Below are 57671 nucleotides of genomic sequence, written 5' to 3'. Positions count from 1 at the left end.
CCTTGCAGGCACCCGACCTGTTGCAGTCTAAGGTGGTGGTCAGACGGGTGACGCAACCCGCCCAAATGCCTGATTCTGACCAAGGCCCGAAACTGATGAATCCAAACCTCAAAGCCGCGTTGATGGCCCTGACCGCCTTTGGCCTGTTCGCCAGCCACGACGTGATCATCAAGATCCTCGGCGGTGGATACTCCCCCGTGCAGATCGTGTTTTTCAGCGTTCTGTTCAGTTTTCCGCTGGCGATGCTCTACCTCTTGCGCGATGCCACGCCCGGCACCTTGATCCCCGTGTACCCCTGGTGGATGGCGGCCCGTACGGTGGCTGCGGTGATCACCGGATTTTGCGCCTTTTACGCCTTTTCCGTCCTGCCGTTGGCGCAGGTCTATGCCATCCTCTTTGCCTCGCCATTGCTGATCACGGTTCTGGCCATTCCAATCCTGGGCGAGCAGGTGAAACTGCGCCGCTGGATCGCTGTTGCCGTCGGATTGACGGGCGTCCTGGTGGTTTTGCGCCCCGGACAGGCAGAGCTGGAACTCGGCCATCTCGCGGCCCTTGTTTCGGCAATTTGCGGGTCCTTCGCGTCGATTATCGTGCGCAAGATCGGTCGGGAAGAGCGTACGGTTGTCATCATGCTCTACCCGATGATGGCGAATTTCATCGTAATGGCTGCCCTGCTCCCCCTAGTTTATCAGCCTATGCCGCTGGCCGATCTTGGCAAACTTGGAATCATCGCGATTCTGGCATGGACCGCGGGACGTTTTCTGATTGCCGCCTACAACAACGGCGAGGCTGTCATTGTCGCACCAATGCAATATTCGCAGATCCTGTGGGCCACTATGTATGGCCTGCTCTTCTTTGACGAACAGCCCGATAGAAACACGATCATTGGCTCTGCTATCATCATTGCCAGCGGGCTGTTCATTGTCTTACGAGAGAGCAGGTCCGAGGAATCTGAACAGCCTGTGCTGCGGACCCGATCGCGCCCGGAGACCGGCACGACACCGCGCGTTTCTCCGTTCTTGCGGAAAGACAAACGCCGGAAATAGGCAACATCATACGCTTGCCATGGCGTGGTGATGGCGCTATCTCGGCGCCATCGGTCGGGCTGTAGCGCAGCCTGGTAGCGCACCTGCTTCGGGAGCAGGGGGTCGGAGGTTCGAATCCTCTCAGCCCGACCAAAGACGCAGTCATTATGTAGAGTTGCGGATTTTGTCTCTGGGCCTAACCATTTGTCCCTGTTTGGCGAGTATTCCGCCCAAGCGTTTGAAAAGGCTTGCAACTGCTCTGCAACCCTTTTCTGGCCATTATTCGGCTGGTTGCCAGATTGGCCCGCAGCACCGACTTTGAAATAGCCACAACTTTGCGCCTGCCGCGGCTGTCACTAAGGGCTTACGCCGTTAAAAACTCCTGGTTAATCGATGGGCAAGTCGCTGATTCACTCCACTCAAAAAGCGGAAGGATCAGCGATGATGGAACCTAGGCAGGAGGCGCAAGCAACTTGACCTGTTGCCCGAAAGCTGGACCGTATTGAGCTTGAATTTTCGACTTGTGATCCCGAGCGTGGGAGAAAGGAGCTTCCGTGAAGAGAAACAGGTTCATGGAGGCACAAATCGCGTTCGTGCTGAAGCAGGAAGACGACGGCACGTCGGTTACGGAGGTCTGCCTGACGGCTGGGATCGCAGAAACGACCTGTTACGACTGGCGTAAGAAATACTTCAGGCGCTGGCAGACCATCTTCTCAACGTTCTTCAGGTGTTGCCGTACAAACTGCATTTTGCAGTCGCTGGAAGCTGGCCTTGATCGACGGTCAGCGATTTTGGGCATCCGATGTCCGCATCGCAGACATTCATCGGTATTGGAACAATTCAAGCTGGATCAATGCCAAGTATTTTGCGCGCTTGCATGGCTGTGGCCACTGGCCGCTCATATTGATCGCACATACTAACGGTTCTGCGAACAAGCGCAGCGTTCGAGGGAGCAAGCTTTGACCTATCAAGTCTCACGTTATCTTCCAGCCCAGTCCGCGCATGGCCACCGGATGAAATAGCCCAGTCATTTAAAACCCTTTGGGCGGCACCTATCCCGGCCGCACACCAAGGAACATCGTTTCCAAATAGTCTCTTCACCGTTTCCACATAGAAATCAAACACGTGGCGGTCTGCCGGCATTGCGTTTTTCACCCCCATGACAAATTGAACGTAAGGCACATCCGCAATTTGGCCAGCCTGGTACATCGCTGCAGCTTTGAGGATATGTGACAAATCAAACGCTTCGATCTCAGGCTTCACACCGTGCGATTTCATCTCGGCGGCCAGCCAATCCACCAGTTCAGGCGGGTTTTCATAAACACGGGTAGGGAAATTGTTCGACCCTACGGACAGTGAGGCCATGTCTGGTTTTAGAGGCAGCATTCCACCGCGGGTCCTGCCCGCTCCAGAACGCTCGCCAGTTGAGAACTGAATAATCATGCCGGGACAGTGTTTTTCCAGCCCCTTCCGCAGGGCCGCAAACCTGTCGGGATCACTGGATGGTGTCTGGTCGTCATTGCGCACATGCGCATGCACAATCGAGGCACCTGCCTCAAAAGCCTCATGCGTGCTTTCGATTTGTTCCGTAACGGTGATAGGCACCGCGGGATTGTTTTCTTTTGTGGGCAATGATCCGGTTATGGCCACACAGATGATACAGGGCTTGGTCATTTCGAAGGCGCCAATACGAAATCATGCACCACTTCGTAGTACGGGACATCGAAACCAGCCTCTTTGAGACGATCCGGGTCTTCTATCAGTTCGAACTTGGCCAGTAGGCTCTCTTTTACGCCAAAGACGGCGTCGGAGTGGATGTAGGGATCATCTGGATCGAAGATATGGGTAATGAGTGTCTCGAACCCATCTGCCTCCAGGATATAGTGCAGATGTGCCGGTCGGAAGGGATGCCGCCCGAGCTTGGCCAGCATCTGCCCGACCGGGCCATCATCGGGAATTGGATAGAATTTTGGCTTCACGCCTTTGAAATGATAAGTTCCATCAGCCTCTGTGCGAAAGACACCACGCAGGTTGAATTCCGGCTGCAGACCTTTTTGCTGAACATCATAGAAGCCCTCATCATTGGCTTGCCAGACGTCGATCTTTGCCGCGTCGATTGGATTGCCTTCGGTATCAAGAATACGTCCTTTGACCAGCATCGGCTCCCCCTTCTGGTCGAGACAAATGTCAGATCCCATGGGAAGCTCTGGCGCATCTTCCACGTGGAACGGACCCAGAACCGTCGATTCCGATGCGCCCGATGGTTTGCGGTTATTGATCGCATCAACCAGCATAGACACGCCCATGACGTCTGACAGAAGAATGAATTCCTGCCGCCAGTCATTGCACATATGGCCGACCTTGGTCAGAAACTGGATCGCTTCAAACCATTCGTCTTGCGTCGGCTCGATCTCCTTTACGGCTGCGTGCAGGTGGCGGGTTACGGCGCTCATCACCTCTGCCAGTCGCGCGTCCTTGGCACCTGCATTGCGGCTGGCAACGATTTCTGCAGAGTTGGTTTCGGTAAAATATCCTGTTTCGGTCATAACATCCTCACTTCGCCAGAATTTGTGTGAACACGCGGCGCAGTTCACTTTTGGGGTCATCCGCCAGACCGTCGTGCCGCCAGCAAACGTGCTGGTCCGGACGGGTCACGATGCACCCCGCGTCGCTAACCTCTCGCGCGCGTGCCCAATCGCCCATATGGTCGACGTAGATCTGCCGGGGGCCGACGACATGTGCCTCGACATCAATTCCCATTTCTTTTCCGATCTCGATCAGCGCATCGACCCATCGCTTGCCGCCAAGCCCGGTGAAGAGCGTGAAGACACCATGGCCCGCCAAATCAAGGGTGGAGTGCTTGTTGCCCTCTCTGTCAAATAGCCATGCATGTGGAATCCGCGCGCCGGGCCATGTGGTTGGTTGATAGTGAAGATCCGCATCAAGAGCGAAATCGGGTTCCATCTGACCATCCGTCACAACTGCGCCTGATTTGTAGCGCTGGTTCATTTCGACCCCATGGGCGTCGAACTCATACTTTTTGAAAGCAATTGCCTCACGAATTGCAGCGCGCTGGGTCTCGGCCTCGGGCGTGCTGTCACAGCGCGCTTCAAGGTTTTTCTGCATTGTCTCGGGATCATTGCTCTCGGTCAGCCCAAGTGCCTCAAAGATTGGTCCAAACTCGCCAATCGACTGATTGGCGCGGGTCACGATCTGTTTGGCGACAGGAGCGCGTTCAACCGAATAGGTCTCGAGCAGTGCATCCCCCGCCTGCCCTTTGAGAACAGCCGCGATTTTCCACGCCAGATTAAAGGCATCCTGAATGGACGTGTTGGAGCCCAGACCATTGGAGGGGGGATGCCGGTGGATCGCATCACCCATGCAGAACACACGATCTTTTTGCAGGTGCGTGGCGTAGTAGTTGTTGACCGTCCATGTGGACCAGCTGGTGATGTCCACTTCCAGATCAGGATCGCCGACCAGATCGCGCACCACCTTTGTGGCAAAGGCATCGTCGACGTCAGGGGGCGGTTGGTTGATGTCATAGCCCCAGACGATCAGCCATTCGTTCCACGGGCGCACCATGCGGACCAGTCCCATGCCGATCCCCCCCACATCCGCGCCGGGTTGAACGACCCAGTAAAGCACCGAAGGACGATGAGCTACGTATTTGCTCAGGTCAGCCTTGAAGAGAATGTTCATTGATCCGCCCACGCCCATCTGGCCTTCGAATGGAAGATCAATGTGATCGGCGACCAGCGAGTTACCCCCGTCCGCCCCGACGAGGAACTTGGACCGGATGGTCACTTCTTTGCCGGTCAACCGATCCAGACATGTGGTTGTAACACCGTCTGCGTCTTGTACATGGCTGAGGTATTCGGTGCTCATCCGCGCCTGCGTGCCGCGCTGGCAGGCCGTCTTGAACAGCAACGGTTCCATAAAGGTCTGCGGCAGGTCGTTCATGAATGTGGGGCTGCTCAGCAGGTGTTCGGCCTTGGAGAGCGGATGCGTGCCCCAGCTTTTCATGCGTCCGATCTCTTCGCCCACAAGGCTTTCACAAAAGACGTTTTCGCCCATGAGCTCCTGCTCTGCGGCAAACATATAGGCTTCATCCTCGACGTCGTGGCCCAGATCACGCAGCACCTCCATCGTGCGCTGGTTGGTAATATGCGCGCGTGGCGTATTGGCCAGCCAGCGATAGCGGTTGATGATCATGTTCTCGACACCGTAGGTGGACAAGAGCGCCGCGGTGGAGGACCCGGCAGGACCCGTTCCGATGATAAGCACGTCTGTTGTGATGTCTGCCATGATTAGTCCTCCAGTTGGTCAAGCTCGCCGCCAGTCAACCTGCGGCGAATGGGAAAGAGATGTGCGCCCGTGCGTTCCGAGATCAGCCCCCAAAGGCCACGGGGTGCTATCAGCATGATGACGATAGCGAGCACGCCCAGCGTCATGAGATACCAGCTGCCAAAGTCGGCCAGCAGCGATTGCAGGGCGAAAAAGATAAGGACACCGAGGATCGGGCCTTCGATGGTGCCGATGCCACCGATCACAACGATGAATATGACATAGGCTGTCCAGTCGGTGACGCTGAATGCAGCATCGGGCGAGATACGCACCTTTTGCATGTAGATCAGCCCGCCAGCGAGGCCTGTTCCAAAAGCCGATGTCAGAAAGACCACCCATTTCATGCGTGCCGCATCGACCCCAATGGATTTCGCGGCCTCCGTATTGTCGCGCACCGCCGCGAGGGCGAGGCCGCGCCGGGTACGCAACAGCCAATAGATGCCACCGATGGTTGCCAGCGCCAGCACCAGCGCAAGCCAGTAGGCCAAGATGTCACGCGCGGCAGAGGCTTTCACATCAAAGAGCGTTTTTATCGCATCGGTGAACCACATCTCCCGCGTGGCCGAGCGCGGCAATGACGTGCCGGTGCCTCCGCCCAGCGTCTTCCACTGCGCGACCAGCAGGCGGAACACCTCGGCGATGACCCATGTACCGATGGCGAAATAAGCCCCTTGCAGACGGAACGCGAAAAAGGCGGTTGGCACGGCAATGATCAGCGCGGCGACACCCGCGAGCAGGATCGACGGGACGGGGTCGACCCCCAGCAGGATTACCGCCCCGAACATCGCATAAGCGCCCATGCCAACAAACGCCTGCTGGCCGATGGACACCAGGCCGCCGTAACCTGCCAGAAGGTTCCAGAACTGCGCCAGCACCAGCATGGTCAGGATAAAGAACATATCCTGAATGGTGCTGCGCCCGGCGAAGAAGGGCAGCAGGATCAAAAGGACAATCGCAAGCGTCGCAAAGACTGCAAAGCCACTGGAGGCACGCGTGCGGGTTTGAACAGAATAAGTAGCCATCAGTCATGCGCCCTTGGAAAGAGGCCACGCGGGCGCACCAGCAGAACCACGAGGAAAGCCAGGTGTCCGGACAGAATTTGCCACTCAGGGTTCAGCGCCGCCCCAACGGTCTGCGCCACGCCAATGATGATCCCCCCGACAAGCGTACCCCAGAGCGAGCCAAGCCCGCCGATAATGACTGCTTCAAACGCGTAGATCAGGCGCGCGGGTCCGACATTGGGATCGAAGTTGGAGCGCAACCCCAGATACAATGCGGCAATTGCAACGATCACCAAGGCAATGCCCGTGGCCGTTGCGAAAATATTGGCCGGTTTGATCCCCATGAGGCTTGCGGTCACCGCATCGTCCGACGTGGCCCTGAAAGCCCGCCCCAGCGAGGTGCGGTAGAAAAGCTGATTGAGACCAATGATCACGGCAATCGCCGAGGCAAAGGTGAGCAACGGCATAACGCCCAGATTCAAGGGCCCGACGGCGACAGAGGCCGTCGTCAACGCATCCGTTGGCAGGCGCTGACTGTCGGCCGAAAAACCTTCCAGCAGCGCGTTCTGCAGCACAATAGACAGTCCGAATGTTACCAGAAGCGGCGGCAGAATATCGTCACCGAGCGTCCGGTTCAGCAGGAACTTCTGCAGCCCCCAGCCGAACGCGAACATCAAAGGCACAGCGAAAAGCAACGCGACAAACGGGGGGAGCCCCAGCAGGGTGACAAGAACGAGGATCAGGTAGGCCCCCATGACGATCAGATCACCATGGGCGAGGTTCACCAGCCGCATGATCCCGAAAACAAGGCTCAGACCTGCGGCGAAAAGCGCATAGAGACCGCCCAGCAGAATACCCTGCACGATCGTATCAACCCAGATCAATGTCCCGCTCCAAAATAGGCGTCGTGGATGGCCTCACGGCTCAGCTCACTGGGGGTGCCCGACAACGTCACGCGGCCCTCCATCATGCAATACACCCGGTCAGCCACAGCCATGGCCTGACCGATATCCTGTTCCACGACGATGATGCTGGCACCGGCGGCTTGTATGGCAGGCACGGCCTTGTAGATGTCCTTGATCACGACCGGCGCGAGGCCAAGGCTGATTTCATCGCATAGCAAAACGCGAGGGTTCGACATCAGCGCACGGCCAATGGCGACCATCTGCTGTTGGCCACCTGAAAGAGCCGTGCCGGGATTGTGACGGCGTTCCTTGAGGATCGGGAACAGATCGTAGATCGTCTCCAGCGACCAATGTCCGCCCGTGCTACGCCCGTAGGTGCCAATCATCAGGTTTTCTTCGACCGTAAGCGACGGAAACAGTCTGCGGCCCTCGGGCACCATGGCGACGCCCTGTGCCATGATCTCATCTGCAGGCAGGGCACCAATCCCCTGCCCCTCAAAGCGCACCATGTCGGGTGCATTCTGCAGCACGCCCGAGATCGAGCGCATCAACGTGGTTTTTCCGGCACCATTGGCGCCGATGATCGCAATGGTTTCCGCCTCACTCAGGACTACGTCGACACCAAAGAGAGCTTGGAAATCACCGTAATTCGCGGTCAGGCCCTGCGTTTCCAGAAGTGCCATCAGACCTCGATCCCCAAATATATTTCTTTGACCTCTTTCGAGTTCATGATCTCGTCTGGGTCGCCGATGCCGATGACTTTGCCGAAATCCAGAACCAGCAGGCGTTCGACAACAGAGGTTAGCGCATGCAGAACGTGTTCGATCCAGATGATCGTGACGCCCTGAGCGTGGATATCTTTGATCGTGCCGATCAGCGCCTGGCATTCGCCTTCCGTCAAACCGCCTGCGATTTCATCCAATAGTAAAAGCTTGGGGTTCGTCGCCATGGCACGCGCAAGTTCCAGCCGCTTGCGCTCCAGAAGGCTCAACTTGCCCGCAGGGAGGTTCGCACGACGCAACATCTCGGTACGCTCCAGTACGTCGACGCAAGCGTCATGCGCCTCAGCCTCTGATTGATTGCAGCCGTGTGTGGCAGCAACCAGAAGGTTTTCATACACGGTCAACTTCTCGAAAGGTTGCGGGATCTGGAAGGACCGCCCAATGCCTGTCAGGCAACGTTCCATCGCTGAAACTGAGGTAACGTCGCGCCCTTCAAAGTGGATCCTGCCCTGATCGGCGCGCAGATTACCGGTGATGAGGTTGAACAGGGTGGATTTCCCTGCGCCATTCGGCCCGATAATACCCAGCGCCTGACCTTTGGGCACCTCGAAACTAGCGTTGTCTGTCACGGTCAGCGCGCCAAAGCTTTTTGATACATTGTGAAGGGTGAGCATGGTCATGAGAGTTCCTCAGCCCGCGTTGTCCCGCCACAGTGTGGCGGGACAGACCGCTTAGCTGATCGGCTCCATTTTGCTGCCGGTCGGAATGTTCGGATGGTCAGTATTGTCGACGATCACCAGATCGTAATCTCCGCCGTCTTTGAGGCGCCATTGTCCCCCGACCAGCGGTGTTTTGGCGACGTTCTGCGCTGCAAAGGGCGGCAGGCCTGCACCGTCAAATGCAATCCGGCCCACGATGCTTTCAAGCTGGGATGCAGCGATTGCCTCGGCAACAGCGTCCGCATCGCCTGTATCATGCGTGCGGCCCATGACGTCTGCGGCCATTTCAAAGAGCGCATGCACAAAGCCGATTGGCTGTGTCCACTGCTTGTTGGTGGCGTTTGAGTACGCCGCGGCGAGATCGCCAGCAGATTGCCCGCTGATCGAAGAGTTGAATGGATGTGTCGGCGACCACCAGACCTCGGACGACAGGTTGTGTCCTTGATCGCCAAGGGCTTCGACCGCCTGCGGAAACAGGATCGCCTTGCCGATGCTGGCTGCTTTTGGATTGAACCCTTGCTGTTTGGCCTGGGTCCAGAAAGTCGTGAAATCGGGCGGGATCGGCACGCCAGTGACAATATCAGCATTGGCCTGTTTAAAAGCATTGATCTGCGCGCTGAAATCATCCGTCAGGTTCTGGTAACGGCCTGGATCCGTTAACCCGTAGCCCTGTTCGGCCAAAACCGGTGGGAAGCCCACATTCGGATCGCCCCAAGCATTGCCATCGCCATCATTAGGGAAGAGCCCGCCGACCTGCTTGTTTGTCTCCAGCTGGTTCCACATCGCGGTGAAAACCGAGATGACGTCCTCAAGCCCCCAGAAGAAGTGAAAGCTGTAGTAGAACGGTTCCCACGAGCTCGGATCGCCCGGGTTGCCTTGCTGCCCGATGAACCAGGGCTGCCAGGGCGCGACTGTGGAAATCACAGGGATTTCTTCGGCCTCGCAAGTGGTCGCCACAGGATTGGTGGTTTCGGGTGTGGAGGCAACCAACATCAAGTCGATTTCATCATCAAGAATAAGTTCCTTGGCGACTTCGGCGGCTCGGTTGGGGTTGGATTGGCTGTCTTTTACGATAACCTCGAAATTAGCCCCCGCTTCAGAGCCAAGAAATCCGTCGATGATGAACTGATCCGCTTCGGAAAAGGCGGCCAGAGGCCCCGACTGCGGACTGACGTACCCCAGTTTGATCTTTGCGCCTTGTGCGATGGCTGGGGCTGCCAATCCTCCAGCGGCCAGTGTCAGGCTGGTTGCTGCCGAGTTCTTTAAAAGTGTGCGTCTCGTAATCATGCGTGTTCTCCCTCGTGTCACGTCTGTCTCAGAATGCTGGCGCATCGCCGGCCCACGCCGCTTGCAAGAGCGCGCGAATGTCGTTTTGAGTTACGGGTCGTGGATTTGGATAGGGTTTTCGTGTCGCCAGATCGGCAGCTCGGTCGAGGTCGGTTTCGCTGACGCCCAGATCGCGCAATGCAAGCGGCGCACCGAGTGTCTTTGCAAACCCAAAGAGCGACTGACCCGCCGACTTGCCGCCCAGTATATCGGTGATGGCCGCCAACTCACGTGCCGCGGCACGCGCATTGTAGGCGATTGCATGCGGCAAAATAATCGCGTGTGTCTCTGCATGAGGCAGATCGAATGACCCACCAAGCGTATGGCAAAGCTTGTGATGCAACGCCATGCCAACCCGGCCCAGTACGGTGCCACAGGCCCAGGCACCGCGTTGCGTCATCTCGCGCGCGTCCAGATCGCCCGGCGCGTCAACAACCTTGGGCAGTCCTTCGGCCAAGGCCTGCAATCCCTCGATAGCAAGGTTCGTGGTTTCTTTTGTGCGGTTCTCGGCATAAAGCGCTTCTGCCGCATGTGCCATTGCGTTGAGGCCGGATGTGACCGTCATACCCACCGGGAGAGTGGCCACCAGTTCCGGATCGTACAAGATCACCTCCGGCAGCACCCTTGGGTCGCTCAACGTCGTTTTGACCCCATCTTCGGTTTGCCCGAGAATGGGCGTCGCTTCGCTTCCGGCATAGGTGGTTGGCACCGTGATTTGAGGCAAATCAGTGCGGTATGCGAGAGCCTTTCCAAGCCCAATCGTCGACCCGCCCCCGAGTGCGACAAGGCAATCAGCGCGGGACGCACGCAGATGTTCCAATGCATCTTCAGTTACGTTGATGGGTGTATGCATGGTGGCTTTGGAGAACACGCCGGCGGCAAGCGGTCCGAGCACTTCGCTGGCCTCGAAGGCCAAATCGCTTTGCTGCGGTGTAGACAGGATCATCGCCTGTCGGCTGCCAAGCCGCTCTAATTCGGATGCCAGATCGCGACGAATGGCTCTTCCGAACCGAACGCGCACTTGCTCATCGCCTTCGTTTCCCATCGCTGGAAAAGCCATGTCGATTCCTCCTCGACATCAGGCTAGCGAGCGAAGTATCGCATGTTGATAATACTTCCGCCAAATAATATAGCATAATGCTATGTTAATTGATCCAAAGCACCTGCACATCCTTTCAGCCATCGTTGATGCGGGAGGAATGAGCCAGGGTGCACGTAATCTGGGGAAATCACAGCCGAGCCTGTCTCGGATCGTGGCGGACCTCGAAGCCCGTCTTGGAGAAAGCCTGTTCGAAAAAGGGCGCCGACCCCTGCAGCCAACCGAACTTTGCACGAGGCTGGCTTCTGAAGGGCGCGTGATCGCGCGCGCGACGCAACAGGCTCAAGATATCGCCTCGCAGTTCATAAGCGGCCACGCGGGCTCCGTCCGCGTCGCAGGCACGCCTATCTTTATGGACGGCGTCATCTCTACTATTATTGCCGGGTTCCAAGATGAATTTCCCGAGCTGCGCGTCGACCAAAGCTATGGATATGCTGAAGAACTGATCGAGGCCCTAAGAGCAGGAACCGTAGATACTTGTGTCTGCCCAATGGAACCGGGTGACGTCCCTGATGACATCGGTTTCCAAAGAATACTCAAAGGCCGAAATGTGATCGCATGCGGATCGGCCCATCCACTAGCCAGAAAGAAGTCGTTGCGCTTGGAGGAGATTTCAGAGTTTCCATGGATTACGCAACCTGCAGGAAGCCCTCTCTACCAAGATCTACGGGACGTGCTTGATAGTATTGGCATCAGTGACTTCAAAGTCAGTTACTCGGGTGGCACATTGTCTTCCATTATCAACGTTCTTGCAGGCTCAAAGGCGTTGACGGTTTTGCCGTTTTCCGTGGTTTACATGCAGCCCAAAAACACCATTGTCGCTCTGCCCATTCGGATTGAGCACCCGAAGCGTGAACTGGGAATGCTCTGGAACGATATGGAAAGCCAATCCCCCGCCAAACGGCGGTTTATTCGGTACATGACAAAACGGTTTGCTGGAATTTCTCAAGCCGTTGCAGAACGCCAGCGTCAAGAAATCTGGCGCGAATAACTTCGTAGTACATCCAGTAAGATCAGGGTCCGCAGGAATACGGAGGTCGAACGCGTGCGGGTCATGCAGTCCACCAATCGGACGGATTTGCGATACACCTCCGAGAGACCGCACAATACGGCAACCTCGTGGAGAAAGTCGCGACGGCGCCGCAGTCTTCTGTGACCAGAGAAAGCCAACCCCCGTTAGAAAACTTGCGCCAAAGCATTCCCAGTCACGAGGCGTGTCACGAAAACCGGCAAGTCCGGATGCCAGACCTTATGCATCAATCGCGGCTATGCCAAGGTGTCCAGCCTTCAGATCACGATCTCTATTAGGGCCATAAAGCCACCGCGGCCAGAAGAACCGCCATGCCGACCAACGCCTGCACCAGTGCGCCGCCAGTCAGGATGTGAATGACGCGCCCTTCGCTCGGCTCATCTTCGAGAGCGTCCCGACGGACCAGCCAGTAGTAACTGTCATTGGGCAGAATCGCGATGAAGGAGCCCAGGCAAATCGCGAAGACCGCCGCAATTTCGTTGACACCGCTGGCCAGGACGATCGGGGTCGCGACGGGCGCGATGGCGGCAAATGTCGCCATGGACGATCCTTGGGCCAGCTTGAACAGCACGGTCAAAGCAAAGAGTGCGATCAGCGTCAGCGCCCCGTCACCCTGCGGCACCAGACGGTCCAGTGCCACCAGCCCCGTCAGCACCGCGCCGAACGCACTTGCTGCGCCGATGACCAAGAGAAGCGAGCCTGTCCGTCGGACCGCGCTATCCAGACACGCGCGCCGTTTGTCAGATGGGGTTTGCAACAAGGCGAGGATTGCAGCGGTGATCAATGCGCCCTTCGGCAGCAATAGAAAGTCCAATGCGTTGTTTCCGGTCGTCCCGACCACGCCCCCGAGGATCAGCAGTGCCGCCATCACCAAAAACGGCGCGAATGCCCTTAACAACCGGCCATTGTCTGCTGGACCTTCCGTTTCGCCCGTCGTCGCGGTGCCTCTTGTGGCAAAGCGTCCCCACACCACCCCTGCTGCCCAGACAGGAAGCGTCAACAGCACGCCGCACAGCAACAGAGTGGCAGGTTCGACCCCTTGGGCACTGGTAACACCCAAGCCCGCCGCCACGATTAGGGGGCCAGCTGGATAGAGCAGCTTGAACCCCGCATAAGCCCCAAACGCCGTATCCATCTTGTAGCGCCCAGCCGCTGGAGAAAGCGCGGCATAGGCGGTGTCCGGACAGATCATCCCTGCGCCCGCAACCGGCGAGGCCAGCGCGACCGTTCGGCCCGCCGCGTTGGACGCAATGTTCTGAAGCGACAAGGCCGCAGCCAAGGTAAACGACGGCAAGAGGATCAAGGCAAACTCACCCAAAGCCCGTCCAAACCCTGCGTTGAATTGCCCGACCACCTCGTTCGCTCCAAGACCAGCTGCGAGGCCAAGGACAACGGTCAGGACAACCATGCAGATCACCAGGGGCAAATCCGGCACATAGCTCTTCAGATCGGGAGAGGTGAGGGAGGTTGAGGGAGCATCGGTCATGGTACGTCCAGTCTATTATCTGAGTTCAGCTCATGCTAATGGATGATATTGAATTGCTTAAATGAGAAAACATGAGGGGGAGCATGCGCGTGACTCATGCTAAACCACCATTACGATCCCTGCAGGTATTCGAGGCAGCAGCCCGGTGTGGCAGCTTCACCGCAGCCGGAGGGGAGCTTGGCATCACGCAGAGCGGCGTGTCGCGTCAGGTCTCGGATCTGGAGGCGACGTTGGGTGTCGCGCTGTTTCTGCGCAACGGCGCCAGATTAAGCGTGACCCCGGCAGGCGAACGTCTGGCGCGTCAACTGGCGGACGCCTTCGCCCAGACCTGGTCCGCAGTTGCAGATGCACAACGATCTGATCAGATTGTCACTCTCTCGATGCTTCCGTCGGTCGCAGCGCGTTGGTTTGCGTCGCGCTTGGGTGATTTCCTGAGCGCGAACCCCGAAATCGATCTTCGCATTACGGCGTCTCGGCATCTCGTGGACTTTGTTACGGAGGGCGTTGACGCGGCCATCCGCTATAGCCCGGCGCCTCAGGGCAATCTGGAAGCAGTCAAGCTCGGCACAGAAACCGTAACGCCCGTTTGTTCTGCGGAGTATGCCGAGAAACATGAGTTGGACGCGCCTGAAGACATGTATCGTGCCACGCTTCTTTGCGGTGACATTCCAGAAGACTGGCCAGCCTGGTTCGAAGCCGCAGGATGCCATCAATCTCCGCCCGCCGGACCACGTCTTGGGGATGACGGCGCGATTCTGCAGGCGGCTGTCGAAGGTCAGGGGGTCGCACTTGGACGGTCACTGCTTGTCGCCGACGACATCGCTGCAGGACGGCTCGTGGCGCCTTTCCATGTCTCACTGGATGCCAGCCATGCATATTGGTTTGTCCGACCCAAAGACATGGCCACAACACATGCGATCAACGCTGTAGAAGAATGGCTTATCGGTCAGTTCGAAGTGCAACACTAGAAAGCAGCGGCCGCTATCGCCAGAGGCCGGTCCAGACCTGATTGCACGCATTTGTCCTCGGCAATCCAGGCGTACAGACCGGTATCGCAAAAGAACTCACTAACCCCACTATGGCTTTTCCAATTCAACCTTTGGCCTGGAGACCGCCTGAACCAAAGCGTCCGTCCGCCTGGCAAGAACGGTCGCGGCCGGTCCTTGGCTTGGAATGGCGCGCGCTTCAAATCCGTCGAAACTCTCGATGTCCCGCACCAAGCCTGCGCACGACAAAAACTGGCCGGTACCGCGATACAAAAGCGCCTGTCGCATCAGGCAGTCTGCCAGACCACGGGCAGGCTCATCCGCGCAAAACGCGAGGCAAAGTGCGCCACCGGGTCGAACGACCCTGCAGAGTTCAGTCAATGCCAAATGGGGATCCGGTACGGTTTCCAAGGCCCAGACGCAGGTCACAAGATCGAATGCGCCGTCTTCAAACGGCAGTGCCTCCAGTCGTCCTTTTATCTTTAACACCGGAATGTCGGCGCAGCGCGCAAGCATAGCCTCCGACGGGTCGAGCAGGGTGATCGATTTCGGCCGCATACCTTCAGCAATTAGCGTTCGTGCCAAATGGCCGGTGCCACACCCCGCATCCAGCAACTTCATATCCGACGTGGCGAGGGCGCGCACCAAGGCCTCCAAGGCGGCTTGAGCCTCGCCACCCGCGTGGCGGAGCCACCGGTGATGAAGCCTGTCGTAGCGCGGTGCCAGTTTCTCGTACTGGCCGGCCCGGTCGCGCCGAGAGTGTCGAGCGAACATCTGATTGGCTCTGAATGTTCCGGGCGCTCAAACTGCGATCCGATCGGCATCGGACCAGGTCCACGCGGCCCAAAAGATTGCCATCATGGCCGCAAGTTCAATGCCCAGGTGGAACGTGTCATCCATATCGGTCGGCGCGGTCGAAAGGAGCGTCGAGGTCGTGATGATCGTCGCAGCGATTGTGACGGGACGCGCTATCCTGCGGGTCAGCAACAGGGAGAAGAGAGCCATCGCGATTGGAACTTGGACAAGGACGCCGCCCAACAGCATGAGCTCTTCAGTGATCAGCACGCCGTTGTAGCGCCCTGTCAACAGCATCTCCAGATGAGACTTTAGGGCAAACTGGTGAATATCGCGAAAGATGATGTTCAGCAGGGTAAAGAGCCAGAGAGCCGAAAGCTGAGTGTGACGGTCAATTTTTCGCATGTTTTGGACTTTCGCATTCGAGGTTTTGCATTGGGTTTGACGTCGAACCGGGTCAAACAGGGGTCCGACCGGGATCGATGGTTGTTTACGCTTCAAAAGCGGTTCTACTATGTGTTGAGGAATGGTCGATTGCTCAAAACTGTCCATCTGCTATACGCTCATGAATGAACTGGCAGGCCATCTCTTTCGACTGGAACCAGGTGCGCGCCTTTCTCGCGACAACCGAAGAGGGTTCGTTCAGCGGCGCAGCCCGCGTTTTGAAGACGACTCAGCCGACCATCGGTCGACAGATCAGCGCTCTGGAAGAGGCGCTTGGGGTGACGCTTGTCGAGCGCAGCGTCCGAGGGCTCACCCTGACCGAGTCCGGTCGAGACCTTCTCGATCACGTTCGCGCTATGGGTGAGGCTGCAACACTCGTTTCTATGGTCGCCGAAGGCAAATCCCGGGAGGTCACAGGCGAAGTTACAGTGACAGGGACTGACCTATTATCTACCGAGATCTTGCCGGGTGTGCTCATGCCTCTGCGTGAGAAGGCTCCCGGAATCCGCGTCCGCATCCTTGCCTCAAGCGACATGCAAAACCTGACACAACGCGAGGCGGACATCGCGATCCGGCATATCCGGCCGGAGCAACCGGACCTCATCGCACGCCATCTTGGCGATTTTCGCGCCAATCTTTACGCCGCGACATCCTACCTTGACCGTGTCGGCCGCCCCCGCACATTTCGCGACGTCGCCGACTGTGACTTCGTTGGGCATGCGGATCCCGAACGCCTGATGGCCCCGCTTCATAACATGGGCATTCCAGTGCGCGTGGAGAGCTTCGTGATGTCCAGCACCAGTGGCACCGTTGCATGGGAGCTTGTGAAAGCCGGGTACGGGGTTTCGATGCAGCCTGAAGTTCTGGGAGAGGTGGAGCCTGGTATGGAGAAGGTTCTACCCGATTTCCCTTCGTTGGAGTTTCCGATTTGGCTGGTTACGCACCGGGAGTTACAAACTAGCCGACGCATCCGGATCGTCTTCGACGTGCTGGCACGAGGTTTGGCAATTGCCGTACGCACGAGCATTGGCGCCCGGCCTGACAATTCTTGAACATGAGATTCGTTCTGACCCGAAAGCCAGCTGTCTTGGTGTTTTCTCAACTGGTAACCTTTGAAAAGTAGGTATTCCGGACGTGCGCCGGATTTGTAGAATTATCGGCAGCGGCTCATTACTTCGTTAGAAATACTTCGCAAACGACCAATGTCCGGTTTGGAGAATGCTGCACTGCGCCTTCGATGAGTGTCAGCAAAGAGCTAAAAATTGTCTGATTTGCCCCTATTTCACAAAAATATCGAACCGCATACGACGGTATACAGTCGACGTTCCGGATCGCTTCAGATATCAGGGCCCCAACTCTAGTCATTGGGAGCATCTCATGTCCGATATCATTTACACCAAAGTCGATGAGGCACCGGAGCTGGCCTCTGCTTCGTTGTTGCCGATCATTCAAAAATTCGCCGCAGCCGCTGGCGTCAGCGTTGGAACAAAAGATATCAGTCTCGCTGGACGCATTCTGGCAACCTTCCCGGAAAACCTGAGCAAAGATCAGCGCCAGTCCGACGATCTGGCCGAATTGGGCCGGTTGGTTAAGACGGCTGAGGCGAATGTGATCAAGCTGCCCAATATCTCCGCCTCTGTGCCACAGCTGGTGGGCGCAATCAAAGAGCTTCAGTCGAAAGGCTTTGCACTGCCAGATTACCCCGAAGCGCCCGAGACCGATGATGAGAAGGCCGTGCGCGCCAAGTATGACGCGATCAAGGGATCGGCCGTGAACCCGGTTCTGCGGGAAGGCAATTCCGACCGCCGCGCCGCGAAAGCCGTGAAGAGCTTTGCGCAGGCGAACCCACACCGCATGGGCGACTGGACAGCGGACAGCAAGACGCATGTGTCGTCCATGTCGGGCAATGACTTCTTCTCAAACGAAACCTCCGCAACCCTCGGCAAAGAAACGGGTGCAAAAATTGTGCTGGAGACTGCCGCAGGCGAGAAGGTTCTCAAGGACGGCCTTGAGTATCCTGCAGGCACCGTCGTCGATGCGACCTTCATGAGTGCCGCGGCTCTCAAAGACTTCCTCGCCGCCGAGATTGAAAAGACCAAGAAACAGGGCATCCTCTTCTCGCTGCACCTGAAGGCGACGATGATGAAGGTGTCGGACCCTATTCTCTTTGGCCACGCGGTTAAGGCCTTCCTTGCGCCGGTTTTTGACAAGCACGGTGACGCAATGGCCGAGCTTGGCGTAAACCCAAATTCCGGCCTTGGCGACCTGCTGGCGCGGGTCAAAGACAACGCCACGATCATGGCGGACATCGACGCCTGCATGGCAGCGCGCCCGCCGATGTACATGGTCGATTCCGATAAAGGCGTGACCAACCTGCACGTCTCATCGGATGTGATCATCGACGCCTCGATGCCCGCGCTCATTCGTGCAGGCGGCAAGGGCTGGGGACCGGATGGGAAGGAGGCGGACGCGAACTGCGTGATCCCCGACAATTCCTATGCGCCGGTCTATGACGAGGCGATCAGTTACTTCAAAGAGAACGGCAAGCTGAATCCGGCCACCGCCGGGACGGTTCAGAACATCGGTCTGATGGCGCAAAAGGCCGAGGAATACGGCTCGCACCCCACGACGTTCGAAATCCCCGAGGCTGGCACCGTCAAGATGATCTTGGACGATGGCACAGTCCTGCACCAACATACCGTAGAAGCGGGCGACATCTGGCGATCCTCTTCAGCCCGCAAGGCCCCGATTGAGGATTGGGTCAACCTCGCTATCTCGCGCCAGAAGGCCGAAGGCTGTCGCGCGATCTTCTGGCTGGACGAGAACCGTGCGCATGACGCGGAACTTATTGCTTACGTCAAGCCAATCCTCGAAGCGCAAGGCGTGGCCGACAGGTTCGAGATCATGGCGCCGCGCGAGGCCACCCGCGCATCGCTTGAAACGATCACCAAGGGCGGGAATACCATTGCAATCACGGGCAATGTACTGCGCGACTACCTGACGGACCTCTTCCCGATTCTGGAACTGGCGACCTCTGCCAAGATGCTCTCTATCGTGAAGCTGATGAATGGCGGTGGTCTCTTTGAAACCGGGGCGGGCGGCTCTGCACCAAAACACGTCCAGCAGCTTGTCGAGGAAAACCACCTGCGCTGGGACAGCCTCGGTGAGTTCTGCGCGCTCGGAGAAAGCCTGATCTTCCTTGCCGACGCAAAAGACAACAATCAAGCTCGTGTACTTGGCAAAGCCGTCGAAACAGCGACGCAAGGCATTCTCGACAATGGCCGCTCTCCGTCGCGCAAGGTCGGCGAGCCGGACAACCGTGACAGCCACTATTGGTTTGCGCGGTATTGGGCGGAAGCTTTGACCGCTCAGACAGACGATGCGGCGCTTGCCGCTCATTTCGCCCCAATCGCAGAGGAGCTTGCGACCTATGAGGCAAAAGTGCTCTCTGAGCTGGCCGCCGCGCAAGGGCCCGCCGCTGAACTTGGGGGTTACTACCACACGAACGCGGACAAGACAGCTGCAGTTATGCGCCCGTCTCAAACGCTAAACAGAATCATTGGGCATTCCACCTGATCCAATCTCTGGCCGCGCACCCAATTGTGGTGCGCGGCGGACAATAATGAGAACTGGTGAGTGGGTTGGGTAAGAGCAAATATCTACCAACAGGAGATTACGCCGGAGAACTTGATTGTGTTTCCAGGGTTCGCAATGGGCCGTCCAAACACTGTAATTGGGCTTGACGACATCGGGATGGCGCAAGGCAATATAGACAGCTCGAAACTACTACGTGGCTTCCGCTTGGGAGTTGAATGTAACCCTCTAGGCACGCCCAAGCTGCAATGATGTGTTCCTTTGACCGTCGCTCATTAGGATTTCTATTGATGCATCTGCCGACTCTGCCGCCAATTCCGTGGAAATACACCGGAGACATCCCACACCTTGTTGTGACTCGGAGCGGTCAAACCGTCTGAGCATCTGATACGATTTCCTCATTTATTGTTCGCGTGAAATCTCAGGCACTTGCCGCAGACCAACCTCGCGGGCATCACAGCGACGGTTGGAGACCTTTGGCGATATCAGCAACTCTACCGTCCTTTTAGACCGCGCCAGATGTTGACTATCTTGGAGGCTCCGCCTCACACTTCCGTTGCAAGCTGATCATGAATGGCCCTCGAGAACAGCTTAACGTCTTGCCCCGCTTTTCTGGGGTCGTGATAGAGCGACAGCGCCACATCTTTCAAACGGGGCAACTCAAGCGCTGATCCCAGATTTACCAGCGGCGGGACAACGGCTGTTTGCGGCATCACCGTAATTGCCAAACCTGCGAGCACGAAGGCCCGAACCCCGATTGGGTGCGGGCTCAGGTGCGCCAAGAATCCAGTCCGTCCAACACGATCCAGGGCTTCAAATGCATACCCCCGCAGATCCCTCCCATCCGTCAAAAAGACCAGCGGCACCTCTTGAGCCGAAGTTTTGTCAAACTCAGCAACACCAACCCAGACCAGCGCCGTGCTTTCAACGAAATCACGCCCCGGACGGCGCCCCTGATCCATCATGAAAGCGACGTCGATTTCTCCAGCATCCAGCAGGGCGAGCAGAGCATCACTACGCTCGCATTGGATATGAATCTGAACATCCGGTTCGACTTGCGCAAACTGACGTAACGCCTGCGTGACAACCGACATAGCAAGCGTGACTGTCGTACCCAGCCTGATCCGGCGCAAAGTCCGCGCGCCCCGAACGGCCTTTACCGCTTCATCGGAAAGGCCCAGAATGCGGCGCGCGTAGATCACGAAGGCCTCTCCCTCGGGGGTCAGGTGCATCGGACGCCCCCGTCCCCGCGTGAAGAGGATACAACCCAATTCGTCTTCGAGTTTCCGGACATGCGCACTAATCGCCGACTGCACTGTATTACGCAGTTCTGCAGCAAGCGAAAAGTTCAATGTCTCGGCTGCAACTACAAAGCTTTCAAGTGCATTCAGGTCTCGCATTAGTATCTCAGAATCTGATTTTTTAAATTTGTATAAACCATTTTTCAGATTTTTACGACTGGCGTATTGGATGCATATCCGCTGAAAGGACCCACCATGGATCTCTCCGTGTCATTCTACCTCATCGCTGCGAGTGCCGTCTTGATCACGGGTATCTCAAAAAGTGGCTTTGGCGGTGGGTTGGGCGTGATGTCGGTACCGTTGATGAGCCTCTATATCGCACCTCAATTGGCCGTCGCGATCCTGATGCCCGTTCTGCTGGCAATGGACCTGATTATCGTCTGGCAATATCGGTTGCATTGGAACCGCGCGATCGTAGGAATGCTCTTGCCTGGCGCGGCGGTAGGTCTCGCGTTGGGTGCTCTGTCATTTCAGTGGATGAGTGCAGATGTGATCCGCTGCGCCGTCGGCCTGCTTGCGATCTTTTTCGTCGCGCAGTTTGTGTGGGTTCAGTATCGCGAGCGGACACCAAAGCACTCTGGGAAAAAAACCGTCTTTGCGCTTGGAGCATTGTCCGGTTTCGCCAGTTTTGTTGCCCATGCAGGTGGACCGCCTGTAAAAGGTGTTCTTTTACGCCAAGGTATGGAAAAATCCGTGTTCGTCGGGACAAACACGATGTTTTTCTTCGCCATGAACGCAACAAAAACCGTGGCTTACGGTGCTATGGGTCACTTCACGCGGGACAGCATGAACGTCAGCTTGATCCTGGCACCCATGTTACTGGTCGGGATTGCACTTGGCACGGTGCTACACAGGTTCATCGAGCAATCCGTTTTCACACGATTGGTATACGGGTTTCTATTTCTGGCGGGCATCAAATTGCTTTGGGACAGTGTTGACACGATTTGGGTCTAACCGGCCAAAACGTATGAACGCCTCGGGAGCAATACTGCCTGGTGCCCGTTGATAAGTCTAACGATAGCCACGGGCGCGCCAGATAGACCCCAGGTTCTCGACGAGGACTCGCAACACAGCCCTCATTTCCCGGCACCAATGGCAGGAGAGATGTATTAATCAGCGCTCTCCGAAAGCCCTTTCCAATGATCGATACACCGGCTTTCCAAGATAAGCGAGCATGCTGCGCTCGTCCGTCACAATCTCTGCGCTGCCGGTCATACCAACACGTAAAGGCTTTCTAAATTCGCCAGCACCGATTGTGAGGCTGTCGAGTTCCACAACGCCACGAAAGTAAACCTGGCCATCCTTGGGGTCCGTGACGACTGTCGGAGACAAACTCGATATCGTCCCGGTCACTTCACCGTAGCGGCGTGAATCGAAAGTAGTGAGCTTTAGGGATACCTTGTCCCCACGGCGGATATGGCCGATGTCAGCCTCGCCGACCTTTATTTCCGCGACCAGTTGATCGTTTGTATTGATAAGCTCAAAGATCGTGGCGCCGGCCTCCACAATTTCTCCAATCCTCGGGAAATCGACCGATTGAATAACACCACCGCTAGGGGCACGTACCAGTAATTCTTCCTGTTGGCCTTCAAGTGCGGCAAGTTGAGTGGCCAGTGCGTCCCTCTCCTGCATCAGGTCAAAAAGCTCTGTCAGGGTCTGTTCTCGCAGCGCCAGGTCGCTTTCCAGCGGCTTATCACGTACTTCCGTGTAGTTGGCACTGGTTGTGGCCAGTTCGATACTGGCGTCAATCAGCCTGCCCCGAAGTTCATCCAAAGACTGTTGTTCGGCGTCCAAACGAACACGGGTGATGCTGCCTGATTCAAAGAGTTTCAAGAGCCGAGCGACTGATGCCTCTTTTTCCGAGACGCGGTTTTGCATCAAGTTGCGCGCCTTTTCTAGTCTTTCAATGATGGTCTTGAGGTTTTTTGCCCTGTTTCGAGAAATCTCCTTTTGTAACTCGTGCAGATAAAGGCGCGAGCGCGCGTAATTTGTCCCATCTGCAAAGGCCTGGCCTGCCTCTGAAAGATCTTCCTTACCGAGATCAAGGTGATCGAGGATGTAGGACAGGGTTTCGGTCCTGGACAGAATGGCATTGTACTGCTGCTGCACACTACGGATATTGCGCTCCAGGCTGGGTGAGGTGAGCGTTGCCAGTATTTGGCCTTCACTCACTTGCTGCCCTTCCTTCACAAGGACCGAATTGACGATTCCGCTATTGATACTCTCAACTTGATAGGCTCTCCCAAGGGTTGTGATCTCTCCCGTTGCACGCGCAAGTTCTGGAACAGTCGTCCGCATGGCCAATGTGACTGCCCCGGCAAGAAACGCCGCAAGTGTGAAAACCACAATCGCGGAAATACGAGGTTCACGGTTCTTTTCGCGGGCGGCGTTTCGGTCAAAAATGCCCGTCTGATCTGTTCGATGCGTAAACAATGCCATTTCAGTATTCCTTGTTTGCAGCGATCAGTGCGCTGATTTTCCGGCGCCCGTCGTTGCCAGTATCATTGGCAACAATGCGTCCGTCCGCCATGAAAACACATCTGTCGGCCAGTCGAATGTATTCCGGATCATCCGAAACAAGCACAATGGTACGGTTACCCTTCAGCCCGCCGAGAAACCGTGTGAGCGCGGCCTTCCGAATGTAGTCAAGGCCAGCGTTCGGGTCGTTCAAGAGATAGACGGCTGCTGGCCGAATGAAACTGCGGGAAAGCGCAAGGCCACGTGAGGTCGCGGACGGTAGAGACTTGCGGTAGTTCTCCGTCAATCGCGTGTTTAAACCATCCGGAAAGCTGTCTACCTCCTGGTCAAGTCCAAGTGCAGCAATCATTGCTTCGATGTCTTCAAGATGTGCTGTCGGCGCGGCGAGACGGAAATTCTGAAGCAATGTCCCGTGGAAAACCTCAGGTTTTTTCTGTGCATAACTGAAAGACTGTCTCAGATCATCGACGGGGATCTGGCGTATATCAATTCCATCGAGCTGCACCGACCCCACAACAGGTTGATGCAGTCCCATCATGGCTTCGAGCAACGTGGTTTTCCCACTGCCGTTGTTACCGGCAATCACCACGAACTCGCGCGGCGCGATATCCAGGGACACTTGCGACAGAGCCGGCTCAGTTGCATCAGCAAACCGATGTGTCACACCACTAAGGGTTACGCGACCTTCGAACTCCTTTTGATGGGATGATGCCGCGCCTCGAACCATTTCCTGTTGCATTGAGAGGACCCGGTCAACCTGCTGTCTGCTTTTCAAAAAACCCAGGATTTGCGGCGCATTGGAGTAGAGCGATTGCAGGGGCGTCAAAACCTTCCAGACAAGTGCCATGACTGCAATGAGCGCGCCAAATGACATGCTCCCGTCCATCGCCGCAAGAGTGCCCAGAACAATCGCCCCGACACCGGAAATCATCATCAAACTCTGTCCGAAAGCTTGGCACAAATGCTGAAATCTGCGCGCTTTGCGCGACGCATCGGCAGATTCTTGAGCAACGGCGGCATATCTTTTGTGCCAAAACTCTCCCAACCCGAGACGATAAATGTTTCGTTGTTCGTTTACAGTCTCGAAGAGGTGCTTTTGCTGTTTTGCTTTGATCGATGAGGCCTGAGCATTCAACGTTTGTTGCACCGGCAATGTCACCCAGATGGCAAGCAGGAAGACCACAATCAATGCCAGCACCAGGAATCCTACCTGAGGTGCCAGCGCAAAAATCAACCCAAGGAAAACCAGTATGAAAGGAAGATCCAGCACCGTCGTCAGAACCTGACCAGAGAAGATGTCTCGCATACCCTCAAACTGCTTGAATCGCGCGATCTGTTGCTCCACATCCGATTTTTGGATTTGATCGGGCGGCAAGGACATTAGCTTGCGGAAAAGGGCTAACCCCAGTCGGTGTTCGACAACCCGGCCCATGTAGGCCACCGCAGATGATCGCGCGAATCTGAAACCTGCATCCGCCGTCAGTATCAACGCGGCACCCAAAGCAAGCGAAACGACCAAATCCGTTGCTCCGGATGGGATTACCCGGTCATATATCATCATAATCAACAGCGGCGTGGCGAGCCCCATAAGGTTTGTCATGAAAGATGCCACGACCAACCAGGGCAAAAGCCGTCGAAAACCCGCAGTGATTTTACGGAAATCCTCAAAAGTCTGTGGTTCGTCTGAGGGCGCAAACCGTTCGACTTTGACGACCGTGCCGCGTTGTTTCGACGGAGTATGCCGAACCGGATCTTCCCTTTCAGCGTCAGTGACCAGCAACTCTCCATTCTCCACAGAAAGAATGGCCGTTACGCTCCCCGAGCTTTCAACGAAAAGCGCCGGGCAATCGGTTTCAGCTATTTCGTTTTGCCGTGCCTGGGCCACGGACACAGGGATATCGAGGTTCCGCAGTGTGAGTATCAGATCGTCCGCTGACATCTGATCTGCAAGATGCGGTGCTGCTTCGGTCAAGTTTCGGTGGCTACTGTGCCAACCGGCTGCCATCATCAGCTTTTGCAAGAGTCCCAGACCGGGATGAATGACCGTATCCATCACGCGCTCCTTTTCGCCAGCCCTGCGGCGGTTGTCGCATCGTCTACAGCATCATTGTCCCAGAGCAACAAACTGTCCGTAGTGCTGTCGACCAGCATGATCGTCTGATCTGCAAGGGAAAGCAGTTGCTGTCGGGGAGTCGCCATCACAAGAGTTGTCTTGCCCTTGATAGCCTTCAAGTAGTGCGCCACGCGCGTCACAGCCCGTTCATCCATCGCTGACGTGGCATCATTAATCAGCAGAATACGTGGCTCAAGAGCGAGTGCCCGGACCAAGCCGATGGTCTGTAAAAGAGCCAAATTGGACGCAACCGGTCCCACCTGACCCATGGGAGTGCTGTAACCCATGGGCAAGTGGTGCACTTTCTTCTCCAAGCCCAACTCGGCAGAGATGGCGAGACTACGTGCAATTGCCTCTCCTTCTCCAAAACAAGAGATGTTTTCCAAGAGAGTCCCGGAAAAGATCGCGGGTGTCTGATCCACATAGACGATGCCACCATGGCCACGCGTCGCTGAAAACGCGTCAACGGTTTTTCCATCGATGTGGATTTGGCCATACTTTGGTATCTGTTCGCCAAGGATAAGACGCATGAAGGTCGCCTGGCCCGAACCGGCCTCTCCCACAACGCTCAATGCCTCACCTGCTTTCAAACTCAGTGTGACGTCAGAGAAGACCAGATTTTCCTGGCCTTCGCGACCTGCTGAAACATTGTCAAAGCTCAAGTGGCCTTCGAGACCCGGCACAAAACCAGTTGCAGCACGGCGCTGTTGCAGCGCCGAAATTTCATTGACCTTCGATTGTGCCGCCTCAATGCTTTCAGTCTGAGCCCAGTGGCCAAGCATTTTGAGCAATGGCTGAACTGTTCGTCCATTCAGCAACATGCATGCAGCCAACTCGGCTATCCCGATTTGTCCGATGATAACCAAATATCCACCCAAAAGCCCCATCGCGGCCACGGCCGCCTGTGAGAAGAGCGCTCCGAAAGACTGTGAAAAACCCGAGACCTGGATCAGGTTTTGGCTGATGTCGACCGATTGCTTTTGCAAAAGCTCGTAGCGACGCAACAATTGCGGCTCCATCGTATCCGACTTGACCGTCAAGATTTGCGACAGGCATTCGATCAGGAAGGAATAACGTCTTCCATCCAGGACTTTACGCTTTTCAAAGATTGGCCCTTGCGCATGCTGTAGGGCAGTTTTGAAGAGATAAAGCAGAACCAAACTGGCAAGCGGCACAAGCACAAGCCAGCCGCCGATCAAACCAATCATTACGATGAAAATCGCCGTGAACGGCACATCAATCGAAAACAGGCGGCCTTGACCGCTGTAGTAATCTCGCAACTGGGCCAAGGCATTCAGGCGTTCAAGATGCACACCGGTGGACGATGCTTCATAAGCGATGGGCTCCGCATTCAAAGACCGATCCATGAAATGATCGCCCAGCTCGAGTTCAAATCGCTCACCCTGATACCCCATGACAACGATGCGCGCCCATTTCAGAAGAAAATCCAGAACAGTTGTCACGCAGAGGCCAACGAAGAGCAGCGTCAATGTTGCATGGGATTCATACGGAATAACGCGATCAAAGACTTGCAAAACAACCAGTGGCAATGCCAAGGCAAGCATGTTTATCGCAAGTGAAGACACGATAACCGACGCCCCGATGTGCGGCGGCGTTACTTTCTTCATTGGTCGTTCCGTCTTTGACCGCACAGTGGATCAAACTCCCATGGTCAGCGCGGTCTACCGTTTGCCGTCATTTGGTTAGCAAAGCGTGCATCCCGATATCTGGATGAGATCAATTGTAGTAAAATCGCATGTTCAAAGCCTGATTTGTAAATGACCTCTTAAGGCTAATGCTTGCTGATGCTCGCGCGGTATCAGGAGTTAGTGATGGCTGAAAGCAATCAGGTTGATGTAAGCGACGCGTTTATCACCGAGGGTGAAGAAACAAGTTCGATCAAGGAGAAAGTGGCTGTCCAGTCGCTGCGCGGAGATGTGACGCAAGAAGATGCATCGCGCAGCAACTTGCACTACGGCAACAACGATAGCCCGGAGGCGAATGGTACAGAGCATTCCGCGGTCCATAAGTCTGACGGGACTGAACCGGCACCCTTGGCTGGCAGCGAACGCACCCCAGTGGCCGAGGCCTCTGACGTGGAAGTCGATGACGCAGCGCACAGCGGCCAGACATTTGCCAATCCAATCACGGCAAACACCGGTCAAGTGGAAGACGTGCAACCGGAGGCGCCACAGCCTGAAACGTCAACGTTCAGGACACCGCAGGACAGCGCAGCTGCGGGGATTTTGACCTCCGGGCCCGGGAACGAAAGCACCGCGACAAGTGCGACGGCGACACCACCTGTGTCTCAACCCGCGACAGCAGCATATGATGCTGACGGTCCAACGCCTGACGATGACGCGCCCACACCGAATGCGGCACCCACGCAAATCTCCCTCAGCATGGCCGAATTGGTCGAAAACGACGAAGGTGCTGTGGTGGGTCAGCTGTCTGTTGTCGATCCAAACGCCAGCGACCAACATACTTTTTTGATTTCAGACGATCGGTTTGAAATCGTCGAGGGACAGATCAGGCTGAAGCCAGGTGTTTCGCTCGATCACGAGCAACAGGCTTCTCTGCAGTTTGACGTCACAGCCACCGACGTGGATGGCGCAAGCTTCACTGAAACATTCGAGATTTTTGTCGCTGATGTGAACGAAGCGCCCACAAGTGTTTCCATCGACCAAAGCCTGATTGCAACGAACCAACCAGGCGCTGGTGTCGGCCTGATATCCGTGATCGATCCCGACGAGGAGGGTACTTACGAATTCACCCTGTCTGACAACAGGTTCGAGGTGGCGCAGGGGCAACTGAAACTACGGGATGACGTTTCTTTGGACACCGGCAGTCTGGGAAGCCTGGCAATTGACGTCACAGTCACCGATCAGGGCGGCGAAACGATTACTCAGACCTTTGAAATCGGCGTGGTAGAGCCTGCGAGCATCACAATGACCTCCGGGTTTCAGGCCAGTTACTACGACGTGGATCACCGCCTCTCCAAGCTCGATCAGATCGACTGGTCCGGCGACGCCACACACGAAGAAGTGGTTGGCGAAGTCAACTACACCAACAGCCGCAATTCTTTCTGGGACGGTGGTTCAAAGGATACTTTTGGCGCGAAGATTACCGGCAATATTGAAGTGGAGGAAGGCGGTTCGTTCGACTTCTTCCTCGGCGGTGACGACGGTGTCGTTTTGCTGATCAACGGTGAAGAAGTCATCGATAACGACGGGCTGCATGGCTACCGCACACGAAGCGGGGAGATTGAACTGGAGCCCGGAACACACAGCATTGAAGTACGGTACTTTGAGAATTACGGCCACGCGGGACTGAAACTGGAATGGGAAGGCCCCGGCACAGATGGACGCGAGTTGGTAACCGCCCCAGGTCTTGACGATCTGCAAACCGTGAATGGCATGCCAATCGCTCTTGAAATCGACGTGGCGACCCCGGAAACAGCGGCGGCCGACCAAGTATCTCATCACGTGGAGGGCCTTCCTCCGGGGACGATACTCGAAGCCGGCAACACGAGCATTGAGGCAGATACCGATGGCACCGCTGATATCTCAGGCTTGGACCTATCGTTGCTGACCGTGACGACACCAATCGATTTTACCGGACAAGTCTCCGCACAGATCGTGACAACGACACAAATCGGCAACGAGGGCGCAGTATCAGTTGCCAGTGATCTTAGCTTTACGGTCAATCAGGCAGATATCACCCCGCCCTCTGCCCATCTGGAAACCGGTTTCAGGGCCAGCTACTTCGACGTGGATCACAGGTTGTCAAAGCTGGACCAGATCGACTGGTCCAGTGAAGCGACGCACGAAGAGGTTGTGGGTGACATCAATTACACCAACAGCAGCGAGTCGTTCTGGCAGGGCGGTTCGAAAGATACCTTTGGTGTGCAAATCACTGGCAGTATCGAAGTGGAAGAAGGTGGTTCGTTCGACTTCTTCCTCGGCGGCGACGACGGAGCCATCCTGCTGATCAACGGCGAAGAAGTCATCGATAACGACGGGCTGCATGGTTACCGGACGCGCACCGGTGAAGTGGAGCTGAAGCCCGGCACGCATGAGATTGAAGTGCGATACTTCGAGAATTATGGCCACGCGGGGCTGAAACTGGAATGGGAGGGCCCCGGCATAGAAGGTCGAGAATTGGTGACGGCGAATGACGAATTGGCAGTACCACAGAACGGCATGTTGGATCTTGGCATAGACGATGCATCGCTGTCTGATGCGGCGACGGTCACGATATCTGGGCTTCCTGCGGACACAATCCTGATCAGTGATAACAATGTCGCTGTTGCCGACGGCGGCGAAATTGATCTTTCGGGCTGGGACCTGTCCCTCCTCGAAATGGCGCCACCCCCTGATTTCCAAGGCGTAATTTCCGGAGAAATCACCACGACGGACACTGCGTTCAATGGCCAGCAAATGACTGGAAGCGACACTTTTTCAATCGAGGTCGGGGACATTGAGAACCAGCAAGACCAAAACGCAAATGCTGGGGCATCCGACGAGTGGGCCTCATACGAAAATGACGGTTCCTCGCCCTCTTGGACCGATGCTGCCAATGATGACGATAGTACCGAAGAACAAGGTGATGACCCGATGTCAGAGGAGGTCATCGACAACCAGGGGGCAGAGCAGGGCCCGGAAATGAACGAAACTTACGAGCGACAAGACTGGTAACCAACAAGCTTGAGATGGGTGCAGGCATGATCAGGCATCCGTCCGCCCCAATGGGTCATAAACACAAGGCGTCGCCGAAAGCATAGCCTGGCACTGTGACCGCGCAGGTAACCTGCTTCAGGTAAGGACCTCTTGCGACTGCATGACTTGCGTCAAGATGCATGCGAAATCGCGCAGCAAAAGTCCTCGTATAGATCGGATTTGCCGATTGGACGAGGCTGGTTCCAGCGACTGCAAGTTGACCGCTACACAGGCCTGGTTTGCAAAGATATCAACATGCAGCATCCGCCCGAGCGGCCTTGTCACAGGAAATAGATGCACGCTCCAGCCACTGGATAAGGGCACGGATATCAGGCACCAACTCCTGACCAAGACCCCCGGTGAAATCCAGAAAAGCGCTCTTGTTCAACGCGTTAAGCCCGACAACCACGGGAATGCCCATGGACAGGGCGTCGGCGATCACATCCCGGAACCCGCGCCCGTCCGCTTCGTGCTTGCCAAACTTGTTGACGATCAGGCAATCGGTTTCAGGGCGTATCGATCTGCGCACCAATCCAACAGCGGTTTCAAGGGCATCAGGATCCAACCGACACCCTTTCGCCTCCGGACCAAGGCTCTGAGATATTCTGATCACCGGGCCATCTGGCAGAACCCGCACGTCCATATCGCAGGGTCCAGCGTCGGGGCATTCCGTGTTGATCTGAACCGTTCCGGCGGGTTTTTGACCGCGGACGCCCAACTCCTGGGCAAATCTGCACAGCAGCAAATCTGTATCGCCCCGCACCGGCGCCATAGTGTATGCAATCTTCATCTCGAAAATCCTTCAAATGGACTGAAAGGGGTGAAACTCCACCAAGGCACCCTCCGGCAGTGTGTCAGTTTCGGAGGACAGGAAGATGAGCCCATCGGCGTCCGGCAACGCGCCGACCCGGCCAGAGTAGCTCGCATCCTCAAACTCGACGATTTCTCTTCCCAATACGTCCATCCCGACGATCCGAGCCGGACGGAGCTCACACCGTCCGGGGGTGTGATTGATCGGTCTGCTGGTGACCACATGTCGGCGCGTGTGTTCTCCATCATCTTGACCTGACAATGCAGAAAAGAGTGGCGGACCGAAGAGCGACCAAGTGACAAATGCAGACAGGGGATTTCCTGGCAGTCCCAGCCAATGCGTTCGGGAAAGTCGTCCGAAAGAAACCGGCTTGCCGGGTTTGATTGCAACCCCGCTGAAGGCAATGCGCGCACCCAGATCGGCAAGGGCCGGTTTCACATGATCTTCCTCACCGACCGATACGCCCCCGGTCGTGACAATCAGATCAACCTTTCCATCGAGCGCTTTGATCTGTTCACGCAAGGAACCCCGGCTGTCACCCGCTATTTCGGTACTGCGCAGAGCAATTCCGATGGCCCCCATCGCGGCGGACAACATGGGGGTATTCACATCCCGGATACCCGCTTTCCCACGCGCCTCACCAACCTGACGTACCTCGTCACCCGTCACAATCAGCGCTGCCGTAATGAGACGACGCACCCGAACGGTCCCGTGCCCGGCGGCAGCGCAGGCGGCAATATCGCGGGACGACAGCCTGCGCCCAGCGGGAACAACCGTCTTGCCTGCCACCATGTCCTCGCCAGCAAACCGGATATTTGTGCGTGGCTCAACTGCTTGGGTCAGAACAATGGTCTGACCGGTTCTGTCCACCGCCTCCTGCATCACCACGGCATCAGCACCCTCCGGAACCGGCGCACCCGTGAATACCTGAAACGCGCAGGCCTGGGGCAAGCGCCCGTCGCAGGGCTGACCAGCAGCAATGCGACCTCGGATCGACAATTCCCACGGGCCAGCGCCGCGCAAATCCGCCGAACGGATCGCATATCCATCCATTGCGGCATTGTCGAAGGCTGGAACCTGACCGCGCGATCTGACTGAGGACGCTAAAACGCGGCCCCTGGCCAAGGCCAAAGGCAGATCTTCCGTCTCCCGGACCGGAACTGTGTTCTGTACGATACGCAGCAGCGCGTCGTCTATGGAAATGAGCCCCTTGGTGCCCTGCATATGTCCGCAGCCACACCCAACGCTTCTGATCCTTTCGATGACTGCCATGATCTCGTCTCCATCCCGCATCTTTCCGCGCCATTGCAAGGAGAGCGTCCTCTGGTACGTCGCGCTCCCGTAAAAATGTGCATGTTCTTCGTTATAAAACGCCGTTGTGGCGTTGTGTTTTTGTGTTCCTGCGGACATCGGGCCCTCAAGCGCGCCCGATGTCTGCCCCTTCGATCTCCGAGGCTTCAATGAGCCGGTTGACGAACGCCCGGGCCTGTCGGGCCCAGTTGGTTTTTTCCAGCGCAAGGGCAATCCTGTCACGAACGACATCGAAAGGCAGGACCTCACCCTCAGCGCAGGCATCCAACCGGATGACATGATAGCCGTTGCGCGTCAGCACCGGTGCTTTGGTGATCTCTCCCTCGGCCAAGGTACGCAAGGAGGACTCGAACTCCGGAACGGTGTCTCCGGGCCCAAGCTGTCCGAGTGCGCCCCCGGCGGCTTTCGAGCCACAATCGCTTTCACCCGCGGCAAGCGCTGCAAATCCTGCCGGATCGTCAGTTGCGCGGGTGGCAATGGCCTCGGCACGCGCCAATGCCCGCTGTCGCCCCGGTTCATCGTTAGGATCGCAGGCGCAGAGGATATGCGACACTTCCCACAAGGGTGGTGTCCGAAACCGAGACGGGTCCTTTTGCCATTCTGCGTGGACTTCCGCCTCGCTTGGCGGGTGCGTCTCAACTTCGGTTTCGAGAAGGCCTCGGATCAGGGCCTCCTCTTCTGTCTCAAACCGCCCCTTGCCAACCTCTCTTGGCACAGCAGAAACACTGCGGGACCGCGCCTCCTGCAACAAAAGGGTCCGGATGGCGACCGCGTCAGCGGCCTTGCGCCATGCGATACCCGGCTTGCCCCTGGGGGCATCTTGGTTCTGCGTCTCTGCAGCGATCAAGGCATGGGGGACCTCTTCGCCGTTGACGACGAGATCGGGGAATAATGCGGTTGTCATTGCACCTACTCCGCTGGGGTTTGTGCGGCACCATCCTTTGGGCCGCTTTGGCGTACCGCCGGCACTGCGCTGCGTTTGGGCAGCACTGTCCGCCGCCGGGATCGCACGAGTTGATATCCGGGGCGCAAGAGGAACCGGAAAGGCGCCGCAAAGCCCGAAATCATGTGCACAAGCCGTGTGAACGGGAACAGCATGGTGATTAAAAGCCCGAGGAAGATGTGCAGCTTGTAGAGCCAGTGCACGTCCACGACCATCGCCCAGGCATTGAGGTTCCAGGTCACAATGCTCTGCGACCAGGTCATGAAGCGCACCATCTCGGCGCCATCCATGTGTTGCAGGGTTTGGGTAATGGTCAAAAGCCCGATCACCAGTTGGAGCCAGATCAGCACCATGATCAGGATATCCGCATGGCTTGATGTGACACGAATACGCGCATCAAACAGCCGCCGATGCAAAAGCATCGTACCACCCACCAACGCGGCAAGCCCCGCAGGCCCACCGATCAAAACGGCCATCCATTGCTTCAGCCAATAGGGAATACCCAGAGCATCCAGCACCCAGACCGGGGTGAAAAGCCCCACGAGGTGACCGAAAAACACAGTGATGATGCCAACGTGAAACAGAATGGAGCCCCAGATCAGTTGCTTGCGGCGCAACAGCTGGCTTGAGGAGCTTTTCCAGGTGAAGGGGTCACGTTCATACCGTGCGATGGAGCCGACCAACAGAACCGCCAAGGCCACATAGGGCATGACACCGAAGATGATGAAGTCGATGTCGAGATTGGGAAACATGTGCTTGCCTCCTATTCGGCCGCGTGATGCCGCGCGGGATTTACGGGGGAGACCGGGTCAATACGTGCGAGCATATCGCGCACCTGCGGACAGCCGGCGTTCGGGTCGGGGCCAAAGCGCACTTCGCTTTCCTCCCAGACCTCATCGAGGGCCTCCAGATCGGTCGGATCGTCGTCAGGCTGCGCCAGCATTTCGGCAACCGCTTCCTGATCGGGTATCACATCGGCCAGCTGCAAAAGGCTGGCGAACACGGCACCATAGGGGCTTTCCCGCCGGACAAGCCGGGCGTTCAGCGCCTCAAAGATATGGGCCGCGTCCGCCAGAGTTTCCTGTACTTCCGCGCAGGGCCGCGTCGACAGGTATTCCAGAAGCACCGGCAGGTGATCGGGCAATTCAGAGGTAACGGGGTCGAACCCGCCTGCCCTGTAGGTTTCCACCAGTGACACCATGGCCCCGCCCCGGTCCCGGCTTTCGCCGTGGACGTGTTCGAAGAGGTTGAGCGACAGCGTGCGCGACCGGTCAAAGAGCATGACATATTGCTCTTCAAGGTCATAGATGTCGCGCCCACTCAGCTCCTCTAGGAGTGGGCGCAACCCCCGACGCGCTGCTGCTGTCAATCGCGTGTCCGAGGCCAGAACGGCACTTATCTCGGGCATGGCATGCTGCAGCTCGCGTGTCGGGTAACTCAGGATAAGCGACAGGGCTTTCAGGGGTCGGTCTTGCTGGTGAACGGTCATATCACATCGCCTCCGTTGGCATTTTGAGAGGTTTCTTGGCACCGCCAAAGAGCGAGCCTCCGGACGTACCGCCGGAACACCCGTTGCTATCGGTAAATCCGCAGCCCCCGCGCAAGTCATAGGCTTCTTCGACCTGTTCGCGGTGCGTGGTCGGGATGACAAAGCGGTCTTCGTAGTCGGCGAGGGCCATGATCTTGTACATGTCCTCGATCACGCGACCACTCAGGCCGACACGGGCGGCGATTGCCTCATCAATGACCCCCTCAACGGTCTTGGACCGCATATAGGCGCGCATCGCCAGCATCCGTTCCAATGCGCTGACCACCGGTGCCTCGTCCCCGGCCGTTAGCATGTTGGCCAGATACCGCACCGGGATGCGCAGGTTCCGCACATCGGGCATCGCGCCGTCCATGCCGATTGCCCCTGCTTCGGCGGCGTTCTGGATGGGCGACAGCGGCGGAATGTACCAGACCATCGGCAGCGTCCGGTATTCGGGATGCAGCGGGAAGGCGACTTTCCATTCCATCGCCATCTTCCAGATCGGGCTTTCCTGTGCCGCCTTGATCCAATCCTCGGGGATACCGTCCGCCCGCGCGGTTTCGATTACCACGGGGTCATTGGGGTCAAGGAACACATCAAGCTGAGCGTCGTAGAGCTCCTTTTCATCCGCCACGCCTGCGGCGGTATCGATCTTGTCCGCGTCATAGAGCATGACGCCCAGATAACGGATGCGACCCACGCAGGTTTCCGAACAAACCGTGGGGTTCCCGCTCTCGATCCGCGGATAGCAGAGCGTGCATTTCTCTGATTTGCCGGTCGACCAATTGTAGTAGACCTTCTTGTAGGGGCAGCCAGAGACACACATACGCCAGCCGCGGCATTTCTCCTGGTCGATCAGGACAATGCCGTCTTCTTCACGCTTGTAGATCGCCCCTGACGGACAGGAGGCGGCGCAGGCCGGGTTCAGGCAGTGCTCGCAAAGCCGCGGCAGATACATCATGAAGGTGTTTTCGTATTCTCCGTAAATCTCCTTCTGGATGCCTTCAAAGTTGTAATCTTCGGACCGTTTCGAGAATTCACCGCCCAAGATTTCTTCCCAGTTCGGGCCCTTCTCGATCTTTTCAATCCGCTCACCGGTGATCTTGGAGCGGGGGCGCGCGGTTGGGAACGCCTCCAGCTCGGGCGCGGATTTCAGGTGGTCGTAATCGAAATCAAAAGGCTCATAATAGTCGTCGATCTCGGGCAGATCGGGGTTGGCAAAGATTTTCGCCAATATCCGCCATTTGCTGCCCTGTTTTGGCTGCAACTTGCCCGATGCGCTGCGCTCCCAGCCACCATTCCAGCGTTTCTGGTTTTCCCAGTCTGTCGGGTAGCCGGTACCGGGCTTGGTCTCCACGTTGTTGAACCAAGCGTATTCGACACCATCGCGGCTGGTCCAGACGTTCTTGCAGGTTACAGAACAGGTGTGGCACCCGATGCATTTGTCGAGATTCAGCACCATGCCGATTTGTGCACGTACTCTCATTCCGCTGCCTCCTGTGCAGGTGCTTTCCAGCTCTTTTCACGGTCGAGCCAGTCCACTTTTTTCATCTTTCTGACCACGACGAATTCGTCCCGGTTCGACCCCACGGTGCCGTAGTAATTGAAGCCGTAGGATTGCTGGGCATAGGCGCCGATCATGTGGGTGGGTTTCAGGATTGCGCGGGTGACGGAGTTGTGAATGCCCCCTCGATGGCCGGTCTTTTCCGACCCCGGCGTATTCACGATCTTTTCCTGAGCGTGATACATAAAGGTGGTCCCGTCCTTGATCCGTTGGCTCACCACCGCCCGCGCCGTCAGCGCGCCGTTACTGTTGTAAAGCTCGACCCAGTCGTTATCGACAATGCCCGCCGATTTCGCATCGTTCTCACTGATCCAGATCACCGGCCCGCCCCGGTTGAGCGTCAGCATCAACAGGTTGTCGGTGTAGGTGGAGTGGATGCCCCATTTCTGGTGCGGCGTGATAAAGTTCAGCACCAAATTATCGCCATCGTCCTGCACGTCCGCAGTGATGGTTTTCAAGTCCACCGGCGGGCGGTAAGACATGAAGCCCTCGCCAAAGGCGCGCATCCACAGGTGATCCTGATAGAGCTGTTGACGCCCTGTCAGGGTCCGCCATGGGATCAGCTCATGCACGTTTGTGTAGCCCGCATTGTAGCTGACCTTCTCGCTCTCGATACCCGACCATGTAGGCGAAGAAATGATCTTGCGCGGTTGAGCGGCGATATCATGAAAGCGAATCTTCTGGTGGTGCTCGCCTTCGGCCAGATGCGCATGTTCGCGGCCTGTGGCCTTGCCCAGCGCCTCCCAGGCTTTGACCGCGACGTTGCCGTTGGTTTCTGGCGCCAGCATCAGGATGACCTCGCAGGCGTCGATTGCGCTGTCGATCTTTGGTCGCCCGGCTGCGGCCCCGTCAAGTTGCACACCGTTCAGATCAGCCAGGTTGTCGATCTCTTCCTGGGTGTTCCAGGCGATGCCTTTGCCGCCATTGCCGAGCTTGTCCATAAGCGGCCCAAGCGCGGTGAAGCGATCATAAATCGCCTCATAGTCACGTTCGACGGCCACATAGGCCGGGGCGGTCTTGCCCGGGATCAGGTCGCATTCCCCTTTCTTCCAGTCCTTGACCTGATCCTGCGCAATCTCCGCCGGTGTATCGTGCAGGATCGGAAGCGCGACGATATCGGTTTCCTTGCCCAGATAGCCGGGCACGATCTGCTGGAACTTCTTGGCGATTGCCTTGAAGATTTCCCAATCCGACTTGCTTTCATAGGCCGGGTCCACAGCCGCTTGCAGCGGGTGGATGAACGGATGCATGTCGGATGTATTAAGGTCATCCTTTTCGTACCAACTGGCGGTTGGCAGCACGATGTCGGAATAGACGGCCGTGGTACTCATCCGGAAATCGATGGTCACCAGCAGGTCAAGCTTGCCGCGCGGGCCCTCAGGATGCCATTTCGCTTCCTTGGGGAGCTGCGCGCCCTCTTCGCCCAGATCCTTGCCCATCACACCGTGGTCAGTGCCCAGGAGGTGTTTGAGAAAATACTCGTGCCCCTTGCCGCTGGACCCCAGAAGGTTGGAGCGCCAGACAAAGAGGTTGCGCGGCCAGTTCACCGGGTTGTCCGGATCCTCGCAGGCCATTTCCAGATCACCGGATTTCAGGGTCTCCGCCACATAGGCGGGGATTTCCTTGTCCGCCGCTTTTGCCGCCTTCGCGACCTCCAGCGGATTGGTTTTGAGCTGCGGCGCAGAGGGCAGCCATCCCATCCGTTCGGCGCGGATGTTGTAGTCGATCAGGTTGATGTCCCAATCGCCTTCCGGCGCGGTGGGTGACAGGATATCACCGGCCCGGATGGTTTCATAGCGCCACTGATCGGTATGTGCGTACCAGGCCGAAGTCGAATTCATGTGCCGCGGCGGACGTCCCCAGTCGAGGGCGAAGGCCAGAGGCTGCCAGCCAGTTTGCGGGCGCAGTTTCTCCTGCCCCACGTAATGCGCCCAGCCGCCGCCGGACTGTCCAACACAGCCGCACATCACCAGCATGTTGATGACACCGCGATAATTCATATCCATATGGAACCAGTGGTTCATCGCCGCCCCGATGATGATCATCGATTTGCCTTGGGTCTTTTCGGCGTTATCCGCGAATTCCCGGGCGACGTGGATGATCTTGTCTGCGGGCACACCGGTGATCTTTTCCGCCCAGGCCGGGGTGCCCGGCATGTCGTTGGCGTAATCCGAAGTGACCCAGTCGCCCCCCAGCCCGCGATCAAGCCCGTAGTTCGCACAGAAAAGATCAAACACGGTTGCGACGGCCATCTCGCCGTCCGCGGTCTTGACCTTCTTGATCGGGATGTTGCGGGTCAGCACATCGGGGTGATCCGCATCGGTGGCGAACTGGCCATAGGCCTGCCCGCCAAAATAGGGGAAATCCACGCTCAGAACGTCGTCGTGGTCCTCTTCCAGCACAAGGCTCATCTTGAGCCGGGTGTCGGCTTCCTTCGCCCGCTCCTCAAGGTTCCATTCGCCGTCCTCGCCCCAGCGGTATCCAACGGACCCATTGGGGGCGACGAAACCCTTCGACAGATCATCGAAGGCGACAGTTTTCCATTCGGGATTGTTGTCTTCGCCCAGCTTGCCGTCCAGATCATCCGCCCGAAGGAAGCGACCCGGTACAAACCGCCCGTCCTTCTCATCTAGCTTCACCAGCATCGGGAAATCGGAATACTTACGGGTGTAATCCTCAAAATACTCGGTCTGACGGTCGAGATGGAATTCGCGCAGAATGACATGACCAAATGCCATTGCGAGTGCCGCATCAGTGCCCTGTTTGGCGTTCAGCCACACATCCCCGAACTTCGCGGCCTCTGAATAGTCCGGACAGATCACGGCGGATTTGGTGCCTTTGTAGCGTGCTTCGGTATAGAAATGCGCATCCGGTGTTCGGGTCTGCGGCACGTTCGAGCCCCAGATCAGCAGGTAGCCGGCATTATACCAATCGGCACTTTCCGGCACGTCGGTCTGTTCGCCCCAGGTCATCGGCGAGGCGGGCGGAAGATCGCAGTACCAGTCGTAGAACGACATGCAGACGCCGCCCATCAGGCTGAGATAGCGCGACCCTGCCGCATAGCTGACCATGGACATGGCCGGGATCGGTGAAAAGCCAAAGACGCGGTCAGGCCCGTAGGTCTTTGCGGTGTAGGCATTGGCCGCTGCGGTGATCTCTGTCGCCTCATCCCATGTAGCGCGAACAAAGCCACCCTTGCCGCGGGTTTCGACGTAAGAGGCGCGCAGGATCGGATCGGCCTGCAATTTGGTCCAGGCCTCGATCGGTCCCATGGTTTCGCGCATCTTGCGCCAGACCTTCATCAGGCGGCCGCGCACCAGCGGGTTTTTCACCCGGTTCGCCGAATAGAGGTACCAGCTGTAGGACGCCCCCCGTGCGCAACCACGTGGTTCATGGTTGGGCAGATCGGGCCGCGTGCGCGGGTAATCCGTCTGCTGGGTTTCCCAGGTCACGATCCCGGATTTGACGTAGATTTTCCAGCTGCACGACCCGGTGCAGTTCACACCGTGGGTCGACCGGACAACCTTGTCGTGACGCCAACGGTTTCTATAGGTGTCCTCCCAGGATCGGTCTTCGCGGGTAACCTGACCGTGGCTGTTGGAGAACTCTTCCAGCTTGTTGGAGTGGAGGAAGTTCAGTCTGTCAAGCAGGTGGCTCATGTCTTTTGCTCCCTTAAGGGGTATGAAGGGGCCTGCCCGGCGCGATCTCCGGACAGGCGCAGATCGGTTCAGGGGTTCTTGATGTAGGCGTTTGGGCGCAGGTAGAACCACCAGTTGATGGCGATGCAGACCGTGTAGAAGACCGCAAAACCATAGAGGGCGTATTCCGGCGACCCTGCCTTCATTTGTTCGCCGAAAATTTGCGGGATCAGGAAGGCGCCATAGGCGGCGACGGCGGAGGTCCAGCCCAACACCGGTCCGGCTTGTTCCTTGTTGAACGCCACGGCGATGGTTCGGAAGGTGGAGCCGTTGCCGATGCCGGTTGCTGCAAAGAGCAGCAAGAAGATCAGCAGGAAGGGCACGAAATATGTTTCCGGCGTCGCTGAGGCATAGGCCTGCTGCAGGATGTAGGCGAGTGCGAGCGCGCACCCGACCATCACGACAGAGATGATCTGGGTCACTTTCGCGCCCCCGGCCCGGTCGGCCCAGACCCCGCCCAGCGGACGGATCAACGCGCCGATGAAGGGCCCCATCCAAGCGAACATCAAGGCAGAAGGCCCGTTCGGGTTCGCGGTGTCATGGGTCATGATGCCATCGACAACAAGGTGCTGGAACCCGAAGACCACTTTGATGGTCAGACCCATGGCCGCCGAATAGCCAATGAAGGACCCAAAGGTCATCACATAGATGATGGTCATCGCCCAGGTGTGCTTGTTGCCGAATATCTTGTATTGGCGCGACAGGTTCTGACCGACCTGACCGGGGATCATCCGCAGGGCGGCGACGGTCAGTACAATCACGATGGGCAGCACGACCCATTTCGAGAGGCCAAAGCCGGACCCGCCCACGGATGCAGGCAGCATCAGCCAGAGCCCGAAGGCTGCGGCAACAAGGCCAATGCCATACATAAACCCGATGATGCTGAAAGCACCGATGGGGCCGGGGATATTGGGACTGACGTGTTCATCCCGGATGTTGTTCATCCCGAACCACCCCAGGAAGGCCAGTGGCACAAGGGCCAGCAGCCAGACCAGGCCGGCGTTGTGGATATAGGTCTCGGTGCCCGCCGGGATTTTGCCGATCAATGTGCCGGAGGTATTCACCAACTCACGGCCCTCTCCACCAAAGAGCGCGAAGGTCATCACCAAGGGGATCAATATCTGCATGGTGGTCACACCAAAGTTGCCCAGACCCGCGTTCATCCCCAGCGAATACCCCTGGATTTTCTTGGGGAAAAAGAACGAGATGTTGGACATGGAGGCTGCGAAGTTACCGCCGCCGATCCCGGAGAGAAGTGCCAGGACCTGATACTGCCAGAGCGGTGTGTCAGGGTTCTGCAGTGCGATGCCAGTGCCCGCAGCTGGGATCATCAAAAGTGCGGTGGTAAAGAAGATTGTATTCCGTCCACCGGCGATCCGGATAAAGAAGGTCGCCGGAATACGCAGCGTGGCACCGGAAAGCCCGGCGATTGCGGTTAATGTGAAGAGCTGTGAGGTTTCAAACGGATAGCCGAGGTTGATCATCTGAACAGTGATGATCCCCCAGTAGAGCCAGACCGCAAAACCGCAGAGCAGCGACGGAATGGAAATCCACAGATTGCGGTTCGCAATCCCCTTGCCGGTGGCAGCCCAGAAGGCGTCGTCATCCGGCGTGTAGTTTCTAAGATCTTGTCCCACCTTGGTCTCCTTGGGATTCTGTAGTGCGTCAGTTTCTGAGGCGCGGCAGGCGGTTCCGACCGCGCCCGATTGGATCATTCAGCCGGTTTGATGCCCTTGTCCTTTCCGGCAAGGCGGCTGAGGGTTGAGCGCAGATCGTCGAGGTCTTTGAACCTGGCGGTCACCATCAGACCATCGCTGCGTTCTGCCAGCGCCACGCGGGAGGAGCCTTGGAAAATCACCGCAAGGTCAGCCTCGGCGTCGAGCTTGTTCTGTGCTTCAGCTGCGATGGCTTCATCGACAGATGACAGGATGTATTCCTCGCCAAAGCCGCCTTCGGGTTCTTTCAGCCAGAAGAAGCACACCAGCCAGGAGATCGACGCGCCGACCGCGATGATGAAGAAGAAGGTCGAGGGTTCGACAAACATGAAGATGAAGAGGTAGAAAACCGCACCAACGTTGCCGTAGGCCCCAGCCATACCCGCAATCTGACCGGTCACGCGGCGCTTGATCGACGGGATAATCCCAAAGGTCGCGCCCTCCGCGCCCTGTACGAAAAACGAGCAGCAGATGGTGATCGCGATGGCAACAATGAGCGGCCAGGAGCTGTTCAAGAGGCCCATCATGGCAAAGCCAATGGCGATGCCCATCATGTAGGCCAGCATCACGAAACGGCGGTTGCCCATCCGGTCAGAGACGAGGCCCCCCATCGGACGTGCCACAAGGTTCACGAAGGCAAAGGCCGACGCAATGATCCCTGCAGTCACTGGGTTTAGCCCCCAGGTTTCCTGGAAGAACAGCGGCAACATCGAAACCACGGCCAGTTCCGCGCCAAAGTTGGCGAAGTAGGTGGTGTTGAGTGCCGCCACCGAACTGAACGGATAACGGTCATCTTCGGGCACACCCTGCTTCAGGATCGGAAGATTGACGCGCAGCACCTGCCAGACCTGGTAGAGGACCACGACAACAATCGCGGCATAGCAGATTGAGGCGACGAAACCGTCAATGTAGCCCATCATCTGAATCCGGTAGACAAGGATCGACAGGATGCCGACAAGCGGGATGGTGAAGATCACCAGAAGCGCCAGATCCCGGTAGGTTGAGACCTCAAGGGCCATGGCTTTGCGCGGTTTCTTATGGGTGTCCTTGGTCGGACCATCGGTGATCGCAAACCAGTAGAAGACACCGTAGACGGCCATGACGATGCCGGATGTGGCGATGGCATAGCGCCAGCCGCCATCGCCGCCAAAGATGGTCAGCGCCACGGTAGGAATGGTCAGCGCCGCTGCGGCGGACCCAAAGTTGCCCCATCCGGCATAAAACCCTTCGGCAAATCCGATGTCGCGTGGTTTGAACCACAGCGCCGTCATGTGGATGCCGATCACGAAGGAGGCGCCCACGGAGGACAGGACCAGCCGCGAGATAAAAAGCTGCATCTTGCTGTCGCCAAAGGCGAAAAACAGCGTGGGCACGGCCATGGTGACCATGAGAACGGAAAACACCCGCCGTGGCCCCCAATGGTCGAGCGCCATGCCGACGATAATCCGGGCGGGGATGGTGAGCGCCACGTTTGCAATTGCAAAGAGACGGATATCATCGCGGGTCAACCAGTCGTTTGCGGCCAGCATCGACGAGGCCAGCGGCGCCATGTTGAACCAGACGTAAAAGGTGATGAAAAACGCGATCCAGGTCAGGTGGAGCGCACGAATTTCCCGGTTCTTGAACCGGAACAGGTCAGAGACTTGCATTGGAAATGTCCCTCTTAAATCATTCAGCCGCGTGTGCCGCATCGGCACCCACGTGGGTTGGGATAATCAGGATGGGGCATTTGACCCGACGCGCCAGAAAGGCCGAGACGGACCCAAAGGTCATGTGGTCAAATTCTTCGACAAGGGCATCGATACGCTTGGTAATGAAGCCCAACGGCCCGCTGTCCGGTTGGTGACTGTGACGCGCCATGACCAACAGGTCGGGATGCCGTTCCTCGGTTGCGCGCAGGATCATCTTGCGGGCATCGCCTTCGGCCAGCATGACCTTTGCGCCGATGCCCACCGCCATCAGTTCAGCCGCGGCGGCTTCGACCCCTGCTTTCTGGGTCGCGAACTGTTCGTTAAAGAGATCGTCCGCCCCGGCGGTAGCACTGCCAACATCTTCGACGACCGACACAAGCGTCACGTTCGGGCTCAGGGCGCCAAACATCGTCTTGATGGCATCAAGTGCGATCCGCGCATTGCGCGAATTGTCGTATGCGAGCATGATTTCCATCGCGTTTCCTCCGTCTTGGGCAGCGCCAAGGCTGCCATATTGGGTTGGAGGTGGTGTGCGCTTTGGAGAGAGAGACTTGGTTGATCTCGATCAACAAATGAAAATTATTGTTCAAAATAAATAGCTTAACAAAATATGTTTGGTGCCTCTGCGGGGTGTGACAAGCCGGGGGACTGGCAAGGTCAAACAGGTGCTTGACAAATATCAATCGAAATCTGAGCATTTGTTAATCTTCTGCCAAGGACCACTTGCCGAAATGCCTGAGACCTATCGCGCTGAAATTCGGCAACTTGACCTATTTGCTGACATGGAGGATTCGAATTTCGAAACCCTCATGCGCGGAACTTATGTTCAGACTTTCCCACCACGCATCGACCTGATCACCGAAGGCGACCCATCGGATTTCCTGCACATCGTATTGTCCGGGTCGGTGGATCTCTTTGCATGCTGGAACGGCCGCGAGACAAGCATGGCAACGGTACGCCCGGTTTCAACCTTCATCCTTGCCGCAACGATCAGAGAAGCGCCCAATTTGATGTCGGCACGTACACTGGAAAAAAGCAGGATCGCGCTTTTGCCCTCAGAGGATGTGCGTGCTGTTTTTGACACGGATGGCGCGTTTGCGCGCGCTATCGTGCGTGAGCTGGCGCAGTGCTACAGAACAGTGGTAAAAAACACAAAAGACCTCAAGCTCCGCACGTCTCTTGAGCGTTTGGCAAACTACCTCATTCGCCACTCGGCGCGTGCTGCTTCATCTGAATTTGAGCTGAATATGGAAAAACGCCGACTGGCCGCATTTCTGGGAATGACGCCCGAAAACCTGAGTCGTGCATTCAAAGGGTTAGAACCTTATGGCGTTAAGGTTTCCGGGAGTAATATTTCAATCTCGGACCCCGACGACCTCGCGCGCTTCGCAAAGCCGGATCTTCTGATTGACGATTATTCCACTTAATCCGTGTTCCGAACCTGTGACCCTCGTTCATCTAAACTATGGCATGAGATCCAGCGTCTTCTGACATGACTATATACCGATACAGATCGTGCCCTCTCCCGGACTACACTTAGAAATGCAAAAAGCGCCCCGTAGAGCGCCAAAACACCTTGATGACTTGGATATTGATTGTGGGAGGGCGCCCAAATCTCAACTTGCTTTTTCGATCTGCCGCATAGGTGCAAAATGTATCGCCTCGAAGCATTCTCGGGAGTCTATGCCGGCTAAGCGGGACGAAACGACATCTGATGTGGAAATCCGAATGTCCGCTGTAGTTGCAAATCCGGCAGTTGAACTCAAAACCCAGACCACAGCGTCAGTTGGAACGTCCGATCCTTCCCGTCATTTTCAAACCATCGCGAATGTTCAGTCCCATCATGGTGAGGTTTGCCGCACCGGCAATCAGTTCAATGGTTTGAATGATGTAAAAGATGGTGTCGAATTCGCCTGCATCAGCCTTGCCCGCCAAAAACCAAGCGGCTGGCAAAAGGATCAATAGACCGTTCATCGCGATGATGGGCATGCGTTTTTTCTTGGCTCTTGCAGGGGCGTCCTTGCGTCTGCGGCCCATGGCCATGCCCGACCCGCCAACGATGACCATTGCCGGGATCAGGACAAACATGCCTGTGAGGATCCAGGCCTTGACCGCTGCAATCGTTTCATGGCTCCCAAAAAGCTCGCTGATCGCTGTAGAGGTCCAGAAGGTCAAGATCATCAGGAAGCCGATGCCGCCTGCGACTGCGTGAATGCGCTTTTTCATTTCTTTCACTTATTTCTCGGGGGTTACTCAGGCCGTGCAGCAGTTCGCGACGGCAATCTTCTCAAAGAGATGTGGTGCGGTGACGGCACTGGATGGATAGTGGCTGAGCGCGTTCTGAAATTCGGGGTTTGTGAACGCCGCGCGGAAGTCAGCGACCGAGTCCCAGATTGCATAGTTGAGGTACATGCAGCTATCGCCAACAGCCTTGTGCAGCTGTGTGTTGATGTAGCCGGGCTGTTTCTTCATCCAAAGCGCGTCATCTTTCCAGGCCGCAACCAACGCGTCCTGATCTTTGGCATCAACAGTGAACAGGTTGACCAGAACGACCGGGCCAGCGTCGACGCCAAGTTGCTGATCGATCGGACACTCTGGATCGAGGGGTTTGAATGTGACCATGTGTTTTGCTCCGTAACGGGGTGAAATTGGTGATATGTTGTCAATTTCGACTACTAACCAATTTGACAATGTGTTGTCAATAAAATAGGCAACCGACATGACAGATGAAAAATGGACCGAGGCCGGGGAAGCGGTGACCGCGCTGATACTGGATGTGTTCCGGCTGAATGGTCGGTTGCAACTCGCCGGTGACCGGCTTGTTGCCGAACTGGGATTGACCAGCGCACGCTGGCAGATTCTTGGCGCCATCGCTCAGGCAGAAAAGCCAGAACCCGTTGCGTGGCATGCGCGAAACATGGGGGTTCACCGACAAGGCGTACAACGCATCATAAATGAGCTGGCACGCGAAGGAATTGTTGAATTCCGGCCGAACCCCCAACACAAGCGCGCAAATCTGGTCATTCTGACACCTATGGGTGAAGACCTGTACGAAGCGGCGATTGTGTTACAAATCCCTTGGGTGAATGAGCTGTCCAAAGATCTTTCGCCTGAAGAAATCTCGATTACGCAACAAGTGATCGGCCAGCTGAAAGCGCGCTTGCTAGACGCCTCTAACTCCTAAAGCTGACATTCGTTTCAACCGCAGCATTCTGGAGGTATGGGCGCGCAGGAACTTCGGATGCGTTGCAGGGTCCGAACTCTTTATGACCCTCGCTTGGCTGAGCTGGCCCAAACCGGTCGTTGATCATCATGAATGACTCTGCATCACAGCTTCCCCCAAAAGCATGGAGTCCAGCGGCAAAATCAACAATGACAAGAGGAACTCGGCGTCGAGTGCGGACCTTCGTCACAAACATTCCCCGCCGTCGATGACAAGGGCATGTCCCGTCATGAACGTCGAACGGTCGGACGCGAGGTAGACAATCGCATCCGCCATTTCTGCAACCGTGCCGAAGCGACCCATCGGGATTTCGTCCGCGATATAGGCCTCCAGCTTGTCGCGCCCGCCCATCTGGATCTCGAAGCCCTGGTTGAACGGCGTGTCGATGAAGCCCGGACAGAGGGCGTTTACCCGCACATTGTCTTTGCCAAAATCCTTGGCAATCTGCCGGGCCATCGCCACGGCGGCGTGTTTGGTCGTGGCATAGGCGATCATCTCGCTGTCGTACTGCACGCCCGATCCGGAGGCCGTGATGATGATCGAGCCGCGCCGCGCCGGTTTCATGTATGCCATTGCGGCTTTGGCCGCGACGAAGTGCGAGCGCACATTCAGCCGCCAGGATGCGTCCATGTCGTCGACCGTGACCTGTTCGAGGGTGCCTTCGATCTGAAAGCCGGGGTGCGAGTGCAGAACGTCCAGACGGCCATGTCGTGCCGCACAGGTGTCGATGGCTGCCGTAAGTTTGGCGTCATCTCCCACATCCAGGGCAATGGCATGGGCGGTGCCTCCTTCGGCGGTAATCCGGTCTGCCACCGATTGCACGGCATCTGCGTTGATATCGGCCAGCGTCACATCTGCCCCCTCGCGCGCCATCGCAACTGCCCCGCCGGCACCGATGCCGGAGGCAGCGCCGGTGACAAAGGCGACCTTGTCTTTCAGAAGCATGGGGCGTGTCCTTTCACGTGCGATCTCCCCGTCGCAGGATCAGCTGCGCCACAATCAGCAGGACGAGCGAGGCGAGCATCACCATCGTGCCAATGGCGTTGATCTCCGGCGTTACACCGCGCCGGATGGACGAGAAGATATAGATTGGCAGGGTTGTTTCTGAACCGGCCACAAAGAAGGCGATGATGAAATCATCAAAACTGAAGGTGAAGCTGAGCAGGAACCCCGCCAGCACCGCAGGCGCGATCAAGGGCAGCGTCACCTGACGAAAGGTACCGAGCGGCGTGGCGTAGAGATCAGCGGAGGCTTCGCCAAGCGACTGTTCCAATGTGCCCAGCCGTGCGCGCACGATGATGATGACCAGGGCCATCGTGAACATCGTATGGGCCGCGATCAGCGACCCCCTGCCCATGGAAAGCGTCGGAGCATTGTCGGCGTCCCCCCACAGGTTTTCGATCCAGGGGTTCATCACATCAAAGACGGTCACCAGTGCGATCAGGGTCGCAATGCCGATCACGATGCCCGGGATCATCACCGCGATGTAGATCAACGCGTCGAAAATAGCGCGGGCCGGTCCGCGCAACCCTTGCAGACCAACCGCCGCAAGGGTGCCCAGGATACTGGCAAGGGTCGCCGTGATGAATGCCACGATCAAGCTGGTCTCCAACGCGTCCATCACAAAGGGGTTGTTGAGTGCGCGCCCATACCACTGGATCGAAAAGCCCTGGAAGTCGCTGGCATGTCGGCCCGCGTTGAAGCTGAAAAGAGCGATGATCGCGATGGGTGCATAGAGGAACACATAGACGACAAGGGAATACAGTCGCATGGCTGGCCCTCACATCACCGCGACATCTTCGCGGCCCGTTTGAAGCCGCGCGATGAGGCGCATGTAGATTGTGACGGTGATCAGCATGATGACGATCAGCGTGAAAGCAACCGCCGAGCCATAAGCCCAGTTGCGCGACTGCAGGAAGAGGTCCACGAGCGCATTCCCGACAAAGAACACTTTGCCCCCGCCAAGCAGCGCTGGGATCAGAAACTCGCCCATCAGCAGGATAAAGACGAGCATACAGCCGGTCGCCACACCCGGCACCGAAAGCGGCAGCGTCACCCTGAGGAAGGTCGTCATAGGACGGGCACCAAGGTCGCCTGAGGCCTCAAGCAGCCGCATATCCAGACGGTCGAGTGCGACATAGATCGGAAAGACCATCAGCGGCAGGTAACCGTAAATGATGCCGATGGTGACGGCAAAAGGCGTGTAAATCAGCCGGACGTTTTCAATGCCGATGCTCCCCAGCAGCGCGGGTATCCCCTGTCCGCCGAGGATGTAAATCCAAGCGTAGCTGCGGATCAGGATCGAGGTCCAGAAGGGCACGATGACCAGAACCAGCAGCAGGGTTTTCCATTTAGGGTCAGTCCTGACCGCCAGCTGATAGGCCAGCGGATAGGCGATCAGCAGGGCCGCGAGTGTGCCAAGCGGTGCGAGGATCAGCGTATTTTTGAACGCGGTCCATCGCGCCGGAAGGTTCGCATATTGCTCCAGCGTAAAGGCGGGAACATAGCCGCCCGAGGGCCCCCGCTCCCCAAAGCTGAAAACGAAAACAAACGAGAGCGGCAGCACAAGCATCACGAGAAGCAGCGCACCCGAGGGGGCGATCAGCAACCAGTTGCGCGCGCGCTGCGTCATTCCCGCCTGCCCGCCTCAGGCCGACTTGAAGCGCGCGAGAAGTTCGGCGCGGTTCGGATCGGTCAGCGTTGCCGCCGCCCCGAATTCAAGCGCATCAAGCTTTTCAGCTGCCGGATAGAGGATCGGGTCGTTCAGGATCTCTTCGGGCAGCAGCGCATTGGTGCGGCTGTCGGCCACCGGATAGCCATGCGCCAGAACCTCGCGCGCGTTCACGTCCGGATCGAGCATGAAATTGATCAGCGCATAGGCGGCTTCTTTATGCGGCGCACCTTTCGGAATGGCATAATAGTCGCTCCACAATTCGCCGCCCTCTTTTCCCAGCGCAAAGGCGATCTCGGGGATGTCGGTGTTGAGCTGCTTGCCGTCGCCTGTCCAGCAGATCGTCAGCCAGGCATCACCCGAACGCATCGCCGGCTGATAATCTGACGTGATCGCAAAGAGATGCGGTTTGACGTCGATCAGCAGTTTCTCTGCGTCCGCCAGTTCGGCCTCGTCAACAGAATTGAACGAATAGCCGTGATAGTTCAGTGCGGCACCGATGGTGGTGAGCTGATAGTCATGCACCATTGTCCGGCCCGAATAATCATCCATCGTGCGGTCAAAGAACTGCTTCCAGCTGTCGAATGCCTTGCCACCATTGTGCGATGTGTTGATCGCCATGCCGGTGGTGCCCCAGTTTTTGGGCACCGCATAGACGACACCGTCGACGATCCCCGCGTCCGAGAAACGCGCGTCAAAGGCCGCCGGATCGTAGTTTGGCAGTTTGGACAGATCGAGCGGTTCGATCAGGTCCTCCTCGACGTAGGTCGTGATCGTGTAGTTCGTTGGCACATAGACGTCCCAGCCGGACCCGCCGGCCTGCAGCTTGGCCAGCATCTCCTCGTTCGAGCCAAAGACATTGACCTGCACCGCCGCACCGGTTTTGTCTGTGAAGGCGTCAAAATTGGCCTGATCATGATAGTTTGGCCAGGTGGCGAGGATTGCGCGATCACCGATATCCTGGGCAAAGGCCGGACGGGGCCGCAGCCCCGGGACCGCAGCGCCCATAACCGCCGTTGCAGCGCCAAGACCGGTTACGTGAAGAAAGTGCCTGCGCGTGACCGAGCCTTTCTCATAGCGGCGCAGTTCTTCCATGAATTTCTTTTTGGAAATTGTGTCGTTTGTCATGTCGTTCTCCCGTTGGCAGGTGTCATGGTTAATCCGCCCTCAGGATCAGGGCGGCGTCTGGGTTCCAGGCGATGTAAGCCTGTGTACCGGCATCCAGTGGCGGTTCGCGGTCCTCGGCCCGCCGGGAGGCGAGGACAATAAAGGTGCCGATCTCGTCATGTCGCACCACGTATTCGGTGTGTTCTCCCAGAAATATCCGGTTCTGGACGGTGACCGCATGGCCGCCCTCAAGCTGGCGCCGCGAGATGTTGATCTGTTCGGGCCGCAGGCTGAGCGTGCCCGAGGCCCCCTCTTCGATGCCCGGGCCAGCCTGCCCGGAGAAGCTGTGTCCCGAAACGCCGGTGAAATCCGCGTGCCCGCTTGTGATGCGACCGATGCGACCTTCCAGAAAATTCGAAGAGCCCACGAAATCAGCGACATAACGTGACGCGGGGGCATCATAGAGCTCTCTGGGCGTTCCGATCTGCACGATACGCCCGTCGCGCATCACGCAGATCCGATCCGACAGGGACAGCGCTTCTTCCTGGTCGTGCGTGACCAGAATGAAGGTGATGCCAAGCTGGCGCTGAAGGTCCTGCAGCTCAATCTGCATGGCCTTTCTGAGCTTGCGGTCGAGGGCTGCCAGCGGCTCGTCCAGCAGCAGAAGTTTCGGTTCATTGACGATGGCGCGCGCCAGGGCCACGCGCTGTTGCTGGCCGCCCGACATCTCCCAGATGCGCCGCGCGCCGAAATCTCCCAGCCGAACGACATCCAGTGTCCGCGAGACCTTTTCCGCGATCTCGGCGCGCGAGAGCCTGGGCCGGCGCTGGCGCAACCCATAGGCCACGTTGTCGAAAACGCTGAGGTGCGGAAACAGAGCATAGCTCTGAAAAACCATGTTGACCGGGCGACGGAAGGGTTCGAGCGTGTTCACCACCGCGCCGTCGATCAGAACCTCGCCGTCGCTCGGTGTCTCGAACCCGGCCAGCATGCGCAGCGCGGTTGTCTTGCCGCATCCTGACGGGCCGAGGAACGACAGGAACTCACCGGATGCCACACTGAGGTTCAGATCGCGTGCGGCGTCGACATCACCAAAGCGTTTTGAGACGTGCCGCAACTCGGCGACAGCAGTGGACGCATCGTTCAGCACCCCCCGGTCATATTTCATATCTGAAGCATCTGAGATCAAACACCCACCTATGGGCCATATGTCAGCCTGGCCAATCGTGGGTCGAATGGTGCCGTTGTGTAAATATGCCAATTGTTATAGATGAGAACGCATATATCGGATGAAATGGGTTGCGGCAGATGGAGTGGGTCAAACACGCGGCAGGTCTTGTTGAAACGCTGAAGACACCACGCTTCCCCGAAGCGCTGGCCGGGGCGCTTCAGGCGGTGGCACCCTATGATTACACGGTGATCTTCGGGTATGTCGGGTCGTCCAAACCTCTGGCGCTTTATGACGATTTCCCGCCAGAGCGGCACCGGCTGCATGTCACCGAATATCTGGAAGGTCCTTATCTGCTCGACCCCTTCTTTCTGGCGACCATTGATGACACCGAAGAGGGCCTCTGGCGTTTGCGGGAAATTGCCCCCGACCGTTTTTATCAGGGCGAATATTATCGCAGCTATTATGGCCAGACCGGCCTTGCCGAGGAGATCGGTTTTCTTGTCCGTGTGGACAGCCGTGTGACGGTCGTTATTTCACTCATGCGCAGGCAAAAGCGGTTCTCAAATGCAGAAATTCGGGCGTTAAAGCGCATCTGGCCGATCATGCGGGCAACCTCGCAAGCCCATTGGCGGGGTGTTGCGCGCGACGACGCGGGCGATGCGCAGCCGACGCGCGAAGAACGTATCGAAAAGGCCTTTCACTCGATCGGACAGGGCGTGCTAACCCCGCGCGAAAGGGAGGTCGTTGAAATGACGCTCAGAGGCCATTCCGCCGAGGCCACGGGCAATGAACTCGGGATCTCGCCCGGAACCGTCCGAATTCACCGGCGCAACATCTACGTGAAACTGCGGATCGGTTCGCAGGGCGAACTATTCTCGCTATTCATTAACGCGATCCTGAACGATCGTGCTGACAATTCCACGCATGCAACAGCACTGCTATAGTCGAACGACCGTTTACAAAACGCTGTCTCTTGCAGGACAAATTCGTCTGCGGTTTCTGTCTCTCAAAGCCCATTCCCAACAGTGGGCTCCTAGTTTAGATGCTGCAGTCGCAGCCCGCATTGCGGATCTTCGCGGCAGGAGCGCAATGCATCAGCACCGGGAAGTCAGGAACGCGGACACTTCTGGCATTTACGACGTGCTCACCAGTACCCGCACGGCGAAGAGAGCTCGTTCTCAGGGGATCAGCGAGTCAATCTGGCTCGTTGCCGACCTTGGATGCAGTGTAGCACCCCGCCTACCCTACCCGTAGCCTCGGATCTTGCGGCCGTAACCGGACCTTGGCCGACTATTTTTTGCTGCAGCACGGCCTGTCAAAAGGGGGCATTCGCCGCACGGGCAAAGTATGGAACCGGTTAATCTAGCGATCTGCAGACGATGCGCTCATTCGCTGCGATTGAACCAATGGCCGCTTCTATAAGCAACCAGTTCTCAAGCAAAACCTGCCTTGAACAAACGCGCCCGCAGCTCGTTCAGTTTATCGTGATCCCTCAGAGGAACACGATCCAGGTCCTTGATGCAGATTTCGGGCAGCACATTCCGACAGGTCTTGACCGCTTCGACGGCATTTTCTTGGCGTTCAAGTGCAACATGGCTGGCGGCTAAAACAAAATGCGCGAAGTACCACCGTGGCATTCGGTGGATCGCGCGCTCTGCCCATTCGATTGCGGTCTCAAAACGTCCCGCCATGTAGTGCGCCAGTGCGAGCCCAGAAAAGCGGAAGAAGATACTTGGGTCGAGGGGATTGGAGCGGATGGCGATTTCCTGATTGGCAATGGCCTCTTCTGAACAGCCAAGGATACCGAGCAAAGTGCCAAGGCTGCCATAGGCCAGCGAACAGTTTGGGTTGAGGGCTACGGCGCGTTCCAAGGCCGCAAGGGATTCGTCGTATTTGAGCAACCCCCAGCAAGAAATGCCCAGAGCCCAATGCGCGTATTCATTGCGATCGTCCAACTGCGTCGCGCGCCGCGCCAGTGCATATGCCGTTTCCATTGCGGGCCGGACGTCGGGGACAAACCCCATGATGGCGATATGGTGGTTGATCAGCGACAAGATCATGTTCGCCTCTGCGCTCTCGGGATCAATCGCCAAGGCGCGCTCCAGCAAGGTCTTGGCGGAAGCATAGCTTTCGGGCCTAAAATCATAGAGCAGGTGCCAAGACCGCATTGTCAATTCCCAGACGGTCAGATCAGGGCGAGATGCGCGTTCGACAGGTTCTTGGATTGTACTTAGATGAACGGTTGTCTGGATCGAGGCCACCACGTTGCGAGTAATCTCATCCTGCAAGTCAAAGACATCCTCAAGCTGCCCATCATAGCGTTCGGACCAGACATGCCCGCCTGTTATACCATCGATCAACTGCGCGGTGACACGCACCCGCTCACCCGACCGTCTAACACTGCCTTCCAGGACAAACCGAACCCCAAGCTCCTCGGCAACGCGCCGGACATCGACGGATTTACCTTTATAGGTAAACGTGGTGTTGCGCGCGATAATGAAAAGCCAAGGAGACCGTGACAGGGCCGTGATGATGTCATCGCTGATCCCGTCTGAGAAGTATTCCTGTTCTAGATCACCGGACATGTTTTCAAAAGCCAGCACTGCGATGGAGGGTTTTTCTGGCCGGACGGGGTGTTCAATGGGCAGATCATTGAGCGTGGTTGCTACAGGGATCAGCCTATCGCGCAGCTCCAACTTCGAGGATACACCAAGTTTGCGGTAGATCGTGGCCAGATGCGTGCGCACCGTCGATGGCGCAAGACACAAGCGATCCGCGATCTGCTGATAGCTTTCGCCTTGCGCATAGTCCGCCGCAATTTGGGTTTCGCGGGTACTGAGCGCGCTTGTTTCGTCGGGTGTCTCGGTCACGAATGCGCCGCCTGTATCGCTCTGATCATGCGCGCGTTCTCCAATGCGATCACGCTTTGAGCGGCAAACATCTGCGCAAGCCGAGTTGTGTCGTCAGAAAACGGACGCACTGTCTGGCGATAGATCGTGAATGCGCCGACCAAACTGTCACCGGCAAGCATAGGAATGGCAACAAAGGATCGCGCCCCGCCTAGATCCGCCGTGGCATAGCGCAAGGGGTCGTCCGTTTGGTAAACTGCCTCGGATTTGACGTCTATGATATTGATCACCGCGCGCAACTCGTCCATCCGGCCAAGTCCGGTCTCGGGGCTGACCGCAAAGACACCCTGATCGTCTAGCCACGTCTTAAACGGTTTCGGAATTCCGACAGCGTGATTGGCCAGAAACCTGCCGTCCTGCTGATACTCGAACAGGATACCAAACTCCGCATCGCAAAGTTCAAGGGCGTAGGTCAGGATCAATGGCATCACAGCAGTGAGATCACCTTGTGCCGCACTGATGATCCGCAACACTTCGCTCAACGCTTTTTCCCGGCTGATCGCTTCCTCCAAGCTCAACGCCAATTCCGAAACCACAGCGGCCATTTCCGACGGGCTGCGGGGTTGCTGGACGTCGCCATTCAGATGGGTTGCCAGTTCCAACTTTGAGGATACTTCCAGTTTGCGATAGATCGTCGCCAGATGGGTGCGCACTGTGGATGGTGCAATGCATAGCGTATCGGCGATTGTCTGATAGGTCTCCCCACCCGCATAAGAACGCGCGATCTGCAATTCCCTTTGGCTGAGACCTGATTGTCCAGACACCAAAAATACTCCGACAAAAACAATGTACTACGAGTTTGATGAGAACGCGCTCAACAAGCAATCCTGCAAATGCTGTAGTTCGAATACTGCACGCAGGACGCGGATCTTACAGCATCTGCACGATATCCGGCACCGCGGGCGTTGGCCTAAGCTGACTTCATCACATCAACATGGAGGATGGCACAATGACACAATACGAAACCGCAAAGGCATTTTTCGAAGCCTGCGAAACCGGCAAGGGATGGCAGGGCTGCAAAACATATTGCCACGAAGGGGCTACCTTTTCATGTCAAGCTGATGCGTTGAGACAAACGACGACACTCGCCGCCTATGCCGACTGGATGAAGGGGCTTTTGACGCCCGTACCGGATGGCCGTTACAAACTGACGGGTTTTGCGCTGGACGACGCGAGGGGCACTGTCGTTGCTGCCGCCGAATTCCACGGAACGCAAACCGGCGAAGGCGGACCAGTCGCACCAACTGGAAAAGCCGTGGTCTCGAATTACGCCTATGTCATGCAGTTCGACGGTGACAAAATCAGCCACATGACCAAGATTTGGAACGACGTACACGCGCTGCGCGGACTTGGCTGGGCGTAATGCGCTGGCGCATCTTGAGCTTACTGTTTCTGGCCCGCATCGGGCTCGGCTTCCAGTTCCAAACCGTGGCGTCCGTGGGTGGCGATCTGGTCGTCGCCTTCGGGCTCGACTATGTTGATATCGGTTTCCTGATCGGGCTGTTCATGGCACCCGGATTGTTTCTGGCCATCCCCGCCGGGTATTGGGGACGTTACGTGTCAGATCGCGTCATGGTGGTGTTTGGGTTGAGCGCATTGGCTGCAGGTGGGGCCGCGTCTTCCCTTGCGACAGACAGCTGGGCCATTGGAATGGGACGGGTCTTTGCCGGGATCGGTTTTCTGTTCACCTCGCTTTATTTCACCAAGATGGTCGCGGATTGGTTCGAAGGCCGCGAGATCGCGACGGCTATGAGCATCCTCGTAATGTCCTGGCCTTTCGGCATCGCTATGGGGCAAGTCGGCCATGCTTGGCTTTCCCAGACATACGGCTGGCAGGTCCCGTTTCAGGCGGCCTCAGTCTATTGCCTGATCGCAGCCCTCGGCGTCTTTCTGTTTTACCGCCCGCCACACGATTTGCCGTACGCGGATGGCGGCAAACGGGGTGCGATGACCACCCAAGAATGGCGTCTGATCCTCTGTGCCGCTGCCGCATGGGGCGTGTTTAATGCCGCCTATGTCACCTATCTTGCCTTTGGGCCGAAGGTTCTTGAGGACCACGGCCAATCCGCCATCGCCGCCGCTGGCATCATTAGCATCGGCAGCTGGATCATGATCTTTTCCGGTGCGGCCTGCGGGCAGATCGTGGATCGCTTTGGTGGGCGGAATATTGTCTTGGCGGTCTGCATGGGTGGCGCCATCGCTGCGCTTCCGCTGCTCAGCCTGCCGGGCGCTGGCTTCGGTGCAAGCATGCTATTTGGTCTGATCGGCATGGCCCCGGCTGGCGTTATCATGGCAATGGCAGGGCAGGCCATGCGGCCTCAGGTCAGGGCCTTCGGCATGGGGATTTTCTTTACGGTTTACTATGCGATCATGTTGGTCACGCCACCCGTCGCGGGTGCGATCCTTGATGCGACAGGCAATGCGCGGGGGCCACTGTGGCTTGCAATGATCCTCTTCGCTACGGTGGTTCCGCTTGGCATCGCGTTTCAGTTTTTCAAGTATGCACCCCTTACAGGTCAGGAGAAGACAGTGTGACTATGGACGCTCGAAAAACGGTATTCACCAAGGAAATCATCACTGCAGATGAAATGGGTGTGGTCTGTGACCGGATCACGCGCGTTGCTGCAATGGCGGTTTTTAGGAACCCATTCGCGGGGATGCATCAAGACGACCTGTCGCCCCTATTCGACGTTGGCGCGCAGCTTGGCCAATCGCTGACTAAGGAGCTTGTGAACATGTTGGAGCGGCCTCCAGTTTGCTACGGAAAAGCGGCCCTTGTCGGGTCGGCTGGCACGATGGAGCATGGTGCCGCTGTGTTGCACCCCGCACTTGGCAAACCTGTGCGCGCAACCGTTGGTGGCGGTAAATCCCTGATGCCTTCCAACCACAAAGTCGGGGCTTTGGCCGGGTCCATTGATCTGCCACTGGGTCATAAAGACGAGGCATGGTCATTTGATCACATCGACACGATGACCCTCTGGGTGCCCGACGCGCCCCGCGCAGACGAGATTGTACTTTGTATTGGACTGTCGGACGGAACACGCGCACATCCGCGTGTTGGCAAAGGCCCAAGTCCCTCTTGATCAGATATTCTGTCTTTGAGCTGCCATTGGTAACAAGCGCAGCATTGGTGACTGCGGGGTCGAAGCAGATAGCGGCGACGGTGCAGCACCCCGCCCGCCCTACCCGTAGCTTCGGATTTTGAGGGCCCTAAGCCAACTTCCAGCAGTGGGGTAGCGA

The 57671-nt window shown here is 57.2% G+C and carries 49 protein-coding genes and 1 tRNA gene; 15 read left to right on the top strand and 35 right to left on the bottom strand.

The window, feature by feature from the left end; genetic code table 11:
* Positions 1-95 precede the first annotated feature (95 nt).
* The 3 genes from Q1A52_RS15845 (at position 96) to Q1A52_RS22890 (ending at position 1945) form a co-directional block, all read left to right on the top strand.
* Positions 96-1046 (top strand): DMT family transporter, encoded by a 951-nt coding sequence (locus Q1A52_RS15845; RefSeq protein ID WP_300018569.1) that lies wholly within the window; start codon positions 96-98, stop codon positions 1044-1046.
* 55 nt (positions 1047-1101) lie between these two features.
* Positions 1102-1178: transfer RNA gene (locus tag Q1A52_RS15840), tRNA-Pro, on the top strand.
* Between the two features lie 401 nt (positions 1179-1579).
* A complete protein-coding gene (locus Q1A52_RS22890; RefSeq protein WP_367278055.1) occupies positions 1580-1945 on the top strand; it encodes a transposase in 366 nt (121 codons plus the stop codon).
* Here the strand turns inward: Q1A52_RS22890 and Q1A52_RS15835 are convergent.
* From Q1A52_RS15835 to Q1A52_RS15795, 9 genes are read right to left on the bottom strand one after another with little or no spacing between them, the layout of a single operon-like run.
* The gene (locus Q1A52_RS15835; protein WP_300017482.1) at positions 1866-2699 is read right to left on the bottom strand and encodes a 3-keto-5-aminohexanoate cleavage protein; all 834 of its coding nucleotides are present in this window, start codon (positions 2697-2699) and stop codon (positions 1866-1868) included. The two genes, Q1A52_RS22890 and Q1A52_RS15835, sit on opposite strands and share 80 nt — an antisense overlap.
* Complete coding sequence (locus Q1A52_RS15830; RefSeq protein WP_300017479.1) at positions 2696-3571, bottom strand: intradiol ring-cleavage dioxygenase; 876 nt, start codon at positions 3569-3571, stop codon at positions 2696-2698. The genes Q1A52_RS15835 and Q1A52_RS15830 overlap by 4 nt, the downstream gene beginning before the upstream one ends.
* 7 nt (positions 3572-3578) lie before the next feature.
* Complete coding sequence (locus Q1A52_RS15825) at positions 3579-5333, bottom strand: FAD-dependent monooxygenase (protein ID WP_300017475.1); 1755 nt, start codon at positions 5331-5333, stop codon at positions 3579-3581.
* A gap of 2 nt (positions 5334-5335) precedes the next feature.
* Positions 5336-6394 carry a branched-chain amino acid ABC transporter permease gene (locus tag Q1A52_RS15820; protein ID WP_300017472.1) on the bottom strand — a complete coding sequence of 353 codons (1059 nt, stop codon included), beginning with the start codon at positions 6392-6394 and terminating at the stop codon, positions 5336-5338.
* The gene (locus Q1A52_RS15815; RefSeq protein ID WP_300017469.1) at positions 6394-7257 is read right to left on the bottom strand and encodes a branched-chain amino acid ABC transporter permease; all 864 of its coding nucleotides are present in this window, start codon (positions 7255-7257) and stop codon (positions 6394-6396) included. Before Q1A52_RS15815 ends, Q1A52_RS15820 begins: the two co-directional genes overlap by 1 nt.
* Entirely contained in the window at positions 7254-7961 is a 708-nt protein-coding gene (locus Q1A52_RS15810) for an ABC transporter ATP-binding protein (RefSeq protein WP_300017466.1), read from the bottom strand. The genes Q1A52_RS15815 and Q1A52_RS15810 overlap by 4 nt, the downstream gene beginning before the upstream one ends.
* The gene (locus tag Q1A52_RS15805) at positions 7961-8680 is read right to left on the bottom strand and encodes an ABC transporter ATP-binding protein (RefSeq protein WP_300017463.1); all 720 of its coding nucleotides are present in this window, start codon (positions 8678-8680) and stop codon (positions 7961-7963) included. Before Q1A52_RS15805 ends, Q1A52_RS15810 begins: the two co-directional genes overlap by 1 nt.
* A gap of 51 nt (positions 8681-8731) precedes the next feature.
* Positions 8732-10006: an ABC transporter substrate-binding protein gene (locus Q1A52_RS15800; RefSeq protein ID WP_300017460.1), complete on the bottom strand. Its 1275-nt coding sequence runs from the start codon at positions 10004-10006 to the stop codon at positions 8732-8734.
* A gap of 28 nt (positions 10007-10034) precedes the next feature.
* Complete coding sequence (locus Q1A52_RS15795) at positions 10035-11105, bottom strand: maleylacetate reductase (protein WP_300017458.1); 1071 nt, start codon at positions 11103-11105, stop codon at positions 10035-10037.
* An 82-nt stretch (positions 11106-11187) separates the two neighbouring features.
* On the opposite strand from Q1A52_RS15795, the gene Q1A52_RS15790 reads away from it, so the two are divergent.
* Positions 11188-12135: a LysR family transcriptional regulator gene (locus Q1A52_RS15790; protein ID WP_300017455.1), complete on the top strand. Its 948-nt coding sequence runs from the start codon at positions 11188-11190 to the stop codon at positions 12133-12135.
* Positions 12136-12448: 313 nt separating this feature from the next.
* Here the strand turns inward: Q1A52_RS15790 and Q1A52_RS15785 are convergent, their stop codons facing one another.
* Positions 12449-13660 carry a hypothetical protein gene (locus tag Q1A52_RS15785; RefSeq protein ID WP_300017452.1) on the bottom strand — a complete coding sequence of 404 codons (1212 nt, stop codon included), beginning with the start codon at positions 13658-13660 and terminating at the stop codon, positions 12449-12451.
* 89 nt (positions 13661-13749) lie between these two features.
* Between Q1A52_RS15785 and Q1A52_RS15780 the strand changes: the two genes are divergently transcribed.
* A complete protein-coding gene (locus tag Q1A52_RS15780) occupies positions 13750-14628 on the top strand; it encodes a LysR substrate-binding domain-containing protein (protein WP_300017449.1) in 879 nt (292 codons plus the stop codon).
* Positions 14629-14736: 108 nt separating this feature from the next.
* Here the strand turns inward: Q1A52_RS15780 and Q1A52_RS15775 are convergent, their stop codons facing one another.
* Both Q1A52_RS15775 and Q1A52_RS15770 read right to left on the bottom strand, forming a co-directional pair.
* Positions 14737-15420, bottom strand: coding sequence for a class I SAM-dependent methyltransferase (locus Q1A52_RS15775; protein ID WP_300017446.1), 684 nt, complete (start codon positions 15418-15420; stop codon positions 14737-14739).
* A gap of 27 nt (positions 15421-15447) precedes the next feature.
* Positions 15448-15993 (bottom strand): DUF6326 family protein, encoded by a 546-nt coding sequence (locus Q1A52_RS15770; protein WP_300017442.1) that lies wholly within the window; start codon positions 15991-15993, stop codon positions 15448-15450.
* 17 nt (positions 15994-16010) lie between these two features.
* Between Q1A52_RS15770 and Q1A52_RS15765 the strand changes: the two genes are divergently transcribed.
* Positions 16011-16937 carry a LysR family transcriptional regulator gene (locus Q1A52_RS15765; protein ID WP_300017439.1) on the top strand — a complete coding sequence of 309 codons (927 nt, stop codon included), beginning with the start codon at positions 16011-16013 and terminating at the stop codon, positions 16935-16937.
* A gap of 325 nt (positions 16938-17262) precedes the next feature.
* On the top strand, positions 17263-19461 hold the full coding sequence (locus Q1A52_RS15760) for an NADP-dependent isocitrate dehydrogenase (protein WP_300017436.1): 2199 nt from the start codon (positions 17263-17265) through the stop codon (positions 19459-19461).
* Between the two features lie 563 nt (positions 19462-20024).
* Here Q1A52_RS15760 and Q1A52_RS15755 read toward each other — a convergent pair.
* Positions 20025-20879 (bottom strand): LysR family transcriptional regulator, encoded by an 855-nt coding sequence (locus tag Q1A52_RS15755; protein WP_300017433.1) that lies wholly within the window; start codon positions 20877-20879, stop codon positions 20025-20027.
* A 96-nt stretch (positions 20880-20975) separates the two neighbouring features.
* Here Q1A52_RS15755 and Q1A52_RS15750 point away from each other — a divergent pair, with 96 nt between their 5' ends.
* Complete coding sequence (locus Q1A52_RS15750) at positions 20976-21734, top strand: sulfite exporter TauE/SafE family protein (RefSeq protein WP_299826364.1); 759 nt, start codon at positions 20976-20978, stop codon at positions 21732-21734.
* 159 nt (positions 21735-21893) lie between these two features.
* On the opposite strand, the gene Q1A52_RS15745 is transcribed toward Q1A52_RS15750, so the two are convergent.
* From Q1A52_RS15745 to Q1A52_RS15735, 3 genes are read right to left on the bottom strand one after another with little or no spacing between them, the layout of a single operon-like run.
* Positions 21894-23219, bottom strand: a complete 1326-nt coding sequence (locus Q1A52_RS15745; protein ID WP_300017429.1) for an HlyD family type I secretion periplasmic adaptor subunit — start codon at positions 23217-23219, stop codon at positions 21894-21896.
* Between the two features lies 1 nt (position 23220).
* Positions 23221-25311, bottom strand: coding sequence for an ABC transporter transmembrane domain-containing protein (locus Q1A52_RS15740; RefSeq protein ID WP_300017426.1), 2091 nt, complete (start codon positions 25309-25311; stop codon positions 23221-23223).
* Entirely contained in the window at positions 25311-26999 is a 1689-nt protein-coding gene (locus Q1A52_RS15735) for an ABC transporter transmembrane domain-containing protein (RefSeq protein ID WP_300017423.1), read from the bottom strand. Before Q1A52_RS15735 ends, Q1A52_RS15740 begins: the two co-directional genes overlap by 1 nt.
* A gap of 774 nt (positions 27000-27773) precedes the next feature.
* Between Q1A52_RS15735 and Q1A52_RS15730 the strand changes: the two genes are divergently transcribed.
* Positions 27774-30068 (top strand): PA14 domain-containing protein, encoded by a 2295-nt coding sequence (locus tag Q1A52_RS15730; protein ID WP_300017420.1) that lies wholly within the window; start codon positions 27774-27776, stop codon positions 30066-30068.
* A gap of 271 nt (positions 30069-30339) precedes the next feature.
* Here the strand turns inward: Q1A52_RS15730 and Q1A52_RS15725 are convergent, their stop codons facing one another.
* From Q1A52_RS15725 to Q1A52_RS15680, 10 genes are all read right to left on the bottom strand, one after another.
* Complete coding sequence (locus tag Q1A52_RS15725; RefSeq protein WP_300017417.1) at positions 30340-30879, bottom strand: DUF2478 domain-containing protein; 540 nt, start codon at positions 30877-30879, stop codon at positions 30340-30342.
* 12 nt (positions 30880-30891) lie between these two features.
* Entirely contained in the window at positions 30892-32172 is a 1281-nt protein-coding gene (gene glp / locus Q1A52_RS15720) for a gephyrin-like molybdotransferase Glp (RefSeq protein WP_300017414.1), read from the bottom strand.
* A 145-nt stretch (positions 32173-32317) separates the two neighbouring features.
* Positions 32318-33115, bottom strand: coding sequence for a peptidylprolyl isomerase (locus tag Q1A52_RS15715; protein WP_300017411.1), 798 nt, complete (start codon positions 33113-33115; stop codon positions 32318-32320).
* A gap of 5 nt (positions 33116-33120) precedes the next feature.
* Positions 33121-33906, bottom strand: a complete 786-nt coding sequence (gene narI, locus Q1A52_RS15710) for a respiratory nitrate reductase subunit gamma (RefSeq protein ID WP_300017408.1) — start codon at positions 33904-33906, stop codon at positions 33121-33123.
* 11 nt (positions 33907-33917) lie between these two features.
* Complete coding sequence (gene narJ, locus Q1A52_RS15705; RefSeq protein ID WP_300017405.1) at positions 33918-34643, bottom strand: nitrate reductase molybdenum cofactor assembly chaperone; 726 nt, start codon at positions 34641-34643, stop codon at positions 33918-33920.
* Between the two features lies 1 nt (position 34644).
* Entirely contained in the window at positions 34645-36168 is a 1524-nt protein-coding gene (gene narH / locus Q1A52_RS15700; protein ID WP_300017402.1) for a nitrate reductase subunit beta, read from the bottom strand.
* The gene (locus tag Q1A52_RS15695) at positions 36165-39905 is read right to left on the bottom strand and encodes a nitrate reductase subunit alpha (protein ID WP_300017399.1); all 3741 of its coding nucleotides are present in this window, start codon (positions 39903-39905) and stop codon (positions 36165-36167) included. The genes narH and Q1A52_RS15695 overlap by 4 nt, the downstream gene beginning before the upstream one ends.
* A 68-nt stretch (positions 39906-39973) precedes the next feature.
* Complete coding sequence (locus Q1A52_RS15690) at positions 39974-41581, bottom strand: antiporter (protein WP_300017396.1); 1608 nt, start codon at positions 41579-41581, stop codon at positions 39974-39976.
* Between the two features lie 74 nt (positions 41582-41655).
* Positions 41656-43308, bottom strand: coding sequence for an MFS transporter (locus Q1A52_RS15685; protein ID WP_300017393.1), 1653 nt, complete (start codon positions 43306-43308; stop codon positions 41656-41658).
* A 19-nt stretch (positions 43309-43327) separates the two neighbouring features.
* A complete protein-coding gene (locus Q1A52_RS15680) occupies positions 43328-43825 on the bottom strand; it encodes a universal stress protein (protein ID WP_299779447.1) in 498 nt (165 codons plus the stop codon).
* Positions 43826-44015: 190 nt separating this feature from the next.
* Here Q1A52_RS15680 and Q1A52_RS15675 point away from each other — a divergent pair, with 190 nt between their 5' ends.
* Complete coding sequence (locus Q1A52_RS15675) at positions 44016-44777, top strand: helix-turn-helix domain-containing protein (protein ID WP_300017390.1); 762 nt, start codon at positions 44016-44018, stop codon at positions 44775-44777.
* A gap of 355 nt (positions 44778-45132) precedes the next feature.
* On the opposite strand, the gene Q1A52_RS15670 is transcribed toward Q1A52_RS15675, so the two are convergent.
* Positions 45133-45576 (bottom strand): hypothetical protein, encoded by a 444-nt coding sequence (locus tag Q1A52_RS15670; RefSeq protein ID WP_300017388.1) that lies wholly within the window; start codon positions 45574-45576, stop codon positions 45133-45135.
* A 27-nt stretch (positions 45577-45603) separates the two neighbouring features.
* Positions 45604-45972, bottom strand: a complete 369-nt coding sequence (locus tag Q1A52_RS15665; protein WP_300017386.1) for an antibiotic biosynthesis monooxygenase — start codon at positions 45970-45972, stop codon at positions 45604-45606.
* A gap of 97 nt (positions 45973-46069) precedes the next feature.
* Here Q1A52_RS15665 and Q1A52_RS15660 point away from each other — a divergent pair, with 97 nt between their 5' ends.
* Entirely contained in the window at positions 46070-46534 is a 465-nt protein-coding gene (locus tag Q1A52_RS15660; RefSeq protein ID WP_300017384.1) for a MarR family transcriptional regulator, read from the top strand.
* Between the two features lie 225 nt (positions 46535-46759).
* Here the strand turns inward: Q1A52_RS15660 and Q1A52_RS15655 are convergent, their stop codons facing one another.
* The 5 genes from Q1A52_RS15655 to Q1A52_RS15635 are packed head-to-tail and all read right to left on the bottom strand — an operon-like array spanning position 46760 to position 51519.
* The gene (locus Q1A52_RS15655; RefSeq protein ID WP_300017382.1) at positions 46760-47518 is read right to left on the bottom strand and encodes an SDR family oxidoreductase; all 759 of its coding nucleotides are present in this window, start codon (positions 47516-47518) and stop codon (positions 46760-46762) included.
* 13 nt (positions 47519-47531) lie between these two features.
* Complete coding sequence (locus tag Q1A52_RS15650; RefSeq protein WP_300017380.1) at positions 47532-48344, bottom strand: ABC transporter permease; 813 nt, start codon at positions 48342-48344, stop codon at positions 47532-47534.
* 9 nt (positions 48345-48353) lie between these two features.
* Positions 48354-49205, bottom strand: a complete 852-nt coding sequence (locus Q1A52_RS15645; protein ID WP_300017378.1) for an ABC transporter permease — start codon at positions 49203-49205, stop codon at positions 48354-48356.
* 15 nt (positions 49206-49220) lie between these two features.
* Positions 49221-50372 carry a PotD/PotF family extracellular solute-binding protein gene (locus tag Q1A52_RS15640; protein ID WP_299779461.1) on the bottom strand — a complete coding sequence of 384 codons (1152 nt, stop codon included), beginning with the start codon at positions 50370-50372 and terminating at the stop codon, positions 49221-49223.
* Positions 50373-50400: 28 nt separating this feature from the next.
* The gene (locus Q1A52_RS15635; RefSeq protein ID WP_300017376.1) at positions 50401-51519 is read right to left on the bottom strand and encodes an ABC transporter ATP-binding protein; all 1119 of its coding nucleotides are present in this window, start codon (positions 51517-51519) and stop codon (positions 50401-50403) included.
* A 140-nt stretch (positions 51520-51659) separates the two neighbouring features.
* Here Q1A52_RS15635 and Q1A52_RS15630 point away from each other — a divergent pair, with 140 nt between their 5' ends.
* Entirely contained in the window at positions 51660-52466 is an 807-nt protein-coding gene (locus tag Q1A52_RS15630; protein ID WP_300017373.1) for a LuxR C-terminal-related transcriptional regulator, read from the top strand.
* 489 nt (positions 52467-52955) lie between these two features.
* Here Q1A52_RS15630 and Q1A52_RS15625 read toward each other — a convergent pair whose 3' ends face one another.
* Together Q1A52_RS15625 and Q1A52_RS15620 are read right to left on the bottom strand one after the other, a co-directional pair.
* Positions 52956-54392, bottom strand: coding sequence for a LuxR C-terminal-related transcriptional regulator (locus tag Q1A52_RS15625; RefSeq protein ID WP_300017370.1), 1437 nt, complete (start codon positions 54390-54392; stop codon positions 52956-52958).
* Positions 54389-55195, bottom strand: a complete 807-nt coding sequence (locus Q1A52_RS15620) for a LuxR C-terminal-related transcriptional regulator (protein WP_300017367.1) — start codon at positions 55193-55195, stop codon at positions 54389-54391. The genes Q1A52_RS15625 and Q1A52_RS15620 overlap by 4 nt, the downstream gene beginning before the upstream one ends.
* Positions 55196-55380: 185 nt before the next feature.
* Between Q1A52_RS15620 and Q1A52_RS15615 the strand changes: the two genes are divergently transcribed.
* From Q1A52_RS15615 to Q1A52_RS15605, 3 genes are read left to right on the top strand one after another with little or no spacing between them, the layout of a single operon-like run.
* Positions 55381-55794, top strand: coding sequence for a nuclear transport factor 2 family protein (locus Q1A52_RS15615; RefSeq protein ID WP_300017364.1), 414 nt, complete (start codon positions 55381-55383; stop codon positions 55792-55794).
* Positions 55794-56966: a CynX/NimT family MFS transporter gene (locus Q1A52_RS15610; RefSeq protein ID WP_300017362.1), complete on the top strand. Its 1173-nt coding sequence runs from the start codon at positions 55794-55796 to the stop codon at positions 56964-56966. Before Q1A52_RS15615 ends, Q1A52_RS15610 begins: the two co-directional genes overlap by 1 nt.
* A 2-nt stretch (positions 56967-56968) precedes the next feature.
* Positions 56969-57514 carry an amino acid synthesis family protein gene (locus Q1A52_RS15605; RefSeq protein ID WP_300018566.1) on the top strand — a complete coding sequence of 182 codons (546 nt, stop codon included), beginning with the start codon at positions 56969-56971 and terminating at the stop codon, positions 57512-57514.
* Positions 57515-57671 lie beyond the last annotated feature (157 nt).

The organism is uncultured Roseobacter sp., from assembly GCF_947488185.1.
GTDB lineage: Bacteria > Pseudomonadota > Alphaproteobacteria > Rhodobacterales > Rhodobacteraceae > Roseobacter.
This window is presented reverse-complemented; position numbering and strand designations above follow the sequence as displayed.

What these genes read in the sequence shown, in the direction of transcription:
- Q1A52_RS15845 (WP_300018569.1), top strand. Translation starts at nt 96, where the DNA reads ATGAATCCAAACCTCAAAGCCGCGTTGATGGCCCTGACCGCCTTTGGC.
- Q1A52_RS15835 (WP_300017482.1), bottom strand. Translation starts at nt 2,699, where the DNA reads ATGACCAAGCCCTGTATCATCTGTGTGGCCATAACCGGATCATTGCCC.
- Q1A52_RS15830 (WP_300017479.1), bottom strand. Translation starts at nt 3,571, where the DNA reads ATGACCGAAACAGGATATTTTACCGAAACCAACTCTGCAGAAATCGTT.
- Q1A52_RS15825 (WP_300017475.1), bottom strand. Translation starts at nt 5,333, where the DNA reads ATGGCAGACATCACAACAGACGTGCTTATCATCGGAACGGGTCCTGCC.
- Q1A52_RS15820 (WP_300017472.1), bottom strand. Translation starts at nt 6,394, where the DNA reads ATGGCTACTTATTCTGTTCAAACCCGCACGCGTGCCTCCAGTGGCTTT.
- Q1A52_RS15810 (WP_300017466.1), bottom strand. Translation starts at nt 7,961, where the DNA reads ATGGCACTTCTGGAAACGCAGGGCCTGACCGCGAATTACGGTGATTTC.
- Q1A52_RS15805 (WP_300017463.1), bottom strand. Translation starts at nt 8,680, where the DNA reads ATGACCATGCTCACCCTTCACAATGTATCAAAAAGCTTTGGCGCGCTG.
- Q1A52_RS15800 (WP_300017460.1), bottom strand. Translation starts at nt 10,006, where the DNA reads ATGATTACGAGACGCACACTTTTAAAGAACTCGGCAGCAACCAGCCTG.
- Q1A52_RS15795 (WP_300017458.1), bottom strand. Translation starts at nt 11,105, where the DNA reads ATGGCTTTTCCAGCGATGGGAAACGAAGGCGATGAGCAAGTGCGCGTT.
- Q1A52_RS15790 (WP_300017455.1), top strand. Translation starts at nt 11,188, where the DNA reads ATGTTAATTGATCCAAAGCACCTGCACATCCTTTCAGCCATCGTTGAT.
- Q1A52_RS15785 (WP_300017452.1), bottom strand. Translation starts at nt 13,660, where the DNA reads ATGACCGATGCTCCCTCAACCTCCCTCACCTCTCCCGATCTGAAGAGC.
- Q1A52_RS15775 (WP_300017446.1), bottom strand. Translation starts at nt 15,420, where the DNA reads ATGTTCGCTCGACACTCTCGGCGCGACCGGGCCGGCCAGTACGAGAAA.
- Q1A52_RS15770 (WP_300017442.1), bottom strand. Translation starts at nt 15,993, where the DNA reads ATGGACAGTTTTGAGCAATCGACCATTCCTCAACACATAGTAGAACCG.
- Q1A52_RS15765 (WP_300017439.1), top strand. Translation starts at nt 16,011, where the DNA reads ATGAACTGGCAGGCCATCTCTTTCGACTGGAACCAGGTGCGCGCCTTT.
- Q1A52_RS15760 (WP_300017436.1), top strand. Translation starts at nt 17,263, where the DNA reads ATGTCCGATATCATTTACACCAAAGTCGATGAGGCACCGGAGCTGGCC.
- Q1A52_RS15755 (WP_300017433.1), bottom strand. Translation starts at nt 20,879, where the DNA reads ATGCGAGACCTGAATGCACTTGAAAGCTTTGTAGTTGCAGCCGAGACA.
- Q1A52_RS15750 (WP_299826364.1), top strand. Translation starts at nt 20,976, where the DNA reads ATGGATCTCTCCGTGTCATTCTACCTCATCGCTGCGAGTGCCGTCTTG.
- Q1A52_RS15745 (WP_300017429.1), bottom strand. Translation starts at nt 23,219, where the DNA reads ATGGCATTGTTTACGCATCGAACAGATCAGACGGGCATTTTTGACCGA.
- Q1A52_RS15740 (WP_300017426.1), bottom strand. Translation starts at nt 25,311, where the DNA reads ATGGATACGGTCATTCATCCCGGTCTGGGACTCTTGCAAAAGCTGATG.
- Q1A52_RS15735 (WP_300017423.1), bottom strand. Translation starts at nt 26,999, where the DNA reads ATGAAGAAAGTAACGCCGCCGCACATCGGGGCGTCGGTTATCGTGTCT.
- Q1A52_RS15730 (WP_300017420.1), top strand. Translation starts at nt 27,774, where the DNA reads ATGGCCGAATTGGTCGAAAACGACGAAGGTGCTGTGGTGGGTCAGCTG.
- Q1A52_RS15725 (WP_300017417.1), bottom strand. Translation starts at nt 30,879, where the DNA reads ATGAAGATTGCATACACTATGGCGCCGGTGCGGGGCGATACAGATTTG.
- glp (WP_300017414.1), bottom strand. Translation starts at nt 32,172, where the DNA reads ATGGCAGTCATCGAAAGGATCAGAAGCGTTGGGTGTGGCTGCGGACAT.
- Q1A52_RS15715 (WP_300017411.1), bottom strand. Translation starts at nt 33,115, where the DNA reads ATGACAACCGCATTATTCCCCGATCTCGTCGTCAACGGCGAAGAGGTC.
- narI (WP_300017408.1), bottom strand. Translation starts at nt 33,906, where the DNA reads ATGTTTCCCAATCTCGACATCGACTTCATCATCTTCGGTGTCATGCCC.
- narJ (WP_300017405.1), bottom strand. Translation starts at nt 34,643, where the DNA reads ATGACCGTTCACCAGCAAGACCGACCCCTGAAAGCCCTGTCGCTTATC.
- narH (WP_300017402.1), bottom strand. Translation starts at nt 36,168, where the DNA reads ATGAGAGTACGTGCACAAATCGGCATGGTGCTGAATCTCGACAAATGC.
- Q1A52_RS15695 (WP_300017399.1), bottom strand. Translation starts at nt 39,905, where the DNA reads ATGAGCCACCTGCTTGACAGACTGAACTTCCTCCACTCCAACAAGCTG.
- Q1A52_RS15685 (WP_300017393.1), bottom strand. Translation starts at nt 43,308, where the DNA reads ATGCAAGTCTCTGACCTGTTCCGGTTCAAGAACCGGGAAATTCGTGCG.
- Q1A52_RS15680 (WP_299779447.1), bottom strand. Translation starts at nt 43,825, where the DNA reads ATGGAAATCATGCTCGCATACGACAATTCGCGCAATGCGCGGATCGCA.
- Q1A52_RS15670 (WP_300017388.1), bottom strand. Translation starts at nt 45,576, where the DNA reads ATGAAAAAGCGCATTCACGCAGTCGCAGGCGGCATCGGCTTCCTGATG.
- Q1A52_RS15665 (WP_300017386.1), bottom strand. Translation starts at nt 45,972, where the DNA reads ATGGTCACATTCAAACCCCTCGATCCAGAGTGTCCGATCGATCAGCAA.
- Q1A52_RS15660 (WP_300017384.1), top strand. Translation starts at nt 46,070, where the DNA reads ATGACAGATGAAAAATGGACCGAGGCCGGGGAAGCGGTGACCGCGCTG.
- Q1A52_RS15655 (WP_300017382.1), bottom strand. Translation starts at nt 47,518, where the DNA reads ATGCTTCTGAAAGACAAGGTCGCCTTTGTCACCGGCGCTGCCTCCGGC.
- Q1A52_RS15650 (WP_300017380.1), bottom strand. Translation starts at nt 48,344, where the DNA reads ATGCGACTGTATTCCCTTGTCGTCTATGTGTTCCTCTATGCACCCATC.
- Q1A52_RS15645 (WP_300017378.1), bottom strand. Translation starts at nt 49,205, where the DNA reads ATGACGCAGCGCGCGCGCAACTGGTTGCTGATCGCCCCCTCGGGTGCG.
- Q1A52_RS15640 (WP_299779461.1), bottom strand. Translation starts at nt 50,372, where the DNA reads ATGACAAACGACACAATTTCCAAAAAGAAATTCATGGAAGAACTGCGC.
- Q1A52_RS15635 (WP_300017376.1), bottom strand. Translation starts at nt 51,519, where the DNA reads ATGAAATATGACCGGGGGGTGCTGAACGATGCGTCCACTGCTGTCGCC.
- Q1A52_RS15630 (WP_300017373.1), top strand. Translation starts at nt 51,660, where the DNA reads ATGGAGTGGGTCAAACACGCGGCAGGTCTTGTTGAAACGCTGAAGACA.
- Q1A52_RS15615 (WP_300017364.1), top strand. Translation starts at nt 55,381, where the DNA reads ATGACACAATACGAAACCGCAAAGGCATTTTTCGAAGCCTGCGAAACC.
- Q1A52_RS15610 (WP_300017362.1), top strand. Translation starts at nt 55,794, where the DNA reads ATGCGCTGGCGCATCTTGAGCTTACTGTTTCTGGCCCGCATCGGGCTC.
- Q1A52_RS15605 (WP_300018566.1), top strand. Translation starts at nt 56,969, where the DNA reads ATGGACGCTCGAAAAACGGTATTCACCAAGGAAATCATCACTGCAGAT.